Raw genomic sequence first — 46,061 nt, 5'->3', positions numbered from 1 at the left:
GCATAGGAAGCATTCTCTACACACTCTATCACATCGTGACAGTTGAATATGCCTGGTTGTGCGGGGATTTGCAAGGAAAAGAACTGGAAATCCCTTCGTTCGAGGATTGTGCCAGCGTGCAGGGATTAAGAGATTATTCGGCACGAAGCCATGCGGAAATTGCACCATTCATCTACGCTTGGAATGATAGCTTGGAAGATCGTATTATGTATGATACAAACCAAAACGGAGAGCAGGAAAGCTTTACATTCGGTGAAGTGATGCGGCACGTGATCGCCCACGAAATTCACCATATCGGTCAATTGTCAATATGGTCTCGAGAAATCGGAAAGACGCCGGTTACAGCAAACTTGATTCGTAGAGGGTTATTCGATAAGTCGCGGTAGAATGGAGAAACATGTCGCTACACAAGAATAAAGTACCATGCAAAGTCGCTGATATAGCGGCTTTTTTTTGCATTGAGGGTACAAGCTCTTGTTCAGAGGCTAACTGGCAGAAGTAGAGGGCTTACTCAAGTGAGCAAGTGGGCAATCGCTGATATTATTTGCAGCAAAAAAATGAAAAAGTTGCGCAAAAAACATTGAATAATTTACCAACACAGTATAAGATTGCAACAAGGGAGAGGAAAGCGCTTTCCGAAACTATATCAGACAGGTGCTATGCCGATATGAAAATAACTTTAAAAGACATTGCCGATCATGCAAATGTATCTATTTCCTCTGTTTCGAGGGCTTTAAACAACGCAAACTCGCCAGCACTTGTAAACGACCAAACGCGTCTGCGAATTATTCAAGTTGCCAAGGACCTGGGTTACCATAAGTTTAACATTTCACTGCAAAAAAACGAAAAATTTTCAGAGAATAAAAAGGTTCCAAAGAGAGTGGGGCTTGTTTTATATGATGTAAAAGCTAAATACCAGGATCCATATTTTTCAGAAATTATATACGGAATCGAAAGTGAATTGCTTGATCAAGAATGTATATTGGACTTCACGTTTGAGGTGCAGGATATTTTCAATTTCAATTTGCTTGGGGATATGAACGAGCGTGACTTAGGAGTCATTTGTATCGGACCGCTTAAGCATGATTTTATAAATGAGCTGAATAAGCGGGTTCCATTTGTTATATCGGTGGGCGGAATACCTAAGCTGGAAATGGATTATGTTACGGTGGATTTTCGTCATGCGGCAATGCAAGCAGTTCAATATTTGGTAGATCTCGGTCATCGGAATATTGCTTATATTGGCGGGAGCTCTCAAGTTGGAATGCCGATCGACCAAGAAGAACGTTTCTATGGTTATAAAGAAGCGATGGAGTTGAACCATCTTAAAATTGTTCCGGAGTGGGTTCAAGACGGCTGCTTTGATCTGACCAGGAGCTACGAAGCCATGAAAACAATATTAAACACGCAGAGTCCGCCCTCGGCCGTGTTTACAGCTAGCGACAAAATGGCATTCGGGGCGTATAAGGCTATTGGTGAATATGGGCTATCGATTCCAAATGATATATCTGTTGTTTCTTTTGATAATGTCGAAATGTCCGAATTCATTAACCCTCCGTTAACAACGGTACAGGTACACAAGGAGGAAATGGGGCGAATCGCAGTCAAATTACTGCTTCAGCGCATGGAAGGGGGGATACCATTGCCATTGATCAGCTATTTGCCGACAAAACTTATTGTCCGCAGCAGCTGTACCGAGAAAAGCGAAGAGGAAAAAAATATGAAGGTTTTGGGGAGGGTATAATAATGAAAAAAATAATTGCTTGTCTCGGTTTAGCCGCTTGTATGCTTATCCCTCTGGTTGCTCCAGCGCATGCACAATCAGCCCAAGGGGACACAAATGCAAATGAAAAAAAACCAAAAGCTACCTTTCAAGTGATCAGTGACCTGCATATTAGAGATACACCGTACTCTCATAACAAGTTTTTGAAAGCGCTTCAAGATCTTCATTCCATTGACCCGCAGGTGGATGCTATGGTCATCAACGGAGATATAACGAATAACGGTTTTCCCGAAGAATATGCAAAGGCTCGCGAACTTCTTGATCAATCTCCTAAACCGAAGAATCTGTATATGACCATTGGAAATCATGAGTTTTTTAATGGAGAAGGAAATGAAGTGAACACCCGTCGGTTCGCAGACTTTATCGAAGAGGAGCGTGTATACTACGAGAAAATCGTGAAAGGCTATCCTTTTATATTCCTAGGCTCTGAAAGCTGGGGGCCAGTCGATTCTCCCGCCAAAGATCATGCCTATCTGAGCGACGAGCAGTTGATTTGGCTGGAGGATACTTTGGAGAAGCGCAGCAAGAGCGAGAAGCCAATGTTTGTTTTTCTTCATCAGCCTCTTTCCGCCGTACATGAAACAGCAGAAAAGCGTCTAACCGATCTCTTCTCGAAGTATCCGCAAGTTATTTTATTCACTGGGCATACCCATCGGGATATGCGACTTCCGAATATTAACCTAACACAGAGTAAATTTACGAGTATCAATACAGCTTCTGTCTATTATACAACCTTCGCACCGACAGTAAACTGGGACGAAAGCCAAGGATTGTATGTGCAAATTTATGATGACAGGGTCGTTGTCCAAGGACGCGACTTTTACCGTAAGCAATGGATTCCCGAAGCGCATTACACGATAGATGTTCAATCTGCAACAACGTTTTCTTATCGTAATAACTATGTTATTCCGGGTGAAGCTGCCCTATTAACCTCAACCTTTACAAATTATGGAGAAAACACAATCGAGGCCATTCAATTGGACTTAACGGCCCCTGATGGTTGGAGCGTAGAGGCAGTAAATGATCCTCTGGTCACGAATCTTTCGCCTGGAAGTTCGATTGAAACGGATTGGCGTGTGACGCCCCCAGATACTGCTGAGCCTGGATTCGCAAATTTAAAGGCCACCGTTTCATTTGAATATGGGGGAGATAATAAGCAATCAGAATGGAGTGCCGACTCCATAGTCTGGATACCAGAACGGCTCCCAGCTGCCGATTCTTATGTAAGTGATGTGGAATGGATTCATTCCGCTAATCATTGGGGGCCCGTAGAACGGGATCAAAGCAACGGTGAGAGAGCAAAAGGCGACGGAAAAACCATAACCATTGGCGGCGAAAAATATACAAAAGGCTTAGGTGTGCATGCGAATGCTGAGATTACTTATTATACAGGCGGCAACTTCTCTACATTTACCGCAGATATCGGGATCGATGATGAAGTGGGAAATAGGGGGGCGGTTGTCTTTCAAATTTGGGCAGATACTGAGAAAGTATATGACAGCGGGCTTGTTACCGGATCGGATTCCGTCAAAAAAGTTCAGGCGGATATCTCCGGCGCAAACGTTCTGAAACTGGTCGTTACCGATGGCGGAGACGGCACTGGCTACGACCATGCGGATTGGGCAAATGCCCATATTGCTAGATCCAATGTAAACCGTTAGGGAGGCTAATCACGCTGCTACAGACGCTTAGTGCCATGCTTCCGTGGAAAGTCGCTATTTTAGCGGCTTTTTTCCTTTAAGGACGCAAGTTTTTGTCCTCAAGGACTAACGGCAGGATAGTTGAAAATGTACCATCGGTATCAGAACAAACGCTATTGACAATCCACCTACTGCGTGTTACTTTATAGCTGTAGTATGTATTACTTTATACCAGTGATACAGATTAGCAACGGGGATGTGCTGGAAAACTTAACGGAAATGCTCAATCGGGTGTTTGAGGGCTGTGTCCTTGAATCGTGATTTCAAAAATTAATGAGGTAAAAGGAGAAAATATAATGAATTTTTGGGAGAAAATCACCGGCAGCGATATGACTAAGGAAATGAAAGCTTTTGAAATGAGAGCCAAAAAGTTACCGCCTGATTATCAAGCGGCATGGGAAAAAATTAATGCACATCTTTGGCCGCACTCAGATTTCACCGGTCGCAACCTCATGCCCATTCTTGACGGTGTGCTTGGCCTGCTCGAAGAAACGGCGGCAGACGGACAGAGTGTCGAAGAGGTTTTCGGTGACGATATCAAAGGTTTCTGTTCAGCGCTGGCCGGCATCGATGAGGCAAAGTCTTTCCGCGACAAGTGGCGCGAGCAACTCAACAACAATGTCGCGAAAAAATTAGGCAAATAGGAGGATGAACATGAGGATCCAAGATATCATTGAAGGCAAAAAAGAGTGGCGCGCGCACGTGGCACGTGTCAAAGCGCTCCCGCAAGATTATCAGATTGTTTATAAAGAGATTCAAAAATATCTCTTTAAGGTCGGCCCTGTTGAGCTAACGGACGGGACGGGTTTGCTTTCGGGGATAATTGATCTTTTTGAAGAGGGTGCGGCCTTAAGGAAAGGCGTGCTCGAAGTGACGGGCAGTGACGTAGCGGCTTTCTGCGACGATCTAATCAAAGATTCAAAAACTTATGCTGACGTCTATCAAGAATCTGTTGACCATGAAGGGAACAAGACCATAAAGAAGGATACGGATAAAACAAAGTAAAGATTTCCAATAGATGAAGAATGTTCTTATCTTCTAACAGTATAATTCTATAATATGGTGTTCTACTTACGAATCACACCGGGACATGAAACCGTCGAGTCGGTGAAGGAGGATTCTATGAATATTACGGGTATACAATCTGATTGGAAAGTGGAAAAAATCGAATTCGCCAAATTAACGGGAGAACGAGCCAGAAGCGCAGGGGCCAATGGCAGAATCGGCATTCATGGCAAAAGCTGCGCAGTGGATATCGCCAGAATAACGATCGATGGACAAACCGGTTACGGTAGCTCGATTCATATGACGCCGGAATGGGCCCAAGGCATAATAGGCCGCCGATTGCTTGACTTATTCGATGATCGGGGCAGACTGCTCGAAGCGTATCGTTTGCAATTGGAATACCCAGTGCTCGATTGGTTAGGACAGAGACAAGGCAGACCCGTGTACGAACTGGTGTCCGGTGCCCACATGGAGAGAGGAGTTCCATTGGTTGTTCCCTGCTATGATACCTCACTGTACTTCGACGATTTGCATTTGTCCGATGAGAGGACCGCAGTCGCGTTGATGCAAGAAGAAGCGATGCAAGGATATGCGAAGGGTCAACGTCATTTTAAGATTAAGGTTGGCCGTGGCGGACGCCATATGCCACTCTGGGAAGGGACGAAACGAGATATCGCGATCGTTCGCGGAATCTCCGAAGTGGCAGGTCCCACAGGCAAGATCATGATCGATGCGAATAATGCATATAATTTGAACTTAACCAAAGAGGTCCTGGCGGCTTTAGCGGATGTAAATCTGTATTGGCTGGAAGAAGCGTTCCATGAGGATGATGCCTTGTACGAGGACCTGAAGGAATGGCTCCGGCAACGCGGGCAGAATGTGCTTATCGCGGATGGGGAAGGGCTTGCCTCACCACATCTCATTGAGTGGGCGACGCGCGGCCTTGTCGATGTGCTGCAGTACGATATTATCAGGCCCGGTTTCACGCATTGGATGGAACTAGGCGAGAAGTTGGATACCCATGGTTTGCGGACTGCGCCTCATTGTTACGGAAATGCCTATGGTATTTACGCGTCTGGACATTTGTCAGCCGCGGTGCGGAGCTTCGAATTTGTGGAATATGACGACATTACAATCGAAGGAATGGATGTATCAGGCTATCGAATCGAAAACGGAGAGATTCATATTCCGGCCACGCCGGGTTTCGGAATCGTCTTCGACGATGAACTTGTAACTAACCTTATAAAGCGATCCGGCTGGTCCTGATGCCGAGGTGCAACTACATGGTCTTTATTGAAAGTCGCTATTTTAGCGGCTTTTTTGTTTAAGGGTAAAATTTCTTGTACCGGTTACTGTAATAGTCAAGAATGGGTCCGATTAGAATATCGAGTCATTACGTTTAGAATAGGGGGCCGGTGAATCCGTTTAAACGTGCAATGACGCCGATTTGACCGACATGGTAAGACTCATGATCGAAAACATGATGGATTATCCATCGTAGCGTCGGCGGCGAAGGCGGTTCCCAGCCGTCTGAAAAACGAGGGAGCTCTACGACTGGCTCGCGTTCATCGTATTCCATAAAGTCGAGTATATGGTCTGTATGTTCTCGAATGTCGATATATGCCTGCAAAATTTGCTGAGGACGATCCAAGACTCGTTGAAGTCGTCGCTCTCCCTTAAGTACGATCACGTTAATCCATTCGTCTTCGCTGCGTGCGATGTGCTCAACGATCCAAGCGATCGAATTCGGATGATCCGGATGCCTTGCATGCCACTGTTCCTCAGTCAATTGATTTAAATAAGGGATCAATATCTTTCTTGCATCGTTTCGATAAGGGAAAAAGGTAGTGAGTTTCATGAAATCCTCCAAGAATATAGAGTAGGTACAGGTATTTACTACCATGTATCATTGTAACTTATTTTTAGAGACGGGAACAACGGACGCTTAAGTTTGGGATATTATAAATGATATATCTAGAAGGGAAAAGATGGGTTTATGTTGAACATCCCATCTTAAGAAATGAAAGTTAATTCAAAAGAGGAGAATGAGTTATGACTAAGAATTTATTTCAGCCAGTAACAAGAAAGAATTTAACGTGGTTAAATGAACCTAAACATTGGGAGTTTACAGCTGATGACAGGCTTATCGTTGATGCTCCACCGAAAGCTGACTTTTTCAAAGATCCTGGAGGTAAACATGTTGCTCATTCTGCACCCTATCTGCACATCCAGGTGAATTCAACATTTCAGCTTATAACGCAGCTTCAGGTAGACATGAACGAATTGTACGATTCCGGGTGTCTGATGTTGATGGCAGACGAGAACAATTGGGCTAAGCTTTGTTTGGAGTTCAACGGTGAGTATGCTACGATCGTGTCTGTTGTTACGCAGAACGGTTTGTCGGATGATTGTAATTCTGAGCGTGTATTAGTAAGCAATCCTTATTTAAAAATAACGAAGAATGATCAACTTATTTCTTTTTACTACTCATCAGATGGTGAAGTTTGGAAATTGATTCGATACTTTGGAATGAATACCTCCGCACCGTTTACAGCGGGTGTGGTAGCTCAATCACCGAAGGGAGCAGGTTGCCGAGTCGAATTTCTGTCTTTGGTTTTATCCGAATCTGATGAAGGAAGTAGGTTTTAGAGTATACGCATAATGGCTTGGAATTGGAATCCAAAGTATCGTAACTCAACTAAGAGGCATGGAAAAGGACGGGATTGTTGGTCGATAGGTTTATGGCGACAAATCCAAGGTTATGGAAGAGTTTTAAGGCTATACACAGTCAATTCATACTAATCCCCTTACTTAAAAGTAAGGGGATGTTTTAACAATGATTCATCAGCGGGAATGTCCAATCGAGACACTCATTCATGTTTTAGGCGGTAAATGGAAACCCATGATTTTATGGCATTTGATTGAATCCAAGAAGAGGTTCAACGATCTGGAAAAGCTTATACCTGATGCTTCACAAAAAATGCTTTCACAACATCTCCGAGATTTGGAACGAGAAGGCATAATCGATAGAACGGTTCACCCTGTGATCCCTCCAAAAGTGAAATATTCTCTTAGTGAATACGGCAGAACATTGATTCCTGTAGCAGAAATCATGTGTGCTTGGGGAGAAAATCATAATAAGCGGAACTATGAAGAGCCTGCGTCATAAAGCTGGTTCAATGAACTTGTACACGAATTCAATCAACTCAAAACAAAAGCGCCACGGGATTCCGGGCAGCTTTTGTTTACCTACAGTGCCCACTCCGGATATGAATGGATAACTAAACTCCTATTAGAGTAGAATTGTCGCCAATCTTTTTTAGAATTTTCCTGTCTACCGATCTTATCGGCAACAATTTACCCGGGTTCCCACCTGAGTATAAGAATCACAACCGGAATTTCGAAAGGCTGCAACGGACCGGGCTCGATTGGTCCATGATGTGTCCAGGAACCATGATGGATTCAAGCAAGCATCCAGAGCCGGTTCATCTTCATGTAACCACGGATACCTTGCCCGTTCCGATGTCGGAGACGATTAAGGCATATTCCGAGGCAGAAATAGCCGGTCACTTGTTCAGCCGATTTCAAGAGCTGAATGTTGCTTATGACGATGTCGTAATGTGTATGTTGGCCCGTCTTGAGCTTGGAGGAGCGTTTAAGGGGAAAAGGGTCGGTCTAGCCTATCAAAGCAAGATATCGGTTCGCTGAGGAGAAGGGGGGGCATGGATTTGTTCGGATTACTGCTCGTTTTGCATATATTGGCTTCGATCGCCATCATTGGCCCCGCTTTCGTGATGCCCATCATTCGAAGATCGGCAAGAACCGTCGGCCAGCTGCACTTTACTTTTGGTATAACGACCAAGCTTGCCATCATGCCTAAAATTGGCGGAGCCGTACTTATTTTAACCGGGGTTTGGCTTATGATCATAACCAAGATGGGGTTATCCCAAATATGGCTGAATGTATCCATCCTTTTATCGCTGCTCATGGTCGTCAAGCCATTTTAAAGAAGCCGATGGAGCGTCCTAACTCGCTTTTTAGTCACATGATTTTGATGAAATAATTAGGATAATACAATACTACTCCATAAAACTTCTAGATAATTAGAAGTTTTATTTTTTTTGTTTCAATGAGAAGTGCTGAAGCGTCTTACGACTCGTTTGCCGACTTTGCACTTTCTTTGAAAATGCCGAAAACCGAGGCTTTTTCACTCTTCAAAAATGTCTCATTGCAGGAAAAGAAAGTGCTGCCGCATAATAAGACCACACCGCTCGCGAGGTGATGAACGACACATGGAGGTGGAGAAATGATGAAGCAAGCTACGGCTCAAAGGGATTTCCCGCAAACGTCCAAGCAGCCGGAGCACCGCACGAGCTTCGCCGCGAGGCTTCGCAGGGACAAATGGCTCTACCTGCTGCTGCTCCCAGGCTTGCTTTATTTTTTGGTTTTTAAATACGTGCCGATGTGGGGGGTTATGCTGGCATTTCAAAACTATCAGCCGTTTACCGGCTTTTTGAAAAGCGAATGGGTAGGCTTCGAGCATTTTCGCCTGTTTTTTAACAATCCAGAGTTTTTAATGCTGCTGCGGAATACGCTGTTGTTATCGTTCTATAATCTCATCTTCTTTTTTCCCGCTCCGATTATACTGGCACTCCTGTTAAACGAAGTAAGGCTTTCGTTCTTCAAGCGCACGATTCAAACGATGATTTACGTGCCGCATTTTATATCGATGGTAATCGTGGCAAGCCTGACGTACGTATTCCTAACCACGGAAGGCGGCGCCGTAAACGAACTCCTATTCCAATACACTGGGAACAAAATCCAATTTTTGTCCGATCCGTCTTGGTTCCGCCCCGTGATTATTCTGCAGACGATCTGGAAGGAATGCGGCTGGGGAACGATCATATTCCTGGCGGCGCTGGCGGCCGTCGACGTGGAGCAGTACGAAGCGGCGACAATCGACGGGGCAAACCGTTGGAGGCAAATCTGGCATATAACACTGCCGGCGATCCGCAGCACGATCGTGATTCTATTGATTTTGCGGATGGGCAGCGTGCTGGACAACGGCTTCGAACAGATTTATCTGATGTTGAATCCGCTTAATCGCTCGGTGGGCGAAGTGTTCGACACATACGTATACGCGATGGGCATTACGCAAGGCGCTTTTAGCTATAGTACGGCCGTCGGGCTGTTTAAATCGGTTGTTGGCGTAACGCTGGTGCTCGGCACGAACTGGCTGGCGAAAAAGTTCGGCCAATCCGGGCTTTACTAATGAGTTGGAAAGGGGATTCTATCCATGGCCAAGCAATACAGAACCGCGGCCGGTGTCACGTTCGACGCTGCCAACTACATCGTGCTATCGTTGTTCGGGCTGGCTGCCGTGCTCCCTTTCGTCTACGTGATAGCGGGCTCCTTTGCATCGGACGCAGAGCTGACGTCGAGAGCGGTATTTTTCATACCCAAAACATTTACTTTAAATGCTTACGAGTTTATTTTTTCGACAGATACGATCATGAAAAGCATCGGGGTCTCCGTCTACATAACTGTCATCGGCACGCTCGTCAACCTCTTTTTCACGGTAACGATGGCCTATTCATTGGCCAAGAGAGGATTGTACGGCCGGAATCTGGTGCTGAATCTCGTCATCTTCTCCATGCTATTCGGTGGAGGGATGATACCGACGTATCTGGTCGTCAAGGAGCTGCACCTGCTCGATTCGCTTTGGGCGCTCATGCTGCCTGGCGCGATCAGCGCGTTTAATCTGATCATCGTCAAAAACTTTTTTCAGGAAATTCCGAAGGAGATCGAGGAGGCCGGCCGCATCGACGGCTGCTCCGAGCTTGGCCTCTTAGGGCGGATCGTGCTGCCGCTTTCAATGCCCGTCCTCGCTACGTTTACGTTGTTTTACGCCGTCGGGCATTGGAACGATTTCTTTGCGGCACTGCTGTATATTAACGATCCGGAAAAATGGCCGCTGCAGGTCATGCTGCGCCAGATCGTTCTGCTGTCGCAAGCGGCTGCAGGCGATTTGAACTCGATGGACCCTAATTTCGTGCAGCCGCCGGATCAATCGATCAAAATGGCCGTGATCGTTGTCGGCACGGTTCCGATCTTGTGTGTGTATCCGTTCCTGCAAAAGCATTTTGCCAAAGGCGTCCTGCTTGGCTCGGTAAAAGGCTAAAGTTTGTTATTCCAAATGTGTGATTCCGCTTTGGCTCTGTTGTTAATACCCAAGACACGCTGATTGATTTGCTTGGAGCTCATGCGGTTTGCAATATGATCTTAATGATAAAGGGAGGCTATTTAATGAAGAAAAAGACAATGAAGGCGAAACGTGCTTCCACATTTCTAATTCTAGGCACGGCTTGTATCGTACTGATGGCAAGCTGCTCGTCCGGTAAAAACAACGGTGGCACAGACTCTTCCAACAATTCGACGGCGGCTCCCCCTGCAAGCGCTTCCGCCGATACGCAAGAAGCGTTTAAGCTGAACATCATGCTCCCGATTTTTAAAACGAACTATCCGAAGGACGACAGTCCCGTAGCGGCTGAGCTCGAGAAGCTGACAAGCACGGACATTCATTTCGAATGGGTGCCTAACGCTTCCTATGCGGATAAATTCAACATTACGCTTGCCTCGGGCAATTTGCCGAAAATCATTTACGTGCCGGACTCGAAGAGCCCGAGTTTCGTTAGCGCGGTAAAATCGGGGGCGTTCTGGGATTTGACCGACAAACTCAAAAATTATCCGAACCTCAGCCAGGCCAGCGAAATCATTCTGAACAACTCCTCGATTAACGGCAGAACGTACGGCGTATATCGCGGGCGCGAGCTTGGCCGCAACGGCGTATATTACCGCAAGGATTGGTTGGAGAACGTCGGACTTGAGCAGCCGAAAACGATCGACGATTTTTACATCATGCTGAAAGCGTTCAAAGAGAAGGATCCGGACGGCAACGGTAAGGACGACACGTACGGACTGGTTATGGTCAAATGGACGGCCGGCTGGGGAGCGGGCTTCGACCAGATCAAACTGTGGTTCGGTGCACCTAACGTTTGGGGTGAAAGGGACGGCCAGCTCGTACCGGAATTCGAATACGATGAATATCTCGAAGCGCTCAAGTTCATGAAAAAGCTCTATGACGAAAAACTCGTCAACCAAGATTTTGCCGTCATGGATTCGGCGAAGTGGACTGATCCGCTAGTTAACGGGCAAGCCGGCGTGATTATCGACGTCGTCGACGGAGCGGCTCGAGCCGACGACAAAATCAAAGCGGCGAACGCGGCGGCGGGCAATGACTCAAGGGAGCATTACATGGATGTGTTCGGTGCAGTAACCGGTGCGGATGGTCAAATTCGTACGCTGCCTACTTCCGGTTTTGCCGGCCTACTGGCCATTCCGAAGTCGAGTGTGAAGACTGAGGAGGAGGTCGACCGAATTCTGAAATTTCTAGACCAGCTGAACGAGCCTGACCTGCAAACGCTGACCAGCTTCGGCCTTGAAGGCGTCCATTATACCAAGATCGACGATACAACATTGGAAAGAAGTACGGACTCCGTGCTGCTCGAGTCCGAAGTCGAAGGTCTTAACCAAATGGTACCTTACATTCCTGAAGGAAAAGGGCTGCAGGTGGCCCAGACACCGCTTCGCTTAAAACAAACAGAGGTTCAAATGAAAAACCGGGAAACCATCGTCGCCAATCCGGCGGAGCCGTTTATTTCTGAGGTGTATTCGCAAAAAGGACAACAGCTTGGCAATATTATTAACGATGCCCGCATTAAATTCATCGTCGGCCAAATCGACGAGCAAGGCTGGCGCGATGCAATCGAATTATGGAAAAAATCCGGCGGCAGCGATTACGTGAAGGAAATCAACAAGCTGTACGCAGCGTCCAAATCTTAGGCAAAGAAATTGAGCAGTGACGTTCAGCGAGAAAAAGAGGCCAGCGGCCTCTTTTTTCTCTTCCGAATTTTTCTGCCGAGAGTCCCCAATGACAGGAGCAGCTTTGTAGCCAAGACTCCACGATGCCCGGGTTATTTGGAATTCCTCTGTTTTTTAAACAATTCACTCTGAAAACATGCAGGTTTTATTGGTAGAACCGCGTTATGCTAATTAAGAAAGTCGGTTGTATTTCGCGGTTGTTAAATTTGAATACGCTTACATATCTGAAAGGCAAAGGACCGCCTAACAAGGGAAGGCAAAACTAATTTTAGATATGGTTGGTGAGCTGATGATGAATGGATGGAAAATGTTATTGGCCCGCTTTTCCGGCAGATCTGGCAGCTTCTATAGGAAAAGCTTAATCATGTTCCTGTTTGTTGCCGGAATTCCCGGCATTATTACCGGGGTTCTCGTATATTCGATGGCCGGTGGTAAGCTGGAAGAGGAGTTGCTGAAGCTCCATAACAACCAGATTGAGCAGCGGTCGCAGAACCTGAATAAACAGCTGTCCAATCTCGAAATGATGCTGGCGCATTGGGCGTTCGATACGAGCTTTGATTATTCGCTCGGCGAACGCGACTTCGTGCGCGATTTCGAGAAGACCCGCGATATTACGAATACGCTGCTCGTCATGCAGGGCTCCAATACGATGATTCGTAACGTCAGCCTCTATTTGCAAGGAAGCCAGCCGGTATTGTTTTATCCGGAATATTCCGCTTTACATGATGCAGGTGTCATCAAGCTATACGACCAACTGCTTGACGCAGGAAAAACGACATACTGGACACAGCTAACGCTGGATCCCGATCAGCCGGGAAAACGGGAATTGACGTTTGTGCATCTCGTTCCCGGCGGCAGCCAAAAACCGATTGGAGCCTTGATCGTCCGCTTGGACAGCGATCAAGTCGCGGAAGCGCTGCAGACGATTACCCCTTATGCTGATGGCGAGAATTTTCTAACGGAGCCGAGCAGTCATCTATACGTATCCGCCAACGGGAGCTCAATAGATTCGACCTTCGTAAAGGCAGTCAGGAGCGAGGTCGAGTCAAACGTGAACGAGGAAGGCTCATTTCTTTATGAATGGAACGACAAGACCTATGCGGTCACGTACGGTTATTTCGCACGAATCATGGATAACTGGCTGTACGTGTCGGCTTCGCCGATCACCAATATAACGGCACCGGTCGTTTTTATATCCAAAGTCATTTTGACGGTCAGCTTGAGCGCTCTCTTGCTGGCAATAGGTCTTGCTTGGCTTGCATCGATCCGTATGTATTTACCTGTAAAAAGGCTAATGAAGGACTTGCTGCCAAGCGCCTCCTTGTCGGGCGGAGGCCGGGAGGACGAGTTTACGCTAATCGAGCGGCAATGGCAGCATTTAAGCAGGGAGAGTCGGGAGCTGAACGCCAAGTGGCTCGAGCAGCTGCCGCATGTGAAGGAAAGCTTTCTCCATCAGCTCCTTCAAGGCTATTTGTACGCCTATACGGAGGAGGACCTGCGTTCACGGATGGAGCGGTATAAATGGCAGGTGTGCGGCAAGCAGTTTGTCGTGCTGTACGTACAGCTTACCGGGATCGCCAGCATGGAAGGAAAGTTCAAGTTTGGCGACGAGGGACTGGTTACCTTTGCGTCCGTCAACATGATCGAAGAGCTGGCGGATTCGTATTTCGAGCAAAGCAGCACGATCAACTTCCATGATCTTGGATCAGGGGTGCTGCTCATCTTGCCGGAAGGAGAGCCATGTACGGAAACGATCAAATCGTTTTGCGAAGAGCTTGCGCAGACGGTTAATCGGCTGCTGAACATGGTGCTGACGGTGGCGATCAGCCGGTCAACCACCCTTGTAAGCGACATTCCGCTTGCATTTGAAGGCGTGAAACACGCAGCCAGCTTCCGCACATTCGATAACGATAACCAGATTATCGAAATGGAGCAGCTGAATTTCGAGGATTCGTCCGAACCGCAGTATCCGTTTACGCTGGAAAGAGAATTTCTTCAGGCGCTTCGAACCGGACAGGAAGCGGACGCCAACGCCTTGCTCGTCGATTTCCAGAATGCGCTGTCCGTGCAGGAAGCAAAAGCGATAGATGTCCAGCAGGGGATGCTTCATTTATTGGGTTCCGTCCAGCATGCGATTCTCGTATCCGGTATTCAGCCGAATCGTTTGTTCAAGGGTGCCAACCTGTATGAGCAGCTTTCCCAGATCAAAGAACCTGCTGGAGCCAGGGAATGGTTCCAGGTAAAGGTGATCGTCCCTTTCATGAAGGAGCTGACGAGCCGAACGGATGGCCAGGTCAAACGGCTGATCGAGCAAGCCATGATCTATATGCAGCAAAACTATATGCACGACATTTCGCTCGACAATTGCGCCGACCGCATCGGCACGAACCCGTTTTTTCTGAGCAAATCATTCAAACAGGTCACCGGCAAAAACTTTATCGATTATTTGACCGAACTGCGTATGGAAAAAGCGAAGGAGCTTCTTCGGGAATCGGAGATGAAAATTAACACGGTCGCTGAACAAGTTGGATATCGGCACAGTTATTTTAACCGGATCTTTAAAAAGCTCGAGGGCATGACTCCCACCCGTTATCGGGAGCTTAGCCGGACAGATTAGGAGGAAGTAAGATGCGATAAAGAAATCGGAGAGGCAGCCGGCAGAGGTTCATGATGTGACCGCTGCCGGCTTTATTGTGAAGCGTGGGGCTGCGAAGCACCAGAAGAACCTTACCGTGCAATAAAGTGCAATACTCGCGAAATCGTACAATATAGCCTAGGCGGATGTCACCAAGAAAGTGCCATTGCCGGGAAAGCCGCAGCTGTCTACAATGAGGGCGATGAAGCAACGGAAGCCAACAAAACGTGTAGGAGATGATTCCATGAATGACACGCGAGCATCGCTGCGTTGGTTAAAGGCAGCTGCAGATATTCCGGCCGGGGTGACTTGGGGGATGCCGTGGAAGGAGGGAGAGCTTTCACGGGACGAACGGCTGTCGCTGCACGTGGAAGGCGGGACTCCCCCCGAACTGCAAAGCTGGCCGACTGCACATTGGCCGGACGGCAGCGTCAAATGGACGGCTCATGCCGCCGTTTTTCCGACTGGTGCCCCTCATGGGTATACCATCGTGAAGGGAGATTCCGAACATTCACCAATAGCTGCTTCATTGTCCGTACGTGAGGCAGAGGATGGCTTTACCATCGACACGGGCGTCATTTCCTTTCGGGTACCGAAAACAGGCAGCCGAATGATCGCCGATGTTCAACGAAACGGTGTCAGTATAAGCTCTTATGGCGAGTTGATCGCTATCAAGGAAAGCGTAAGCGAGCTGACCGGGAGCCGAACGATCCGGGAGGAACGTTATCAATCCCAAATCTACGAAGCGAAGGTGGAGCAAGCAGGTCCGGTACGAGCGGTCGTCAAGCTGACGGGCCGCCACCGTGCCGTGAACGGAACTGGTGAATGGCTTCCTTTTTCGCTTCGCCTGTACGCTTACGCGGGTCTGGAGTCGATCCGGATGGTGCATACGTTTTTTTATGACGGCAATCCGAACCAGGATTTCGTGAAGGGACTCGGCATCCGTTTCATCCTGCCGATCCGTGGGCCGCTGTACAACCGCCACGTCCGGTTTGCCGGTGATACCGGTTATTTAAGCGAATCGCCCAAAACGCTTCATTCGCGGCGCACAAAAGGCAGATATTTGGAGCTGTTCAAGCGTCAGCTCAATGGGGAAACACTGACCGACGAAGAAATGGACGACGAGTACTTTATGAATCTGCTGCACGACTCCGCAAGCTGGGACGGCTTTAAGGTGACGCAGTTCTCAGCCGACCATTATCTGATGGCCAAGCGGACCAGGGCAGGCTGCAGCTGGATCAAATCCGGCGAAGGCCGGAGAGCGCGTGGTGTTGCATATGTCGGTGGGCCCGGCGGCGGACTGGCTCTTGCGATGCGCAATTTCTGGCAAAAGCATCCTTCGGGCATGGAGGCGCACGGCCTCACAGAGGACCAGGCGCAGCTGATCGCCTGGTTCTGGTCCCAGGAAGCGCCGGCCATGGACATGCGCCATTACGATACGTTAACGCATGTTGAATCTTCCTACGAAGGCGCGGAAGAGCTGCGGGCAACTCCGTACGGCGTCGGCAATACGAGCGAGCTGACGATTTGGTGCCGGGCGTTTACGCCGTCGCCAGTTGAGCTGGAGGCTTACGCGAGCTATAACGACTCGCCTCCGCAGCTTGTATGCGAGCCGGCTTATTTGCGGAGCCAAGGCGCTTTTGGCATTTGGAGCTTGCCGGACAGGGGAACGCCCGCCAAATCCCGCCTCGAAGAGAAGCTGGACGGGATCATCGCTTTTTACCAAAGGGAGGTGGAGCAGAGGCGCTGGTACGGCTTCTGGGATTACGGCGATTTCATGCACAGCTACGACCCTGCGCGCCATGTCTGGAATTATGACCTCGGCGGCTGTGCTTGGCAAAATACGGAGCTGGTCCCGAACATGTGGCTGTGGCTGATGTTTTTGCGCTCGGGACGCGAAGACATTTTCCGGATGGCGGAGGCGATGACGCGCCATACGAGCGAGGTCGACGTCTATCATTTCGGGGAATACGCCGGGCTCGGCTCCCGGCATAACGTCGTCCATTGGGGCTGCGGCTGCAAGGAAGCCCGGATCGGCATGGCCGGACTCCATCGCTACTATTATTATTTGACGGGGGACGAGCGGATCGGGGACATGATGGACGAGGCGAAGGACGCCGATTTTACAACCGTTCATATCGATCCGATGCGCGCCTATTTTCCGAAGGACGAGCATAAGACGCATATCCGGGTCGGCCCGGATTGGGCGGCATTCAGCTCCAACTGGATGACCCAGTGGGAGCGTAAAGAGGATCCATTATACCGTGACAAACTGATGACCGGCATACAATGCATTAAACAGGCGAATTTCGGCCTGATCTCCGGTCCGACTTACGGTTATGATCCGAATACCGGCTTGCTGACGTCGATGGGTGACGACAACTGGGGGCGCCATCTGGCGTTATGCATGGGCGCGCCGCAGGTGTGGTTCGAGCTGTCCGGCATGTTGAAGGATAAGCAGTGGGACGACATGATGGCCGATTTCGGTGTTTTCTATAATCTTTCGCAGGAAGAAAAGGATCAAATTACGGGCGGCGCCATCAGCACAAAGCGGTTTGAGCATCCAGTCCTGACGCTGGCCCTCGTCGCATACGGCGCTTGGTATCGTAAGGACAGGCGTACAGCCGATGTCGCCTGGTCGACGCTGTTGGGACACCCTTTTGCAACTACAGACCTGGAAAAAGACGCCGTTGACGTTACGTACATCGACAAGCTGAAGGAGATTGAGTGGATGAATACGAATGAAGCGTCGCAATGGTCTTTGAACACCATTATCAGCCTGGAACTGATCCCAGATTCATTGCCTGACCATGCAGACTAAGACACGCTGGGAAGAAAGGAGCGTGAATACGATGACAACAGATCAACCAACCGAAACAGGGGTCGTGCATACTGCTAAAAGCCCGCTGATTCCCGAAAGTTGGCGTGCGATTTATGCAAACCCACTCGCCAAGCCCGAGCATGTCGCGGATTATCGAATGGAGGGAGAAGGAGCCATCACGTTTCCTTTGGGACGTATGCGGCTCGAAAGCATTCGCGACGAGGCGGAGGGGCAGCGAGCCAATTTCGTATTGTGGTGCCCGAAGGACTTTCCGGCGGACGCCGCCGTCTCATGGGATTTTTGGCCGGTCCGCGAGCCGGGCCTGGCGATTATGTTTTTTTGCGCAACCGGCACGAAAGGCCGGGATTTGTTCGATTCTTCCATCAAGCCACGGACTGGTGAATACGACCAGTATCATCACGGCGAAATGAACGCCTTCCACGTTTCTTACTTCCGGAGGAAGTGGGCGGAGGAGCGGAAGTTTCATTCATGCAATTTGCGTAAAAGCTACGGTTTCCACCTGGTCGCGCAAGGTGCCGACCCGATTCCCGGTGTCATGGACGCGGTCGGACCATACCGGATGCTGATCGTCAAGAGCAGACATCGCATTACGTTTGCCGTTAACAATCTTCCGCTTTTCTCGTGGGAAGACGACGGCGAGACGCACGGGCTTCCGGTCGCCGGCGGAAAGCTCGGTTTCCGCCAGATGGCGCCTATGATTGGAGAATACGCGAATTTAACCGTATATGCTGAAAGTAAATCGTAGTTTACACCGTTAATTCCATAATTACTGTCAAAGCCTCTTCCATCTCAGCAGGGGCTTTGGACAAGGAGGCTTTGCAAATTGAAGTTAACTATTGCTAATGCCGATCTAAAGGAGGTTGTCGAGTGCGTTGCAGACTACACCTTCGGCATGGATCTGACTTGGGACTGGCCTTGCGGCGTCGCCTATTACGGGATCAGCCGTGCCTTTGAAGTGATTGGCAAGCAGGCTTATTTGGAACGGATGATACAGTGGTGCGATGAATATATCGATGCAGGACTTCCGGGATGGACGGTCAACACATGCTCGATGGGACATATGCTGCTCACCCTTTACGAACAGACGAAGGATCAGAAATACCTCGATATCATCATGAGCAAGGTGGACTATCTGGAGAACAATGCCCTGCGTTTCGGTGACGGTGTGCTCCAGCACACGGTGTCGGCTAAAAACGATTTTCCGGAGCAATGCTGGGCGGACACCTTGTTTATGGCAGGATATTTTCTATTACGCGCAGGCGTAGTGCTTGGGGAGAAGCAGCTTATTGACGATGCACTTCATCAGTTTTATTGGCATATCCATTATTTGCAGGACGAGAATACCAGCCTGTGGTATCACGGATATAACCACCTGAATAAGGATCATATGTCAGGAATGTATTGGGCGCGTGCCAACGCTTGGGCGGCCTATACGATGTCCCGCGTGGGACATGTGCTGCCGCAAGCTTACCTGCACCCTCCATTTATGCATATTATAAGCTCGCTGCGAGACCAGCTTGCCGCCATCAAAAAACTGCAGAAGGATGACGGTCTCTGGGGCACCGTGCTCGACTACCCGGAAGCATATGGCGAGGTGTCAGCCACGGCTGGTATTGCCGCGGCAATGGTGATGCAGAATAATCCGCTTCATGCCAAACATGTAGAGCAGGCGTTAAAGGGCGTGCTGGCTAATATTTCCGATCGCGGACGGGTGCTCAACGTATCCGGTGGAACCGCCGTCATGAACGATATTAGAGGTTATCTCGAAGTGGATAGAAAATGGGCCCAGGGCTGGGGGCAGGGACTTGCGCTTGCCTTACTTTCCGCAGTTGTCGAAATGAACAACACGGGTGAACAGGATAACGGATAGATGTTCGTATTAAGGAGGGGTGTCGATTTATGAAAACCGTCCATGAGCAGCACAAGTATGATGCACAGAAGACATCCGGGGTACAGATGGAATATCTGGACCGGGGGTTGGTTGCAGCAGCGACAACAGAAGGAATCTTCCTCAGCTGGAGATTGCTCGGGAATGAAGTGACCGGTCATAGCGGTAACGGAATGATCGGCGCCAATTTCAACCTGTATCGTAGTGGCGACTTTATAGCGGCTGTCCACGACAGCACCAACTATTTGGACCCCAGCGGAACGCTGACATCGGTTTATTACGTTTGTGCCGTTGTGAACGGACAGGAAGTCGACCGTTGTGCCGACGTCACTCCCTGGACGGGTCCATACTATGAATTACCTTTGCGAAAACCGGCAGACGGTGTCACGCCGACTGGTCAAATCTATACATACGCGGCAAATGACATGAGCGTCGGTGATGTAGATGGCGACGGAGAGTATGAGTATTTTGTAAAATGGGATCCGTCCAATGCAAAGGATGTATCGCATTCCGGCTACACCGGTCCGGTATATATCGACTGCTATAAGCTGGACGGAACTCTCCTCTACCGGATTGAGCTTGGAGTGAACATTCGGGCGGGTGCTCATTATACACAATTTCTGGTCTATGATTTTGACGGAGACGGGAAAGCCGAGCTGATGTTCAAGACAGCACCCGGTACAAAGATCATACGGTACGATCAGGAAGGGCTCATCTCCTCCGAAACCTATATAACCATGCCTCCGGAGGATGTGGCTGCAGGGTATAGTCATCAGGACGACTATCGAATGTCCAGCGCGGACTACTATATGCATATTGTCCGTATGTTTATGAGCTGGCACTTGCATGAAGAGGTAGTGACCGGCCGTTGGCCCTCTACACTGGAAGAATGCTTCGGAATCGATCGTCGCTACAATTATCCTTTGCTAAAGGAGGATGCGGAGCGGCTGGCCGATTATTTTCTTGACGTCTATGCTCCCGGCCGGAGCGGGCGCAACAACTTGCGGTCATTCGAGGGCTTCATTCTTGAAGGGCCGGAATATTTAACCGTGTTCCATGGACAAACAGGCGAAGAATTGGAGACGATCCCCTATAAGCCGGGGCGGCATGATGACGGTCTGATGTGGGGGGATTATGCTTGGAATCGCATCGAGCCTGGAAACCGCGTGGATCGATTCCTAGCAGGAGTTGCCTATCTGGACGGGAAAAAACCGTTTGCGGTTTTTGCTCGCGGTTATTATACCCGGGCTGCCGTCGCAGCTTATTCCTGGGACGGAACGCGCCTTAAGGAGCACTGGTTCGTCGACAGCGGCTGGGTTTCGATGAATAATCCTTTTCATGATACGCTCCGTCTGGAGGACGGCCGGAACGAGAACTTTGGCAGCCTCGCTAAACAAGGGGCGCATTCCTTAAGCATTGCAGATGTGGACGGAGACGGCTGCCATGAAATTATTTACGGGGCGGCGACCATCGACCATGACGGATCCATTTTATACAGCTCCCGGGGTGTAATGCCACCGGAAAGCAAGGCACCTGGAAAAATTGCCAAGCTGGGTCACGGCGATGCCCTTCATGTAGCGAACATTGATCCAGACCGGCAGGGATTGGAGATTTTCATGGTGCATGAAAGCGGTGACTCGGGACCTTACGGATTCACTCTGCGCGATGCGGCTACTGGCGAGGTATTGCACGGCGGCTTCGCCGTCAATGACGTGGGGCGCGGGATGATCGGACAGGTGGATCCGAGCCAAAAGGGGCTGCAAATATGGTGCAGCGAGGGTTATGAAAGCGATGAAGCATTCGGCTTGATGACATGTAGAGGAGACCGAATGGAAAAACAGATTCCGGGCACGAACATGAGCATCAAGTGGTCGGCCAACATGACAACACAGGTGATCAACGGAAGTTTCGACGAGCCTGTTACAATCGACGATTGGAAACAAGGCAGGCTGCTTACAGCAGAAGGTGCAGTTACCAATAACGGAACGAAGGGAAATCCTTGCCTTGTCGCTGACGTTTTCGGAGATTGGAGAGAAGAGCTGCTAGTACGAACAAAGGATAGCTCGGCGATTCGGATTTACCTGAGCACCGAGGTAACCGACCGAAAATTGTATACGTTAATGCATGATGCCCAGTACAGAACCGGTGTCGCATGGCAGAATGTGGTCTATAACCAGCCCTGCTACACAAGCTTTTATATTGCTTCCGATATCGATTGGGCGAAGGTCCCTACCCCAAATCTATATTTACCCCGTGTTTGTATACGTGATCGCAACTGATGTTCCCGCGGGTGGCCCCATGTTTGTTGACTTGTTTGTTGGGGCAAATGATCTGTTTAGTACAGGCCGCTTCTAAGTGAAACCAGGTTATCCGTCAGTTGCGCTCGCTCATTGCCGAAGGGAATTTGCAGTATGCCTGCTGTGGAGTATATACGCTAAGGAGGAAACAGGATGGCGAAAATTTTGATGTGCTTTCCGGAAGGGCGGCACAAAGCGTTAACGATGAGTTACGACGACGGCCGATTCGCCGATCGGCGGCTGGTAGATACGTTTAACCGATATGGCCTTAAAGGAACGTTTCATATCAATTCCGGACTCCTCGGAACGCATGACAAGGTGGGTGCAGATGAGGTCAAAACGCTCTATAAAAATCACGAGGTGTCGGCACATACGCTGACTCATCCTACGATCGCTCGCTGCCCGAACGAGCAAATCGTGCACGAAATCATGGAAGATCGGCGAAATCTAGAACGTATCGTGGGTTATACGGTGCGTGGGATGTCGTATCCGAACGGCTCTTACAACCGCAGAATCAAAGAGATGCTGCCAGGTCTCGGCATGGAGTATGCCAGAGTCGTCGACAGCACTGGACATTTCGGAATGCCGGACGACTTTCTGGAATGGAAGCCGACATGCCACCATAATCGTGACCTGATGAAGCATGCGGAAACTTTCGTCAGCTTGCACAAAAAGCAATATCTGTATTTGATGCACGTATGGGGCCACAGCTACGAGTTCGATAATGATAACAATTGGGATCTTATGGAAAAGTTCTGTGCCTATATTGGGGGCCATCCGGACATTTGGTATTGTACGAACATTGAGCTTGTCGATTACGCCAAGGCATTCGAAAGGCTGAAGTTTGCAGCTGACTTGGATTTTGTTTACAACCCTTCAGCGTTAAACGTCTGGTTGAACGTGGACGGAGAGATTGTCGAAGTGAAAGGCGGCGAGTTAATCAAGTTTTAATAAGAAGAGAGGAATGGAGGGAAGTTGGATGAACCAAGGGATGACCAAAGAACCTATACTCATCGGCAAGCTGGATATACGGGCGGCAGGTCCCCGCTGTAAAATGCTGCTCGGCGACTTAAACGGAGACGGCCGGATGGAGATGCTGCTCGTGCAGCCCGACAACCGCCAAGACGTGCGTTATATTCCCCATCAGGTACAGTGCCTCACTGCGTTCGATCTAGAAGGGAATCTGCTCTGGCAAACGGGGAAGCCGGATCCGGGAGCAGGCAGCCAAGGATCGGACTATCCGGCACAAATTGTCGATATCGACGGAGACGGCCGGTTGGAGGTGCTGTGCGTTATGGATGGACGGCTCATCGTCATCAACGGGCAAGACGGAAGCGTTAGGTCGTCCCATGAGCTTCCGGACCCTGAGGCGCATGACTGCATTATCATTGCGAATTTGACGGGTAACCCGAGTGGGCGAGATTTCATTCTTAAGGATCGTTATCATCGCATGTGGGCTATGGACCGGAACTTCAATTTGCTCTGGACGCACGAGGGCAACCCTGGCCACTTCCCTTGGGCATATGATTTGGATGGTGATGGCTACGACGAAGTAATGGCGGGCTATACGCTGCTGGACCATGACGGCACGCCGTTATGGAGCTGCCGTGAATTGGATGATCACGCCGATTGCATTTGGATCGGTGATGTGAACGGCGACGGAGAGCCTGAGCTTGTGATCGGAGGGAGCGTAACGGTCATGTATGACCGTTACGGCAAGGAATTATGGCGCTACGAAGGTTCAATCGAGTCACAGCATATAGCGCTCGGGCGCTTCCGAAGCGACTTGCCGGGAATGCAAATTGCCGGGCTGGATCGACTCGTGAGAGAGAACGACGGTAAGGGCTTAATTGGGAAGGACGCCTTGTTCCTGCTTGACAGCAGCGGACAAGAGGTATGGAAAGAAAAACGGAAGACACCCGGCTGGCTCACGATTATCGAGCCTTTGAGCGGGTGGGCTGAAGGCGCCCCAGACTATATATTGGCATACCGTCGCGGTGGGGGCGTCTTTCCAACTTTGTATGACGGTCATATGAACGCGGTCGTGGAGTTTCCTTCCGAGGGCTATGCCGTCCATGCTGACCTATGGGGCAGCCATACGGAGCAAGTCATTATATACAGCAGCGAAACCGCGTCCATATATTCGAGCATGCCTGCGGATCTGAGCAAGATCCCTTCGGGTATTCCGCTGTCGCAGCCGAAACGCTTGTCCAACTCGACATTGTATCCGGGCGGGGAGGTTCCCTGTTCTAATTTGCAGGTTATTACCTAACAAGAAAGAATGGGTTTCGTGAATTGTTGACGAAAAGACTTAATCCAAATAAAAGGCAACCGGCTGATTAAGCTGGCTGCCTTTTCTTGTCTAGGAGATGATGCGAATGCACTCATTTTTTAGACCTGTACCGTAGGATATCTCGTTGATATCCACATCGGCCGATTGATCGATTGCGAAAGTAATCGCACGTGCAACGGCCCCGCGGTAATCCACCGGATGATGCAGTTCAAGAAAGAACCGGCATAGACCAAGGGTATGAGACCCTGTTCGAATTGAAGTGCCCCCATAGAATACATTGGGATAAACCTTCGGTTTAACTATTGAAATTCTAAGGGGTGCATTTTTGTATGACCTTTAAAGGCCATGACAAGATCCGAGAATATATTATGTCAAATAGTAGCATATTATAAATTGACCGCTATCTAAAAGGGGAAAGTAATGTGATTCAGAAGTTTAAAAATTGGCTGTTTAATTACCCGCCACAATCTAAAAATGGAGGGAACCACGAGCAAGTCAATGAAAAGAAGTCAACCATGTTACCTAAGGCACTGAGTTGTACACTTAAGAACAATGTTACCATGCTAAAGCAGTCAATGGATCATAGCACAGATTTCGCACTTCGTTGTTGGGGAAATGAAGAGGGCAATCCAGTACTGGCAGTAAGTTTCATTGAAGGCCTGGTCGATCAGCAAATTCTAACAGCACTGCTGGAGGATCTCACTGCAGGAATCCGAAATGGATCTGTATCTGAACAAAATGTCGAAACTTGGTTGATGGATCATATCCCAATCGGAAGTTTAACCTGTATCGAAAACGAGAAAGACCTTATCCACTCTGTTCTAAATGGACAAGTTGCTCTTCTTGTCGAAGGGAGCTCAAAGGCCTTTGCTGCTTCAATCAGCGGTGGACCTAAAAGAGCAGTCGAAGAGCCGTCATCACAGACGGTGATTCGGGGCCCTAAAGAGGGGTTTACTGAGGATATATCCACTAACATCGCACTCCTCCGGAGAAAGATTAAATCAACTGAACTCCATATTGATTCTCGAAATATAGGTACATACACTCAGACGAAGGTAGCGGTGGCGTATATACGGGGTATTGCAGACCCGGAGGTGGTCATGGAAATATCGAGACGATTAGACTCCATCGATACCGATAGTATTCTCGAAAGTGGATATATTGAGGAGTTTATTCAAGACGGTGTATGGACGCCATTTCCAACCATGTACAACACCGAGCGTCCGGATGCTGTTGCAGGCAGCTTACTTGAAGGGCTGGTGGCGATATTAGTTGACGGTACCCCATTTGTGCTGACTGCTCCCGTAACTTTTTTTCGGTTTATGGCATCCAGTGAGGATTACTACCAGCGTTATGATCTGGCATCTTTCCTTCGGATCATTCGGATGGCATCCTTTTGTCTGGCATTGCTATTGCCCTCGTTCTATATTGCGACAACTACGTTTCACCAGGAAATGTTGCCTACAACTATGCTAATTACTCTGGCGGCACAGAGAGAGAACACTCCACTGCCTGCACTGCTTGAAGCGATGGTTATGGAATTGACATTCGAAGTAATACGTGAAGCGGGAACTCGGATGCCAAGGGCCATTGGGCCGGCCATCTCTATCGTTGGTGCGTTGGTTCTTGGACAAGCTGCAGTTCAGGCTGGATTGGTTTCTGCAGCTATGGTCATTGTTGTCTCCTTTACGGCCATCAGCAACTTTGTGCTCCCAGCTATCAATATGTCGGGTTCGGTTCGGTTACTCCGGTTTGTACTTATGCTGCTGGCAGGTTCGTTCGGTTTATATGGTGTATTGGCAGGCTTGGTTCCCATCCTTGTTCGATTAGTATCTTTGAATTCGTTTGGTGTTCCTTATATGCTGCCGATCGCACCTTTCAATAAAAGCAACCTGAAAGATCTGTTTGTACGTGTACCTTGGTGGAAAATGAAGAACCGACCCGTGATGTTAGGAGATTCAAATCTAAAGAGGCAGAGTTCGGAACAGGAGTCGTTTGCAGAACAAGCAGGGGAGCACGAGAAAGATCCAATGGCATAAGGAGGCAAAATGTGGCTCGATTAGGTAGATACATGATGATCATGGCCTTATTATTTAGTATGACGGGGTGTTGGAACCGAGTCGAACTGAATGAGCTGTGGGTAACTGCTGCTACAGGTGTAGATATGATGGACGACGGTCAGTGGTTGGTTTCCTATCAGGTTATTCTTCCCTCCGCCATTACAAGCGGAACAGGAGGATCGGGAGGGGCTTCACAACCGGCGTTCCATGTATACTCTGTAAAAGCCAAAACCTATAATGAGGCGTTATCATATAGTAATTTGGAAACATCCAGACGAATTTACGTAGCACATAACCGTGTTATTTATATTGGAAAAAAAGCGGCTGAGTTTGGAATGGACCGTGTAATCGATTTTTATTTGCGCAATACGGAATCCAGAGAAATGGTGTCTATGGTCCTCACGGATGGACTAGCATCCAGTCTAATAAAGAAATTATCGGTCCCTGAAAAAATTCAAGGTGCCGCTATGTCCGATTTGATCGACAACGAAAGCGACTATTTATCGTTGTTTCCTAAAGTTAGAGTTTATGATTTCGCATTGAGCATGAACTCGGACTCCAAATCCATCGGGGTACCGGTTGCTGAACTGATCGGAGAGAGAAGTCATAAGAATGAGAAGGAGGCAGAAAGTCTGGACGTTTTCAAAAAGACATCGCCCCCGATGAAGCTTGCATTAACTAAATTGGGGGTGTTCCAAAACGGAAAACTTAAAGGGTTTCTAAACAAGGAAGAAAGTCTTGGTGTATCTTATTTGTCTCAAAAGGTTAAGCGTGCCGAGATTTCATTCCCATGCAGACAGCAACCCGGCAAGAAAGAGTATACTTCCTTAAGGATAGACTCCGCGGATGTGAAGCTTACTCCTAGAAAAACGAGTTCTCATTACACCATGCAGGTAAGGGTTAACATTAAGGGAGGATTAATTGATACCACCTGTACTAAGGACGTTTCCAAAACGAAGACCATACATGAAATGGAAGAAGAGATAGCAAAAGAAGTCACCAAAACAATTGATGACGGTTGGGCTAAACTTCAGGAACTTGGTGTGGATGCAACTGGATTTGCTGACCGGATTCACCGAAAGTTCCCGAGGCAATGGAAGACTGTGAAAAGAAATTGGAATCAGGAATTCAAGAAGATGGAACTGGATATTCGAGTGAAGGCAAAAATTTTGCGGCCGGGACTCTTGCAAAAACATATCGGAAGTGAAACCTAACTCATTTGTAATGAAGGGAACTAATAAGTATGAGGATAACCGTTACCCGGGTATCGGGGTTAGCGATCGCCTTCTCCCTGTTTCAAGTTGGCAGTACAACGTTATTCCTATTGGGAGCTTCAGCCAAACAGGATGCTTGGCTGGCCATGTCGATAGGTGCTCTAGCGGGCTTCGTACTCCTTATAATGTACCTATCCATACACAAACTTGATCCGGAGCGAAATTTGTACGAGCTCCTATGCCATTATTGGGGAAAATGGATTGGCAGTCTTGGCGGACTTCTGTTCGTCGGTTACTTTACTTACGAAGCTTCCAGGACTGTCAGGGACATTGGTGAGCTCGGAACATTAACACTGCTGAACAGGACACCTACTGCAGTTATTACGTTGATTGCACTAGTTGTCTGTGCCGATGTGGTACGATTTGGACCAAGAGTTTGGTTCCTTCTATGTCATCTATTTCTGATTTTGATGGTGTTTGGCTATGGATCAATACTTGTGCTTACTCCTTTTACGGGACTCATTCACTTTGAATTTTTATTTCCTGTATTAGAGAATGGCATAACTCCCATAATAAAAGCTGCTATTCCCGAGATTATGTCCTTTCCTTTCGGCCAGACGGTTCTCTTTCTTGTGTTGTTTAAGATTGTCACGGATAAACGTAAATTAAAACGGTCGATCATCATTGTTTATTGGGTCACTGCGCTGTTCCTTGTTGTGATAAATGAAGTAACAATTCTAGTTCTAGGCCCAGAATTGGCCGCATCAAGCACCTATCCTTTATTTGAGGTTACTCAACTAATTGAGCTCGCGAATATAGTTGAGAGGGCTGATGTTCTGTTTACGTTGGTTATATTTATTGGAATCGGAATCAAAACGGCGGGTTTTATGTTTGGTGCGGTCATCGGGTTGCAGACAATTTTCTCCTTTAAATATAAAGCTGCGTTGCTGTTACTGAGCATCATTATATATGCTCTTACGTTTCTCACTCCAAGGTTAACCGAATTTTTATGGTTCGGTCTAAATGTAGCCTTGGTATATGTCTGGCCCATCTTCCAGATTGCTCTTCCTGGCCTTCTTTTCCTGACCATGCTAATTCGGAAGAAAAACAGGAGGGCGTATAGTTAGATATCACTTCTGTTTTAAGATGAAAGCTAATGTTTCGAGACTGGAATCTCGAATGGTTTCTCGCTCAGATATGTAAAAAACAATCTATCCATTTAGGATCAAACTCTAAAAAACCTGCCTAACCGGCTGGTTTTTCTTTCGTTATTCGTAAAAGCCGCAATAAGTTTGCATGTTGTAGTGCACCTTGTAAGCAAACATGTGAAGCGATTAATATATCACTGATATGTATTACTTGATTCTGGAACGCAGAATTGCGATTTAACATAGAATTTACGAGAATTTTACATATATATCATTGAATATGTCAGTGACATAACTTAACGTCAAATTAGATCCCTTGCGGATACGAGTCGACTCAATGATTTGAGGGATAATTTGATGAAAGATGTACGTTTGATTAAACAGAATCAATTATATCACCGGGTGGCTGATCAGGTAATCGAGATCATTAAGAGCCGCAGGCTGCGGCCTCATGATCCGGTTCCATCCGAAGGAGAGCTTGCCAAGCTGTTCGGCGTGAGCCGAATGACAAGCAAGCTGGCGCTTCAAAAGCTGGCCGAGCAGGGTTTGGTGTATCGCCTGCCCCGGAGAGGGACATTCCTTGCCCAGCCACAAGACGGATTGATGGCCGATGCAGGGATTTCTACCCAGGGCACCGAGGCGGCGCCGGACGTGGAGAGGCCGTTCGGACAGATCGCGCTCATCTTGCCCCATCTGTCCGATTACACTTCCAGAATTATTGCCGCCGCCGAGGCTGAAGTCCGAAAGCACGGGTGCGACCTCATCCTAAAAATGACGAAGGACTGCGACGATGAGGATCTTTGTCTGGAGAGGTTGGCCGAAGGAGGAATTACCGGTATCATTCTGTTTCCCCAAGGGCGGAAGACCTGCAGCGATCAGGTATTGCGATTAAAGCTTCGCAAACTGCCGCTGGTGATCATCGATCGTATTTTTCATGAAGTGGAGATCGATTGCGTGTATCACGATCACTATATGGGCTCTTATCAAATGACCAAGTATTTGATCGAGAAGGGGCACCGGGAAGTCGGATACACTTCGAACGCGATTGATCATATCACAAGCAGGAAGGAGCGGTACCAAGGCTATATCCAAGCGCTGCTCGACCATAAAATTCCGGTCAAGTATCAGAACATTCATTTTCGAAGCGTTGCTTGTGATACCAGCCGCATTAATGAGCTCGATCCGGAGCAGGAGCGGTTTATTCAGGACAACCCCCGGATGACGGCCATCATGTGCGGGGATGACCATGTCGCCATCTCGACCATTCATACCGCATTGCAAATGGGTATTCCGGTTCCTGATAAGCTGTCCATCGTCGGGTTCTCCGATATCCTGTTAGCGGCATATATTCCAACCCCGCTTACGACGGTTCGACAAGATACCGAGAAGCTAGCTCGATCGGCCGTTGATTTGCTGATGAAACGCGTGGGCAACTCCAACGAGAATCCAATTACCATTAAAATTCAAACATCGATTGTAGAACGACAATCCGTTCTGTCCAGGACCTAGAATGGATCACTACAGTTTGCATGGCAAGGAGAAATGACTTTGAAAATTCACTTTCTAGGAACCGCAGCCGCAGAGGGATTCCCCAATGCATTTTGCCGCTGCGAGCATTGCAACAAGGCGCGGGAGCTTGGAGGGAAAAATATCCGCACACGAACTTCCGCCATCATGGACGATGTCATCAAGTTTGACTATTCTCCGGATTCCTATATGCAGGCATTGCGGGACCATATTGATCTGGGGGCAATCGAGCACCTGCTCGTCACGCATTCGCATTCGGACCATTTCAATGCGGCAGATCTGGAATGCCGCAGGGAAGGGATTGCGCATGGCCTCCAGCATCCGATGCACATTTATGGGAATGGTACCGTGATGCACCACACGCGGGCCGCCATCGGCCGCTTTGAAGGACAAAGATATCAATTTCATCTGTTGCGCCCGTACGAGACCTTCGCTATGGGGGATGTAACGGTAACGCCATTGCTGGCGGATCATGACCCCATGGAAACCTGTCTGTTATACGTGATTGAAAAGGATGGAAAAAGACTGCTGTACGGGCATGATTCGGGCTGGTTTCCGGATGCGACATGGGCATGGTTAAAGGACAAAAATCTGGATTGTGCCATCCTCGACTGCACGCATGGATATACGGGGAACGCCCGCGACCGCAATCATATGTGCGTGGAAACGGTGCTGGAAGCCCAGCGCGAGTTCCGTAAAGAAAACATATTGAAGCCTGAAGGCCAAATCGTTGTTACACATTTTAGCCATAATTCGAAGCTGCTTCATGAGGATTTTGTCCGCATCTTCAGTCCCGTCGGAATTTTGCCGGCATATGACGGGTTGATCATCAACATTTAAACCAAACAAAATGAAACGATCAAAGGAGTGTTAAGAGAATCATGAGAAAACTTTCAATGGCGTTACTTCTCATTATGTGTGTGATTGTATCGGCTTGCGGAGGCGGCAGCAATGCCGGCAATGCAAACGGCGGCAATTCGGAGTCCGGAGCGTCGGCCGGAACACCGGCTTCATCGGAATCTTCGTCTACGGAACCAGATCAGAATGAGAAGCTGATCGTGTACACGAATGCGAACTCTGACGGCCGCGGCGAATGGCTGATCGAGAAAGCGAAAGGTGCGGGCTTTGACATCGAAATTGTCGGAGCGGGCGGCGCCGACTTGACGAACCGCTTGATTGCCGAGAAGAACAACCCGATCGCGGACGTTGTATACGGATTGAATAATATGCTTTATGAGAATTTGAAAAAGGAAGACGCTCTGGCTAAGTTTGTTCCAAGCTGGGCCAGCGATGTTGAGCAGGGCTTAAACGATCCGGAAGGCTATTATCATGGTCTTGTGAAGCAAGCGATTCTGCTTGGTTATAACCCGAACGAATTCACGGCCGAAACCGCGCCAAAGGACTGGACGGATCTTTATAAGAACGATGCGTACAAAGGGAAGTACGAAGCTCCTACGCTGCTTGGACAAAATACGCCTCGCCTTATTGTAGCGGGGATTCTGACCCGTTTCCAAGATCCGAATGGTGATCTCGGCGTATCCGAGGAAGGCTGGAACGAAATTCAGCAATTGTATGACAACGGCGTCGGCGCAGTCGAGGGCGAAGACTTTTATGCCAATTTGGCCAGCGGTAAAACGCCGCTAGGAGCGCTCGTCTCCGGAACCCTGCAGCAGAAGGAAGAGCAATATAACGTGAAAGCAGGCATTGTCAGTCCGGAAATCGGCGTGCCTATGGTCGTGGAACATGCGGCAATCGTGAACGGAACGAAGAAGCAGGCAACGGCGGAGCGGTTCGTGGAATGGCTCGGATCCAGCGAAGTTCAAGGGGAATTTGCGGCTGAGTTCAATGCCATGCCGGCAAATACGAAAGCGGTCGAGCAAGCCAATGAGTCCGTCAAGGAGCTGTTTACTTCGTTAAAACCACAAGATTTCGATTGGGCTTTTATTGCCGAAAACATGGATCTGTGGGCGGAGAAAATCGAGTTGGAGATTATGCATTAAGTAACGGAATGGAGTCAAGCCGGCTGCATGTTGGGGATGCCAATATGCAGCCGTTCATTCAAGTACAACAAAAAGGAAGAGAATAATATGATTACATTCCAGAACGTTGACATTAAATTCGGAGAATTTCATGCGGTCAAAAACCTTAATTTGCATATTCAGGAGGGGGAATTCTTCACGTTCCTCGGTCCCTCAGGCTGCGGGAAGACGACGACCCTTCGCAGTCTGGTCGGGTTTATTATGCCTACAAGCGGACAGATCCTGCTGAAAGACGTCGACATTACCCGGTTACCGATCGAAAAAAGAGAGATCGGGATGGTATTTCAAAGCTATGCGCTGTTTCCAACGATGAATGTGTACGAGAATATCGCTTTCGGCTTGCGAGTCAAGAAGTTACCCAAGGCGGATTTGGATCAGAAGGTGCGGGACATTGCCCGGAAGGTTGATTTGAAAGATGATCAGCTGTTCAAGAAGGTATCGGAACTATCCGGCGGTCAGCAGCAGCGTGTTGCGATAGCCAGGGCGCTGGTTTTGCAGCCGAGCATCTTGGTGCTGGACGAACCTTTATCCAACTTGGACGCCAAGCTGCGGGTGCAGCTGCGCAATGAGCTGAAACAATTGCAGAAGAAATTCGGGATCACAACGATATATGTCACGCACGACCAGGAAGAAGCGTTAACGCTGTCCGACCGGATCGGAGTATTCAATCATGGGGTCCTGGAGCAAGTGGGCACGCCCATGGAAGTTTACAATCAATCCCAAACGGAGTTTGTGTGCAATTTCATCGGGGATATTAATCGGATCGATCCGCGGATGGTAGAGAACAGCCGGTTGAATGATGTTGTCCGGCCAGGGAATATCGCCTATATCCGCAATGAGAAGGTAAGTCTGCAGCCCCTGCAGGGTATCGATACGGTCCAATTGAAAGGCAGGATCGCGGACCGGGAATTTTACGGTTTATACAGCAAGTACGTATTGGAGATTGCCGGCGGCGGACGGTTAAAGACCATCGAAATAGAAAGCCGGCTCGTCCATCATGAGGTCGGCGACGATGTAGACATCTACCTCCCGATCCGCGATATTTTGCAATATCCGATGAGGGAGGGGGAAGCATGAATGCCCGGAACCTGAGCACCCGGCTGGCTTCCATAAACCCTGTATCGATCCTCTTATACGGGTTGATTGTCTGGTTTGTCATTGCCTTTCTGATTTATCCGAACTTGAATATTTACGGCGAAATTTTCATGAAGGACAGCAAATTTACGCTGGAAGCGGCAGAGAAGCTGCTGTCGTCCGAACGCGCGATGCGAAGTTTATATAACAGCTTTATTCTCGCTTTTTCCCTTGTTATTACGGTAAATGTGGTGGGGATTACGCTGGTGTTGATTTCGGAATACTTCGATATCAAAGGCGCGAAGATTCTGCGATTGGGTTATTTTACGACCCTGATTTACAGCGGCGTCGTGCTGGTGTCCGGCTATAAATTCGTTTATGGCGAAGCGGGGTTTATGACCAAGCTCCTGGTGCAATTGTTCCCTTCGTTTAATACGACATGGTTTCACGGCTACTGGGCGGTTCTATTCGTCATGACGTTCGCCTGCACGTCCAACCACTTCCTGTTTCTGAGCAATGCGATTCGCAAAATCGACTTTCAAACGGTGGAAGCAGCGAGAAATATGGGGGCGTCTACTGGGTATATCCTATGGCGGGTCGTGCTCCCGGTCCTGAAGCCCACGATCTATGCGCTGACGATTCTGACTTTTCTCACCGGCCTGGCTGCCACGTCCGCTCCGCTTATCCTCGGGGGCAAGGAATTCCAGACGATTACGCCGATGATTCTGACGTTCTCGAGAAGCATGACGTCAAGAGATTTGGCTGCGCTGCTGGCCCTAATTCTCGGAGTGGCCACGCTGGTGTTGTTGACCGTAATGATCCGATTCGAACGTAAAGGCAACTTCATGTCGGTCTCCAAAGTCAAATCGGAGCTGGTCAAGCAAAAAATCCGCAGCAAATCCGGGAACTTAGCCGCTCATATTCTGGCTTACGGCCTGTTTGTTCTCTACATCGTTCCGGTTTTGCTGATCATCATCTTTTCGTTCACCGATGCGGCCAGTATCTCTACCGCCACGTTAAGTTTGAACAGCTTCACGTTGGATAATTACATTCAAGTGTTTTCATCCATGTCGGCATTCAAGCCTTACCTAGTAAGTATTCTATATGCCGCAGCTGCCTCGGTCATTGTGGTCGCATTGGCGCTGGTTGCGTCAAGGATATTGCATAAATACAAGAACAAGTGGGCGCTTGCCCTGGAATACGCATTGCTGATTCCGTGGATTCTGCCGTCAACGCTGATTGCGATCGGACTGATCGTAACCTTTAACACGCCGAAGCTGATGATCGGGAATACGGTGCTGGTTGGCACGGTCTGGATGCTTCTGATTGCGTATGTCATCATCCATATTCCTTTTACCCTGCGAATGGTCAAGGCCTCCTTCTTCAGCTTGGACAGCAATTTGGAAGACGCTGCAAGGAATTTGGGTGCCAAACCGTTTTATACGTTCAGAAAAGTATTGCTGCCGATCATTCTGCCATCGACGCTAGCTGTTCTTGCCTTGAATTTCAACGGAATTTTGGCCGATTATGACGTAACCGTGTTCCTCTATCATCCTTTGTATCAGCCGTTAGGAATCGTCATCAAGAACAGCACGGATGCTCAGGCGCTAGCGGATACCAAAGCGTTGACCTTGGTTTATTCGGTGATATTGATGATCATGTCATCCGTTACTTTATATTTCGTATATGGAAGAAACAGCAGATCTTGAGTTGCCGGGTTAACGTGCCACATAGGGACTTGCCCGGCTTGCATTACCACAAATAAACAAGGATCGAGTTGAATGACTTGGGAGCAGATGATGCCGCGGCAGCTGCTCCCTTTTCCATTTGAGCTAAGAGGGTAATAAATGAATATATCTATAGTTGGTCTATCATCGATGTCTTCTTTTCAAATATGATGTTTGTGTATTATCTCTATGAATACATGACTAGGAGTGTGAGAAATGAATATTAAATCACTGCGATCAGATCATATTTATCAAAAAGTTGCTCTAGCTTCGCCCGAGGAAAAGCTTGAATTATTCAGAAACGAATTGATGGCTCCCTTTATGAAACAATGGGAAATTCAACAGATCCCTTTTAAAGCTGAAGAGGCGAATGGTTTTGACGTTATTACGTTTAATAGCATGATGCATCGATCCCCAGAACAGATTACACCTCAGATTTCGGCAGAGATCGAGCTGATTTCGTCCGAATCATTTTGGTCAGAGTGTGAGCATGCTGTGAAGAAAAGCCTGCATCTATTCGCAGAGCATGAAATAAACCTCCCTGTAACCGATTATTTGTTTACGATCCAACTAGGGAATCCGGAAAGCCGCGCTTTAGTAATAAACGAAGGATATAGCGGCTTTGGAGGCATTCCCGGGTTTATCTGGGGTACACTCTTGCCAAATGAGTACACGATTCCTCGAATGAAGGCTTCGCTGGCGCACGAATGCAACCATAATGTGCGTTATCAATTTATTCAGTGGGATCACACCGTTAATTTGGGCGAGCTCATTGTAAGTGAAGGATTAGCTGAAAACTATGCGACGTTCATGTTTGGAGAAGAATTGCTCGGTCCTTGGGTAACGAAAACTAACGCAGAAACGCTTAACACGCGCATAAAGCCTGTGCTTAGAGAGAAATTGCAAATAACGGGGTTTGACCAATTTGCTCCTTATCTTTACGGTGACGAGATCGCAAAACTTCAAAACTTTACACCGGTCAACATGCCTTATAGTGCCGGATACGCTTGCGGATACCATTTAATCCAATATTATTTACGAAAAACCGGAAAAACGATTTTCGAGGCCACCATAACGCCTGCTGCTCAAATCCTAGACGAAGTAAAAGAATTTTGGGATGAAGAAACCATAATTAGCTAGAATTAGAAGTTCAAAATTATAGCATTTAGCTGTCCGTATCAGGATGCTAGAATGTTTGTTTATAATTATCGTTTCCTTTTACACTTACTGGATAACAACCTAAACTTGAAGTACAGCCACTATAATGAGCGATACGATCAGCATATGCCATGATTAGAAATTCCTATCGTGATCAAGAGAAGTATGTACAAGGAGGTGATTTGATGGTTGATGTTTTTGCTGTAGCCGATATCATTGTCAAACATATTAAGACCCATTACCCGCAGGATGTTGCGATTGTCGGATATTACGGGTCCTATTTGCAGGGGAGGGCGACGGAGCGATCGGACTTAGACTTTTTCTTCATTCCGGCCACACCTAGAGGGAAACAAGTGGAATTACAGTTTATAATCGACGGTATTAGTTTTGATTTTTGGCCTATCGGATGGGATCGTGCTGAAAGAATGTCAACATCCGAAGATTGGAGTACGACCATTATTGCGGATTGTGAACTAATGTATGTGCGGTCCGAAGAAGACCTGGCAAAATTCATGAAACTCCGAGAGACCATCTCTTCCATGGGGGCGCCGTCCAACACGTTAACTTTGATCAATAGAGCCGAGGTTGTCATGAGGGATTGTTTTACTGGCTTGATGAAGTTCCGTCTTGCCGGAGAGTCCATGGATTTACCCTTTTGTCGGATACTGGCGCAAGAAATGGCCGCTAATATTTTTAGATCTCTTGCGTTGTTAAACCAAACGTACTATACACGCATGTATGGACATTACCGCGAGCAAGTCAGAAATCTCCCGATTAAGCCGGACCAACTGGATTTCTACCTTGATACAATGATGTTTAGCCATTCACAAGATGAAATCAAGTCTGCTTGTGAGAAACTGGCTTTAGACACGCTTCATCTAATTTCAGAACGTAGAAACAGGCTCAAAGGCTTACGTTCATACCCAAATTGGATGAAGGGGTACTATGAAGAAGAAAAAGGAATGCTTAACAAGCTCCTAACCGCTTGTGAAAAAGGCCACTATGAAACTGCTTTTTTTGTTGCTACAGGCGTACAAGATGGTTTGGCGCGTATTTTGTATGCAGCCGAAAAAGGCCGCTGGCCTGGCATTTTCGATTTGGGGGAGTATCGGGAATATTATCATCGCTTCAGCTATCCGGATCTCACTGCGCTTCTGGATCCCGAGGATTTCGAACCATTGCGAATAGCTGTCCTGCAGCTGATCGAACAATTAGAGAATCACCTTAGATCAGAAGGTGTATCTATGAACCAGTTCGACTCTGTTGAGGATTTCGAAACATTTTATGTAAGCAGACTTTGATTATTTGTAGATAATAAGGGCAAGGTTATGGGTGTTTTGAGTTGAGAAAACGGAGAGTGAGAAGACGTGACAGTACAATTTCGGCGATATAGGGATGAGAGCGATTACATGACGCTTCGTAAGTTGATCACCCAAAAGTTTGCCGACCCGAACCGCCGGTTTTACCCGAGTCTTGGAGATTTTGACTACAACCGCGCCTTTGGTGGTGATAAGTTCCTTCAAAGCCTGACAATCTGCGAAATTGAAGACGGAATGATCATCGGCGCGATCTGGCCGGGACATTATCGAATTATTTATATCTTTACCGGGCCCGAATACTTTTACCTGGAAGATGAAATAATCGCCTGGGTGGAAAGACACTACTGTGGTCGTTCGCTTGAAGATCGGAGTGGACTGGAAGTTTATATTTGGAGTTATATCGAAGATCATCCCCGAGTCGAGACGCTAAAGGCAAGGGGATATGAGCAGCATACATGGTACATGTATTCCGGGGTCATGGATTTGGAAACTGCGAATCAGGAGCCTCATTTTCCCGAGGGGTTCAAGGTTCGTCCAATTGAGACGGATACTATGGAGCAAAAGGTTATGATCATGAACGGTTCAGCTGGGTTGACTGCGCCGGATATGGATATATACCGCCGTTTGATGTCCTGTCCAACGTACAATCAGGATTTGGACTTGGTTATAATTGACGAAGCGAATACAGTTGTCGGCTTTGCAAATATCTGGCACGACAACGAAAACAACATCGCGATTATAGAGCCGTTTGGAACAGCTTCTACCCATCGAAGAAGGGGATTGGCGACAAACCTCTTATTCGAGTGTATGCGCCGCTTGAAAGAAATCGGCGTCAGCATGCTCTACATTAATCATGGAGGAATGTGGACCCTGGATCCTGAACCGGATGACGCAATGCGCGTCTACAAGAGAGTCGGCTTCCAAGAACTAGGGAAAATGTTTGTATGGTGTAAGTCATTCTCATGAAGCGCTTGATTTAATGGACGGACAGTTGATCAGATTTCGACTGTCCGTTTATTTTGTGCGTCCAGGGCATAGGCGATCATCTCCAAGCTCAGGATGACAAGAACATATAGACCTTGACAGCAGTATAGCATGCAGCTTTTTTGTTCTAGTATAATGGAAGAGCCTGGAGAACGCATCCGACGCGTTCTCCAGGCTCTTCACAAACAATGAAAGGATATGGAATAAAACGAGTGCTTCTTTCGTAATGTATATATTGAATATATTGATTGAAATGTGGTGATTTGGATGAGCTCAATGGAAAGAATACCGTTGTATCAGAGGGTTCAAGAGTATATACGCGAAATGATATCGTCGCAAGTATTGAAGGCTGGAGACCGTATACCGACCGAAAAGGAACTCATGGAGCGTTTCGGAGTAAGCAAAATAACCGTCGTTAATGCCCTGTCCGGCTTGGTTAACGAAAGAATCATAACCAGGGTGCCCGGAAAGGGAACCTTTGTAAGTGAAACTGAATCTGAAATTCCGACAACATCTCCAAAAAGTGCCGTAAAGCCTATTCCTAAAACTAGCGGAGAAAGGGGGACGCGGTTGATTGGCCTCATTATGCCCAGCATTTATGACTATTTTACCATTAGACTTATACAAGGCATTCAGCAAGCGCTGAATGAGAGCGACTACCGCTGCGTTATCTATTTATCAGAGGGCGATATTGATAAGGAAAAAGAGGCGATCAAGACATGTTGTAAAATCGGAGTCGAAGGGTTACTGATTTTCCCGGTTGATGAGGAATTATTCAACGAGGAAATTTTAAGCATGAAATTTGCGGGGTTTCCGTTCGTTCTCATCGACCGTTACCTTCCCGGGGTGGAAACGCATTATATAGCTTCAGACGGCAGGCTTGGCGTTAACATGGCGGTCAATTACCTGTGGGAGCTGGGGCATCGTGAAATCGCCATATGCTCCGATTCGCCCATACAAACCGTTACCGTCCAAGAGCGGATCGATGGATATATGAATGCCTTCAAGGAAAAGGGAGCACTCATTAACCCCGCCCACATCGTAACCGGTTTTGAACTCGGAAATCTGGAGCAAGCAGAAACCCATCCATTGTACCGCTATATCAAAAATCGAATGGCAACCGCCTATATTACGCTAAACGGAAGTCTTGGGGTGAAAATCTATCAAATTGCGCGCCAAGTTGGATTGAAAGTGCCTGAGGACATATCCATCATCAGTTTTGACGACCCGACTTCAATCATCGAAGGATACAGCACGTTCACTCATGTTAAACAATTTGAACGAGACATGGGCTACCGCGCGGCTTACACGCTGCTTGAAGTCATTAACAGTGATGACGGGCACGACGGAAAATACTTTAAAACCCTCGTTGAGCCGGAATTGGTGATTGGCGAAACGACGGGAAAACACGTTCTCTTCACTTCATGATATCCACACCCGCTTATCCTATATATGTAACCTATCTACGAGTCCGATACGCTTTCCATTCGAACCCTGACAATGGAAGTGCTAGCCTGCCCGGACTCTTCTGCTAGGTCAACCACAACTTTCTCTCATAAAATCCTCCCACGATAAGTCCCCCAATCCAGTCACTTAAGAAATCAGCATACGCCCTTCAAACCATTGTTTAAACATATATTGAATATAATATATGTCTTACCAAGGAATGCAAACGCCCTAAAAGAAGAGCGTGAGAAGGGTGGGTCTTACCCCGTTTATGTATAACCTAAGAACAGGAGTCTCCTCTTGGCCAACAGCAGCTTCCTATATCATGTAACCCCCGCTTCATTATTTTAAAGAAACCATCAGTACTTTTATTGATCTGAAGATTACTTTTATCCAAATGAAGAAATTATGGAATGATTCCTACAGTATATTGAATATATTTAAACTATCGTAATGAAACCGCTTGCAGCAAGGAGGGGGAGGCAGTCGATAAAATATCGTCGAAAATCGAAAACCATGGGCATTGGCTCTGTACTTAGGCTATCGGTCATGGATTCGTAAAAATCCGATCCGACGAAGATGGAGGAGGTGTTCGGAGAATGGTACCAAAAGGTGTTGTTATTCCTGGATTTGAGCAGTTGAAAAAGAATAAGAAATTAACGAAGATATGGCAATTTAGGCATATATATTTATTTTTGCTTCCTGCGATCATCTGGTTTCTGGTGTTTGCTTACTATCCGATGTACGGCATATTAATCGCATTCAAAGATTTCAAGTTCAATCTGGGGATCTTGGGGAGTCCGTGGGCAGGTTTTAAATATTTTGAACAGTTTTTAAACGATTCCAGCTTTTACGATGTGCTGCGAAACACGTTATCCATCAGCGCTCTTAAGCTTATTTTTGGATTTCCGGCGCCATTGATCCTGGCTCTAATGCTCAATGCCGTCATGCACAAGAGAATCAAAAGAGTATTTCAGACGATTTCTTATCTGCCGCACTTCGTGTCGTGGGTCGTTGTCGTGACTTTGCTTCAAAAAATCCTGTCACCGAACGTGGGGCTTATCAATGACATTCGGTACCAAATGGGTTTGGATCCAATCTTTTTTATGGGAAAGCCGGAATTATTCTATCCATTGGTCATCATTTCCGACATCTGGAAAGGTGTAGGCTGGGGTTCGATCATTTATTTAGCCGCGTTAACGAATATCGATCCGCACTTGTATGAAGCAGCCGAAATTGACGGGGCTGGAAGGTGGAGCAAACTGTTTAAGATCACGCTTCCATGCCTTACTCCAACGATCGGCATCTTGCTTATCTTCTCCCTCAGCGGAATACTGAACGCGGGCTTTGACCAAATTTGGCTGATGCAGTCCCCAGCAACATTAAGCGTCTCGGAGATCTTGGACACCTATGTCTTAAAAACAGGCCTCCAGCAGGGGCAATTAGCTTATTCCACGGCCATTGGATTATTCAAGTCTGCGATTTCGCTGCTGCTCATTGTTGCTGTCAATAATATATCCAGGCGTGTGAGTAATGTATCGTTATGGTAATCAGCTGGCACTCAAGATAAGGAGGTGTGTGTATGGATGCGAGAAGGCTGACGCCAGCAGATAAAATATATATGACGCTTAACTATTCGGTGTTGCTTTTATTCTGCGCTACGGCACTTTATCCATTTATTTATTTTCTAGCCCTTTCTTTCAATGACGGCTACGATGCGATGAAGGGCGGAATCTATTTTTTTCCTAGAGTGTTTACACTAGAAAACTATGCAAAAGCTTTTAGCAACACATTGATCTTAAATTCGTTTTATATTTCCATTACCCGAACCCTTGTCGTAACGGTTGCCTCCGTATTTTTGACGGCCTTATTAGCCTACGCGCTTTCACGAAAAGGGCTGCCCGGAAGAAAATATATCGTATTCTTCTTTTTCTTCACCACCTTGTTCAGCGGAGGACTTATCCCGACGTTTATCCTGTTCCGGCAAATCCACATCCTGGATACGTTTTGGGTGCTGGTGCTGCCGTCCCTATACAATTTCTTCAATGCGATTATTATGAAAACCTTCTTCGACGGGATTCCGGAAGGTCTCTCGGAATCGGCCCGAATCGACGGAGCCAGCGAGTTGTCCGTATTTGCAAGAATCATCCTGCCTCTATCGATGCCGGTGCTTGCTACCATTGCCTTGTTTGTCGGGGTGGGCGTCTGGAATGACTGGTTTACCGGTCAGTTTTTCATACAGAATGAGAACCTGCAGCCTGCAGCCACGTTCCTGAACAAGATGATCAGCGAAGCGTCTTTCCAGTCGATGACGTCATCGTCGGGTAACAGCGGATCCGCGATTCAGAATATGACCGAAACGCAGATGGAGCTGCGAGGCGTAACGCCGGAAGCCTTGAGGATGACGTTCGTCATCATTATTACGACCCCGATCATCTGTGTGTATCCATTTCTTCAGAAGTATTTTGTAAAAGGCGTATTGGTAGGTTCTCTTAAGGAGTAGTTGGTATAAAAGGCTAAGCCTCTTATATAAAACTTCCAATGGAAGGGGATTGTAGGATGAGGAAGAACAAGCGCAGGAGTGTTCTTGGCATGATATTAATCGCTTTGCTGCTTTTCGTAACCATGACGGCATGCACGGGAACGGGCGGAAAAGAGGAAGCGGGGACAAATGAACCGGGTCCGACAGAGTCAGGGACTGAAGAAATAAAGCCGGTCACCTTGACTTTCCTCAGTGCTTGGAACGGTGGCGGAGCCGGTTTCCCGCAGGACCAGGAGAATAATCCCGTAGCCGGGCAGATCAGGGAGAAAACCGGGGTCACGTTAAAATTGGAATCCATTACAACGAGCGAAGTAGAAAAACTAAACACCATCTTTGCTTCCGGTACGGTTCCGGATATCGTTAATGCACCTTTCTGGTCTACGACAGGAGGAGAAGGACAAGTCATCAAGAAGGCGGCCACGGAAGGACAACTTCTGGATTTAACCCCTTATCTCGATAAATACCCGAATATTAAAAGACTTGTGACGACCGGGATTGCGAAGGATTTTGCCGAGTTCGATCTCAATAGTCCCGAATTTGAGGGCAAGACTTATCTCATTCCTACGGAGACCCCGGACGGAACCCCTGAGAGCATTCATAATTGGAACTACGGCCTGTTTGCCAGGGGAGATATCCTGAAAGCTTTAAATGTAAAAGCGGAGGATATTGATACGCAAGAAGAACTATATGATCTATTGGTCAAGATAAGAGACGGCGGTTTCAAGGATATTGGCGGGAAGCCGGTCATCCCGGCCGGTACCATGTGGAATGGATGGGATTACGGCCAATTCCTTGCCGGGTGGACGGATTACACGATTTCGGACTTCCGTGAAGTGGATGGAAAACTGATCCACTGGACGCAATCGAAGGATCATGAAGCCAGGTTGTTATACATGAGGAAGTTATTAACGGAAGGTTTGTTTGATCTTGAAGCCTTTAACAATACAAGTACAACAGCGAATGAAAAGCTGACGACGGGCAAGCTTGCCGTATTCGGAGCCCAGCCGATGTTAGTTGATTTACAAAAAACGCTGTATAAGACGAATCCGGAAATGCAATATGAACTGCTCGGGCCGATGAAGAATAAGAGCGGAAACATTCGAACGCAAGTGGAAAAGCCGGGCCGTTCCGGTTTCCCTGTCCTTTTCTTAAGCGCGGACATCAAAGATCCCGATGCGGCTTTGCGGTACATTGATTATGTCAACAGCGAAGAAGGCCGATTGCTGGCTTATTTCGGGATTGAAGGTACGCACTACAACATGGAAAACGGGATCCCCCAATGGATTTCTGATGTGAAAAAACAATTTGATGACAACCCGGATCTGAAAAGAGACGCAGGACTCAATTATCTTCCGGGAAGGTTCATCGGCGCCTTCTCCTCTGAAGTCACTTGGCCTACGCCTGAAGATCAAAAAACGGAGTGGCAAAAGCTGGAGGAGAGTTTCTCGGCAAGAATGCCGATCAAAATCATAGACAAAGTAAGTGCCAGCTACCTTGCCAGAGAGTGGCCTGAATATCAGGAATATATCGATAAAACCAGCAGTTTGAATTTCGATGAGGAATTTAAGAAAGCATTTTTCGCGGCGTCCGATGAAGAGGCTCTAAATATGCTTCATAGTGTTCAGGAAAAATTCAGAGCAGCCGGCGTGGAGGAAATGGCGGAGTTCGTGGCTCAAAAAGCTGCAGAACGGGATGATGTAGGGTTCTAATGGAGGAAGATTGAGGGATGGTGTGGATGGTGCCGCTCCATCTCCAATCACTTTCTTAACCTTGTTTATAACGCCTCCTCCCTTTGAAGATAAATAAAATTTGGTAAAAATATCAACGTTGGAGGGAAAACGCATGTTGAACGTTGCGATGCTAAGTAAGTGGCATGTGCATGCAGAGGATTACGCAAGAAAGCTGCAATCTCACGGTAACGTGAAGCTCACGGCCGTATGGGACGAACAGCCAGAACGCGGAAGGGAATGGGCTGCCCGCTTGGGAGCGGATTTTGAAGCGGATTTGGATACGCTGCTTCATAGGGAAGACATCGATGGCGTTGTGGTGGATGCCCCTACAAGCATGCATGCCGACGTTATGGTCGCTGCCGCGGAGGCAGGCAAACATATTTTTACCGAGAAAGCGATGGCTCTGACCGTAGAGGAATGCGATCGGATCTCTGCGGCGGTACGTAAAGCAGGTGTCAAGTTCTGCATTTCTTTTCCCGCCCTTACAAGATCGCACCAATTGTTTGCGAAGCAGCTGGTCGATGACCATATATTAGGGGACATTACGCTGCTGCGCATTCGTAACGGCCACGACGGTGCTCTGAATAATTGGCTCCCCGATTACTGGTATGATGAGAAGCAAACCGGGGGTGGGGCCATGATGGATTTGGGCTGTCATCCGATGTATATCGCCAGTTGGCTGCTCGGTAAACCCAAAAAAATCACATCCATGTTCCATTACTTCACCCATCGGGCAGTAGAGGATAACGCGCAGTGCTCCATTGAGTTCGTCAACAATGCGGTCGCATTGGTCGAAACGAGCCTTGTGACGTACAGAACCCCTTCTGCCCTTGAGATTTACGGTACGGAGGGCACTTTGATGATCTCGGATGATTCCGTTCGAGTCATCTCGAAGAAGCTCGGGTTACCTTTTTCCGGATGGATCTCACCTGCTCAACTTCCGAAAGAACAGCCGCTTCCGATCATGCAATGGGCAGATGCATTGCTTGATGACAAGCCGATGCCTTTTGGACTGGAGGACGGGACGAAATTGACGGAGCTGCTGGAAGCGGCCTACATCGCACATAAGGAAAACCGAACGGTAGAGTTCAAATAACGCGGGGGAGGGGATTCCATGAGAACCGTAAAAGTCGGGATTATCGGCTGCGGAATGATTGCGGGCGGGAAGCATATGCCGTGTTTGTCCAAGTTAGATAACGTACAGATGGTGGCCTTCTGCGACTTGAAGCCGGAACGAGCCGAGGAAGCCGCCCAAAAGTACGGCACGCCAGACGCAAAGGTATTTACAAATTATAAAGATTTGCTTGCCATGGAAGAGATTGAGGTCGTCCATGTGTTAACACCGAACAGCTCGCATGCTGCGATTTCGATTGATGCGCTTGAAAGCGGCAAACATGTTATGTGCGAAAAACCGATGGCCGTCACAGGTGCGGAGGCCAAAGCGATGTACAAAGCCCACTTGCGAACAGGCAAGAAGCTCACCGTCGGGTACCAGAATCGTTCCAACGCCAAGAGCCAGCTGTTAAAGAAGATGATCGCCGATGGGGAACTCGGTGATATCTATTTTGCTAAAGCGGTCGCTACCCGAAGACGAGGCGTGCCGACATGGGGCGTGTTTCTCGATAAAGAGAAACAGGGGGGCGGTCCGATGATCGATATTGGAACCCACTCCCTGGATCTGATCCTATGGTTGATGGATAACTATGAAC

General features: G+C 47.9%; 37 protein-coding genes and 1 pseudogene. 37 read left to right on the top strand and 1 reads right to left on the bottom strand.

Features of this window, described 5'->3' with window-relative positions:
- The 6 genes from DP091_RS16835 to DP091_RS16810 all read left to right on the top strand — a co-directional run.
- Nucleotides 1-386: DinB family protein (locus DP091_RS16835; protein ID WP_113059389.1), on the top strand; the 386-nt coding region annotated here is incomplete at its 5' end.
- 281 nt (nt 387-667) lie between these two features.
- Nucleotides 668-1,744: a LacI family DNA-binding transcriptional regulator gene (locus DP091_RS16830; RefSeq protein ID WP_113059385.1), complete on the top strand. Its 1,077-nt coding sequence runs from the start codon at nt 668-670 to the stop codon at nt 1,742-1,744.
- 2 nt (nt 1,745-1,746) lie between these two features.
- Nucleotides 1,747-3,444 carry an NPCBM/NEW2 domain-containing protein gene (locus DP091_RS16825; RefSeq protein ID WP_113059384.1) on the top strand — a complete coding sequence of 566 codons (1,698 nt, stop codon included), beginning with the start codon at nt 1,747-1,749 and terminating at the stop codon, nt 3,442-3,444.
- Nucleotides 3,445-3,779: 335 nt separating this feature from the next.
- Complete coding sequence (locus tag DP091_RS16820; RefSeq protein WP_113059383.1) at nt 3,780-4,127, top strand: DUF1048 domain-containing protein; 348 nt, start codon at nt 3,780-3,782, stop codon at nt 4,125-4,127.
- A gap of 10 nt (nt 4,128-4,137) precedes the next feature.
- Nucleotides 4,138-4,488: a DUF1048 domain-containing protein gene (locus DP091_RS16815; protein ID WP_113059382.1), complete on the top strand. Its 351-nt coding sequence runs from the start codon at nt 4,138-4,140 to the stop codon at nt 4,486-4,488.
- Between the two features lie 117 nt (nt 4,489-4,605).
- Entirely contained in the window at nt 4,606-5,754 is a 1,149-nt protein-coding gene (locus DP091_RS16810) for an enolase C-terminal domain-like protein (RefSeq protein WP_113059381.1), read from the top strand.
- Between the two features lie 133 nt (nt 5,755-5,887).
- Here DP091_RS16810 and DP091_RS16805 read toward each other — a convergent pair whose 3' ends face one another.
- Nucleotides 5,888-6,346 carry a DinB family protein gene (locus DP091_RS16805; RefSeq protein WP_113059380.1) on the bottom strand — a complete coding sequence of 153 codons (459 nt, stop codon included), beginning with the start codon at nt 6,344-6,346 and terminating at the stop codon, nt 5,888-5,890.
- 194 nt (nt 6,347-6,540) lie between these two features.
- Here DP091_RS16805 and DP091_RS16800 point away from each other — a divergent pair, with 194 nt between their 5' ends.
- The 31 genes and pseudogenes from DP091_RS16800 to DP091_RS16650 form a co-directional block, all read left to right on the top strand.
- Nucleotides 6,541-7,137 (top strand): DUF1349 domain-containing protein, encoded by a 597-nt coding sequence (locus DP091_RS16800; protein WP_113059379.1) that lies wholly within the window; start codon nt 6,541-6,543, stop codon nt 7,135-7,137.
- Between the two features lie 187 nt (nt 7,138-7,324).
- Nucleotides 7,325-7,657, top strand: a complete 333-nt coding sequence (locus DP091_RS16795) for a winged helix-turn-helix transcriptional regulator (protein ID WP_113059378.1) — start codon at nt 7,325-7,327, stop codon at nt 7,655-7,657.
- Between the two features lie 284 nt (nt 7,658-7,941).
- Complete coding sequence (locus DP091_RS16790; RefSeq protein WP_258394590.1) at nt 7,942-8,196, top strand: hypothetical protein; 255 nt, start codon at nt 7,942-7,944, stop codon at nt 8,194-8,196.
- Nucleotides 8,197-8,210: 14 nt separating this feature from the next.
- Nucleotides 8,211-8,483: pseudogene (locus DP091_RS16785) on the top strand (DUF2269 family protein); the annotation flags it as partial.
- Nucleotides 8,484-8,797: 314 nt separating this feature from the next.
- Nucleotides 8,798-9,760, top strand: coding sequence for an ABC transporter permease (locus tag DP091_RS16780; RefSeq protein WP_113059388.1), 963 nt, complete (start codon nt 8,798-8,800; stop codon nt 9,758-9,760).
- Between the two features lie 24 nt (nt 9,761-9,784).
- Nucleotides 9,785-10,669, top strand: a complete 885-nt coding sequence (locus DP091_RS16775) for a carbohydrate ABC transporter permease (protein WP_113059377.1) — start codon at nt 9,785-9,787, stop codon at nt 10,667-10,669.
- Between the two features lie 125 nt (nt 10,670-10,794).
- Entirely contained in the window at nt 10,795-12,390 is a 1,596-nt protein-coding gene (locus DP091_RS16770) for an extracellular solute-binding protein (RefSeq protein WP_113059376.1), read from the top strand.
- Between the two features lie 403 nt (nt 12,391-12,793).
- On the top strand, nt 12,794-15,046 hold the full coding sequence (locus DP091_RS16765; protein ID WP_258394589.1) for a helix-turn-helix transcriptional regulator: 2,253 nt from the start codon (nt 12,794-12,796) through the stop codon (nt 15,044-15,046).
- 262 nt (nt 15,047-15,308) lie between these two features.
- The gene (locus tag DP091_RS16760; protein ID WP_113059375.1) at nt 15,309-17,885 is read left to right on the top strand and encodes an exo-rhamnogalacturonan lyase family protein; all 2,577 of its coding nucleotides are present in this window, start codon (nt 15,309-15,311) and stop codon (nt 17,883-17,885) included.
- A 31-nt stretch (nt 17,886-17,916) separates the two neighbouring features.
- Nucleotides 17,917-18,651 (top strand): DUF1961 family protein, encoded by a 735-nt coding sequence (locus DP091_RS16755; protein ID WP_113059374.1) that lies wholly within the window; start codon nt 17,917-17,919, stop codon nt 18,649-18,651.
- A gap of 78 nt (nt 18,652-18,729) precedes the next feature.
- The gene (locus DP091_RS16750; protein WP_373456929.1) at nt 18,730-19,776 is read left to right on the top strand and encodes a glycoside hydrolase family 88/105 protein; all 1,047 of its coding nucleotides are present in this window, start codon (nt 18,730-18,732) and stop codon (nt 19,774-19,776) included.
- A 29-nt stretch (nt 19,777-19,805) separates the two neighbouring features.
- Complete coding sequence (locus DP091_RS16745; RefSeq protein WP_113059373.1) at nt 19,806-22,073, top strand: rhamnogalacturonan lyase; 2,268 nt, start codon at nt 19,806-19,808, stop codon at nt 22,071-22,073.
- Between the two features lie 171 nt (nt 22,074-22,244).
- Complete coding sequence (locus tag DP091_RS16740) at nt 22,245-23,042, top strand: polysaccharide deacetylase family protein (RefSeq protein WP_113059372.1); 798 nt, start codon at nt 22,245-22,247, stop codon at nt 23,040-23,042.
- A 28-nt stretch (nt 23,043-23,070) separates the two neighbouring features.
- Nucleotides 23,071-24,363, top strand: a complete 1,293-nt coding sequence (locus tag DP091_RS16735; protein WP_181469835.1) for an FG-GAP-like repeat-containing protein — start codon at nt 23,071-23,073, stop codon at nt 24,361-24,363.
- Between the two features lie 536 nt (nt 24,364-24,899).
- A complete protein-coding gene (locus DP091_RS16730; protein WP_373456930.1) occupies nt 24,900-26,423 on the top strand; it encodes a spore germination protein in 1,524 nt (507 codons plus the stop codon).
- A gap of 11 nt (nt 26,424-26,434) precedes the next feature.
- On the top strand, nt 26,435-27,658 hold the full coding sequence (locus tag DP091_RS16725; RefSeq protein WP_113059369.1) for a Ger(x)C family spore germination protein: 1,224 nt from the start codon (nt 26,435-26,437) through the stop codon (nt 27,656-27,658).
- A 29-nt stretch (nt 27,659-27,687) separates the two neighbouring features.
- Nucleotides 27,688-28,785 carry a GerAB/ArcD/ProY family transporter gene (locus DP091_RS16720; RefSeq protein ID WP_113059368.1) on the top strand — a complete coding sequence of 366 codons (1,098 nt, stop codon included), beginning with the start codon at nt 27,688-27,690 and terminating at the stop codon, nt 28,783-28,785.
- Nucleotides 28,786-29,163: 378 nt separating this feature from the next.
- Nucleotides 29,164-30,315, top strand: coding sequence for a GntR family transcriptional regulator (locus DP091_RS16715; RefSeq protein ID WP_113059367.1), 1,152 nt, complete (start codon nt 29,164-29,166; stop codon nt 30,313-30,315).
- Nucleotides 30,316-30,354: 39 nt separating this feature from the next.
- Nucleotides 30,355-31,173: an MBL fold metallo-hydrolase gene (locus DP091_RS16710; protein ID WP_113059366.1), complete on the top strand. Its 819-nt coding sequence runs from the start codon at nt 30,355-30,357 to the stop codon at nt 31,171-31,173.
- Nucleotides 31,174-31,214: 41 nt separating this feature from the next.
- Complete coding sequence (locus DP091_RS16705) at nt 31,215-32,333, top strand: extracellular solute-binding protein (protein WP_113059365.1); 1,119 nt, start codon at nt 31,215-31,217, stop codon at nt 32,331-32,333.
- 87 nt (nt 32,334-32,420) lie between these two features.
- On the top strand, nt 32,421-33,449 hold the full coding sequence (locus tag DP091_RS16700) for an ABC transporter ATP-binding protein (protein WP_113059364.1): 1,029 nt from the start codon (nt 32,421-32,423) through the stop codon (nt 33,447-33,449).
- Nucleotides 33,446-35,155, top strand: coding sequence for an ABC transporter permease (locus tag DP091_RS16695; RefSeq protein ID WP_113059363.1), 1,710 nt, complete (start codon nt 33,446-33,448; stop codon nt 35,153-35,155). The genes DP091_RS16700 and DP091_RS16695 overlap by 4 nt, the downstream gene beginning before the upstream one ends.
- A gap of 234 nt (nt 35,156-35,389) precedes the next feature.
- Nucleotides 35,390-36,313 (top strand): DUF2268 domain-containing putative Zn-dependent protease, encoded by a 924-nt coding sequence (locus tag DP091_RS16690; RefSeq protein ID WP_113059362.1) that lies wholly within the window; start codon nt 35,390-35,392, stop codon nt 36,311-36,313.
- Between the two features lie 203 nt (nt 36,314-36,516).
- Entirely contained in the window at nt 36,517-37,632 is a 1,116-nt protein-coding gene (locus DP091_RS16685; RefSeq protein WP_113059361.1) for a nucleotidyltransferase domain-containing protein, read from the top strand.
- 66 nt (nt 37,633-37,698) lie between these two features.
- Entirely contained in the window at nt 37,699-38,616 is a 918-nt protein-coding gene (locus DP091_RS16680; protein WP_113059360.1) for a GNAT family N-acetyltransferase, read from the top strand.
- A 285-nt stretch (nt 38,617-38,901) separates the two neighbouring features.
- Complete coding sequence (locus DP091_RS16675) at nt 38,902-40,062, top strand: GntR family transcriptional regulator (protein WP_113059359.1); 1,161 nt, start codon at nt 38,902-38,904, stop codon at nt 40,060-40,062.
- Nucleotides 40,063-40,679: 617 nt separating this feature from the next.
- The gene (locus DP091_RS16670; protein WP_113059358.1) at nt 40,680-41,630 is read left to right on the top strand and encodes an ABC transporter permease; all 951 of its coding nucleotides are present in this window, start codon (nt 40,680-40,682) and stop codon (nt 41,628-41,630) included.
- A 32-nt stretch (nt 41,631-41,662) separates the two neighbouring features.
- Nucleotides 41,663-42,583, top strand: coding sequence for a carbohydrate ABC transporter permease (locus tag DP091_RS16665; protein ID WP_113059357.1), 921 nt, complete (start codon nt 41,663-41,665; stop codon nt 42,581-42,583).
- A 56-nt stretch (nt 42,584-42,639) separates the two neighbouring features.
- The gene (locus DP091_RS16660) at nt 42,640-44,331 is read left to right on the top strand and encodes an extracellular solute-binding protein (protein WP_258394588.1); all 1,692 of its coding nucleotides are present in this window, start codon (nt 42,640-42,642) and stop codon (nt 44,329-44,331) included.
- A gap of 133 nt (nt 44,332-44,464) precedes the next feature.
- A complete protein-coding gene (locus tag DP091_RS16655) occupies nt 44,465-45,448 on the top strand; it encodes a Gfo/Idh/MocA family protein (RefSeq protein WP_113059355.1) in 984 nt (327 codons plus the stop codon).
- An 18-nt stretch (nt 45,449-45,466) separates the two neighbouring features.
- Nucleotides 45,467-46,061 (top strand): Gfo/Idh/MocA family protein (locus DP091_RS16650; RefSeq protein WP_146747008.1); only part of this gene is annotated, 595 nt, incomplete at its 3' end.

This window comes from Paenibacillus sp. MDMC362 (genome assembly GCF_003269305.1).
Taxonomy (GTDB): domain Bacteria; phylum Bacillota; class Bacilli; order Paenibacillales; family Paenibacillaceae; genus Paenibacillus_AQ.
This window is presented reverse-complemented; position numbering and strand designations above follow the sequence as displayed.

What these genes read in the sequence shown, in the direction of transcription:
- DP091_RS16820 (WP_113059383.1), top strand. Translation starts at nt 3,780, where the DNA reads ATGAATTTTTGGGAGAAAATCACCGGCAGCGATATGACTAAGGAAATG.
- DP091_RS16810 (WP_113059381.1), top strand. Translation starts at nt 4,606, where the DNA reads ATGAATATTACGGGTATACAATCTGATTGGAAAGTGGAAAAAATCGAA.
- DP091_RS16815 (WP_113059382.1), top strand. Translation starts at nt 4,138, where the DNA reads ATGAGGATCCAAGATATCATTGAAGGCAAAAAAGAGTGGCGCGCGCAC.
- DP091_RS16780 (WP_113059388.1), top strand. Translation starts at nt 8,798, where the DNA reads ATGAAGCAAGCTACGGCTCAAAGGGATTTCCCGCAAACGTCCAAGCAG.
- DP091_RS16770 (WP_113059376.1), top strand. Translation starts at nt 10,795, where the DNA reads ATGAAGAAAAAGACAATGAAGGCGAAACGTGCTTCCACATTTCTAATT.
- DP091_RS16695 (WP_113059363.1), top strand. Translation starts at nt 33,446, where the DNA reads ATGAATGCCCGGAACCTGAGCACCCGGCTGGCTTCCATAAACCCTGTA.
- DP091_RS16790 (WP_258394590.1), top strand. Translation starts at nt 7,942, where the DNA reads ATGATGGATTCAAGCAAGCATCCAGAGCCGGTTCATCTTCATGTAACC.
- DP091_RS16800 (WP_113059379.1), top strand. Translation starts at nt 6,541, where the DNA reads ATGACTAAGAATTTATTTCAGCCAGTAACAAGAAAGAATTTAACGTGG.
- DP091_RS16745 (WP_113059373.1), top strand. Translation starts at nt 19,806, where the DNA reads ATGAAAACCGTCCATGAGCAGCACAAGTATGATGCACAGAAGACATCC.
- DP091_RS16805 (WP_113059380.1), bottom strand. Translation starts at nt 6,346, where the DNA reads ATGAAACTCACTACCTTTTTCCCTTATCGAAACGATGCAAGAAAGATA.
- DP091_RS16765 (WP_258394589.1), top strand. Translation starts at nt 12,794, where the DNA reads ATGTTCCTGTTTGTTGCCGGAATTCCCGGCATTATTACCGGGGTTCTC.
- DP091_RS16720 (WP_113059368.1), top strand. Translation starts at nt 27,688, where the DNA reads ATGAGGATAACCGTTACCCGGGTATCGGGGTTAGCGATCGCCTTCTCC.
- DP091_RS16700 (WP_113059364.1), top strand. Translation starts at nt 32,421, where the DNA reads ATGATTACATTCCAGAACGTTGACATTAAATTCGGAGAATTTCATGCG.
- DP091_RS16670 (WP_113059358.1), top strand. Translation starts at nt 40,680, where the DNA reads ATGGTACCAAAAGGTGTTGTTATTCCTGGATTTGAGCAGTTGAAAAAG.
- DP091_RS16715 (WP_113059367.1), top strand. Translation starts at nt 29,164, where the DNA reads ATGAAAGATGTACGTTTGATTAAACAGAATCAATTATATCACCGGGTG.
- DP091_RS16730 (WP_373456930.1), top strand. Translation starts at nt 24,900, where the DNA reads ATGTTACCTAAGGCACTGAGTTGTACACTTAAGAACAATGTTACCATG.
- DP091_RS16735 (WP_181469835.1), top strand. Translation starts at nt 23,071, where the DNA reads ATGAACCAAGGGATGACCAAAGAACCTATACTCATCGGCAAGCTGGAT.
- DP091_RS16675 (WP_113059359.1), top strand. Translation starts at nt 38,902, where the DNA reads ATGAGCTCAATGGAAAGAATACCGTTGTATCAGAGGGTTCAAGAGTAT.
- DP091_RS16825 (WP_113059384.1), top strand. Translation starts at nt 1,747, where the DNA reads ATGAAAAAAATAATTGCTTGTCTCGGTTTAGCCGCTTGTATGCTTATC.
- DP091_RS16660 (WP_258394588.1), top strand. Translation starts at nt 42,640, where the DNA reads ATGAGGAAGAACAAGCGCAGGAGTGTTCTTGGCATGATATTAATCGCT.
- DP091_RS16755 (WP_113059374.1), top strand. Translation starts at nt 17,917, where the DNA reads ATGACAACAGATCAACCAACCGAAACAGGGGTCGTGCATACTGCTAAA.
- DP091_RS16760 (WP_113059375.1), top strand. Translation starts at nt 15,309, where the DNA reads ATGAATGACACGCGAGCATCGCTGCGTTGGTTAAAGGCAGCTGCAGAT.
- DP091_RS16775 (WP_113059377.1), top strand. Translation starts at nt 9,785, where the DNA reads ATGGCCAAGCAATACAGAACCGCGGCCGGTGTCACGTTCGACGCTGCC.
- DP091_RS16665 (WP_113059357.1), top strand. Translation starts at nt 41,663, where the DNA reads ATGGATGCGAGAAGGCTGACGCCAGCAGATAAAATATATATGACGCTT.
- DP091_RS16685 (WP_113059361.1), top strand. Translation starts at nt 36,517, where the DNA reads ATGGTTGATGTTTTTGCTGTAGCCGATATCATTGTCAAACATATTAAG.
- DP091_RS16795 (WP_113059378.1), top strand. Translation starts at nt 7,325, where the DNA reads ATGATTCATCAGCGGGAATGTCCAATCGAGACACTCATTCATGTTTTA.
- DP091_RS16705 (WP_113059365.1), top strand. Translation starts at nt 31,215, where the DNA reads ATGAGAAAACTTTCAATGGCGTTACTTCTCATTATGTGTGTGATTGTA.
- DP091_RS16740 (WP_113059372.1), top strand. Translation starts at nt 22,245, where the DNA reads ATGGCGAAAATTTTGATGTGCTTTCCGGAAGGGCGGCACAAAGCGTTA.
- DP091_RS16655 (WP_113059355.1), top strand. Translation starts at nt 44,465, where the DNA reads ATGTTGAACGTTGCGATGCTAAGTAAGTGGCATGTGCATGCAGAGGAT.
- DP091_RS16690 (WP_113059362.1), top strand. Translation starts at nt 35,390, where the DNA reads ATGAATATTAAATCACTGCGATCAGATCATATTTATCAAAAAGTTGCT.
- DP091_RS16830 (WP_113059385.1), top strand. Translation starts at nt 668, where the DNA reads ATGAAAATAACTTTAAAAGACATTGCCGATCATGCAAATGTATCTATT.